At 60.1% G+C, this 46956-nt stretch carries 39 protein-coding genes (1 of these 39 running past the window's edge); 21 read left to right on the top strand and 18 right to left on the bottom strand.

Features of this window, described 5'->3' with window-relative positions; translation table 11 throughout:
* The 7 genes from nusA to HBO05_RS26550 form a co-directional block, all read left to right on the top strand.
* Nucleotides 1–912 carry the 3' portion of a transcription termination factor NusA gene (nusA, locus tag HBO05_RS26520; protein ID WP_038445977.1) on the top strand. 570 nt of this gene lie to the left of the window's left edge, so 912 of the gene's 1482 nt are visible here — the last part of the coding sequence; its start codon lies beyond the left edge, outside the window; it ends in the stop codon at nucleotides 910–912.
* Nucleotides 913–939: 27 nt separating this feature from the next.
* On the top strand, nucleotides 940–3459 hold the full coding sequence (gene infB, locus HBO05_RS26525; protein ID WP_169955079.1) for a translation initiation factor IF-2: 2520 nt from the start codon (nucleotides 940–942) through the stop codon (nucleotides 3457–3459).
* Between the two features lie 159 nt (nucleotides 3460–3618).
* Complete coding sequence (gene rbfA, locus HBO05_RS26530; protein WP_029298974.1) at nucleotides 3619–4014, top strand: 30S ribosome-binding factor RbfA; 396 nt, start codon at nucleotides 3619–3621, stop codon at nucleotides 4012–4014.
* Nucleotides 4015–4017: 3 nt separating this feature from the next.
* Nucleotides 4018–4935, top strand: a complete 918-nt coding sequence (gene truB, locus HBO05_RS26535) for a tRNA pseudouridine(55) synthase TruB (RefSeq protein ID WP_169955078.1) — start codon at nucleotides 4018–4020, stop codon at nucleotides 4933–4935.
* A gap of 159 nt (nucleotides 4936–5094) precedes the next feature.
* Nucleotides 5095–5364 (top strand): 30S ribosomal protein S15, encoded by a 270-nt coding sequence (gene rpsO, locus HBO05_RS26540; RefSeq protein WP_003177875.1) that lies wholly within the window; start codon nucleotides 5095–5097, stop codon nucleotides 5362–5364.
* 194 nt (nucleotides 5365–5558) lie between these two features.
* Complete coding sequence (gene pnp / locus HBO05_RS26545) at nucleotides 5559–7664, top strand: polyribonucleotide nucleotidyltransferase (RefSeq protein WP_169955077.1); 2106 nt, start codon at nucleotides 5559–5561, stop codon at nucleotides 7662–7664.
* A 296-nt stretch (nucleotides 7665–7960) separates the two neighbouring features.
* Entirely contained in the window at nucleotides 7961–8581 is a 621-nt protein-coding gene (locus HBO05_RS26550; protein WP_029298967.1) for a BON domain-containing protein, read from the top strand.
* A 289-nt stretch (nucleotides 8582–8870) separates the two neighbouring features.
* Here HBO05_RS26550 and HBO05_RS26555 read toward each other — a convergent pair whose 3' ends face one another.
* The 14 genes from HBO05_RS26555 to dksA all read right to left on the bottom strand — a co-directional run bounded on the left by HBO05_RS26555 (nucleotide 8871) and on the right by dksA (nucleotide 28643).
* Entirely contained in the window at nucleotides 8871–11804 is a 2934-nt protein-coding gene (locus HBO05_RS26555) for a DUF748 domain-containing protein (RefSeq protein ID WP_172314663.1), read from the bottom strand.
* Between the two features lie 107 nt (nucleotides 11805–11911).
* On the bottom strand, nucleotides 11912–12928 hold the full coding sequence (locus tag HBO05_RS26560) for a class I SAM-dependent methyltransferase (protein WP_170058508.1): 1017 nt from the start codon (nucleotides 12926–12928) through the stop codon (nucleotides 11912–11914).
* 126 nt (nucleotides 12929–13054) lie between these two features.
* Nucleotides 13055–13924 (bottom strand): oxygenase MpaB family protein, encoded by an 870-nt coding sequence (locus HBO05_RS26565; protein WP_169955074.1) that lies wholly within the window; start codon nucleotides 13922–13924, stop codon nucleotides 13055–13057.
* A 15-nt stretch (nucleotides 13925–13939) separates the two neighbouring features.
* Complete coding sequence (gene acs / locus HBO05_RS26570; protein ID WP_172314665.1) at nucleotides 13940–15877, bottom strand: acetate--CoA ligase; 1938 nt, start codon at nucleotides 15875–15877, stop codon at nucleotides 13940–13942.
* Between the two features lie 122 nt (nucleotides 15878–15999).
* Nucleotides 16000–17664, bottom strand: coding sequence for a glucose-6-phosphate isomerase (pgi, locus tag HBO05_RS26575; RefSeq protein ID WP_172314667.1), 1665 nt, complete (start codon nucleotides 17662–17664; stop codon nucleotides 16000–16002).
* 339 nt (nucleotides 17665–18003) lie between these two features.
* Nucleotides 18004–18858, bottom strand: coding sequence for a pantoate--beta-alanine ligase (gene panC, locus HBO05_RS26580; RefSeq protein ID WP_172314669.1), 855 nt, complete (start codon nucleotides 18856–18858; stop codon nucleotides 18004–18006).
* Nucleotides 18855–19655, bottom strand: coding sequence for a 3-methyl-2-oxobutanoate hydroxymethyltransferase (gene panB / locus HBO05_RS26585; RefSeq protein WP_169955070.1), 801 nt, complete (start codon nucleotides 19653–19655; stop codon nucleotides 18855–18857). The genes panC and panB overlap by 4 nt, the downstream gene beginning before the upstream one ends.
* Nucleotides 19656–20005: 350 nt before the next feature.
* Entirely contained in the window at nucleotides 20006–20494 is a 489-nt protein-coding gene (gene folK / locus HBO05_RS26590; protein WP_172314671.1) for a 2-amino-4-hydroxy-6-hydroxymethyldihydropteridine diphosphokinase, read from the bottom strand.
* Between the two features lie 5 nt (nucleotides 20495–20499).
* On the bottom strand, nucleotides 20500–21897 hold the full coding sequence (locus HBO05_RS26595; RefSeq protein ID WP_172314673.1) for a polynucleotide adenylyltransferase PcnB: 1398 nt from the start codon (nucleotides 21895–21897) through the stop codon (nucleotides 20500–20502).
* A gap of 712 nt (nucleotides 21898–22609) precedes the next feature.
* Complete coding sequence (locus HBO05_RS26600; protein WP_029298946.1) at nucleotides 22610–24037, bottom strand: sigma-54 dependent transcriptional regulator; 1428 nt, start codon at nucleotides 24035–24037, stop codon at nucleotides 22610–22612.
* Nucleotides 24038–24059: 22 nt separating this feature from the next.
* The gene (locus tag HBO05_RS26605; protein ID WP_169955066.1) at nucleotides 24060–27014 is read right to left on the bottom strand and encodes a sensor histidine kinase; all 2955 of its coding nucleotides are present in this window, start codon (nucleotides 27012–27014) and stop codon (nucleotides 24060–24062) included.
* Nucleotides 26998–27174 carry a hypothetical protein gene (locus HBO05_RS26610; protein WP_003176118.1) on the bottom strand — a complete coding sequence of 59 codons (177 nt, stop codon included), beginning with the start codon at nucleotides 27172–27174 and terminating at the stop codon, nucleotides 26998–27000. Before HBO05_RS26610 ends, HBO05_RS26605 begins: the two co-directional genes overlap by 17 nt.
* Before the next feature lie 62 nt (nucleotides 27175–27236).
* The gene (gene gluQRS / locus HBO05_RS26615) at nucleotides 27237–28124 is read right to left on the bottom strand and encodes a tRNA glutamyl-Q(34) synthetase GluQRS (protein WP_170043561.1); all 888 of its coding nucleotides are present in this window, start codon (nucleotides 28122–28124) and stop codon (nucleotides 27237–27239) included.
* Between the two features lie 84 nt (nucleotides 28125–28208).
* Nucleotides 28209–28643 carry an RNA polymerase-binding protein DksA gene (dksA, locus tag HBO05_RS26620; RefSeq protein WP_029298940.1) on the bottom strand — a complete coding sequence of 145 codons (435 nt, stop codon included), beginning with the start codon at nucleotides 28641–28643 and terminating at the stop codon, nucleotides 28209–28211.
* 319 nt (nucleotides 28644–28962) lie between these two features.
* Here dksA and HBO05_RS26625 point away from each other — a divergent pair, with 319 nt between their 5' ends.
* Both HBO05_RS26625 and sfsA read left to right on the top strand, forming a co-directional pair.
* Nucleotides 28963–30135: a pyridoxal phosphate-dependent aminotransferase gene (locus HBO05_RS26625; protein ID WP_172314675.1), complete on the top strand. Its 1173-nt coding sequence runs from the start codon at nucleotides 28963–28965 to the stop codon at nucleotides 30133–30135.
* The gene (gene sfsA, locus HBO05_RS26630; RefSeq protein ID WP_170058502.1) at nucleotides 30135–30848 is read left to right on the top strand and encodes a DNA/RNA nuclease SfsA; all 714 of its coding nucleotides are present in this window, start codon (nucleotides 30135–30137) and stop codon (nucleotides 30846–30848) included. The genes HBO05_RS26625 and sfsA overlap by 1 nt, the downstream gene beginning before the upstream one ends.
* Here the strand turns inward: sfsA and HBO05_RS26635 are convergent.
* A complete protein-coding gene (locus tag HBO05_RS26635) occupies nucleotides 30845–31162 on the bottom strand; it encodes a Rieske (2Fe-2S) protein (protein ID WP_169955062.1) in 318 nt (105 codons plus the stop codon). The genes sfsA and HBO05_RS26635 overlap by 4 nt on opposite strands.
* Nucleotides 31163–31334: 172 nt before the next feature.
* Here HBO05_RS26635 and HBO05_RS26640 point away from each other — a divergent pair, with 172 nt between their 5' ends.
* From HBO05_RS26640 to HBO05_RS26650, 3 genes are read left to right on the top strand one after another with little or no spacing between them, the layout of a single operon-like run.
* Nucleotides 31335–32213, top strand: coding sequence for an ABC transporter substrate-binding protein (locus tag HBO05_RS26640; protein ID WP_172314677.1), 879 nt, complete (start codon nucleotides 31335–31337; stop codon nucleotides 32211–32213).
* A gap of 50 nt (nucleotides 32214–32263) precedes the next feature.
* Nucleotides 32264–33247, top strand: a complete 984-nt coding sequence (locus HBO05_RS26645; RefSeq protein ID WP_172314683.1) for an iron ABC transporter permease — start codon at nucleotides 32264–32266, stop codon at nucleotides 33245–33247.
* Complete coding sequence (locus HBO05_RS26650) at nucleotides 33247–34014, top strand: heme ABC transporter ATP-binding protein (protein ID WP_172314679.1); 768 nt, start codon at nucleotides 33247–33249, stop codon at nucleotides 34012–34014. The genes HBO05_RS26645 and HBO05_RS26650 overlap by 1 nt, the downstream gene beginning before the upstream one ends.
* 325 nt (nucleotides 34015–34339) lie before the next feature.
* Here HBO05_RS26650 and HBO05_RS26655 read toward each other — a convergent pair whose 3' ends face one another.
* The 3 genes from HBO05_RS26655 to HBO05_RS26665 all read right to left on the bottom strand — a co-directional run bounded on the left by HBO05_RS26655 (nucleotide 34340) and on the right by HBO05_RS26665 (nucleotide 36806).
* The gene (locus tag HBO05_RS26655; RefSeq protein WP_169955059.1) at nucleotides 34340–34612 is read right to left on the bottom strand and encodes a TfoX/Sxy family protein; all 273 of its coding nucleotides are present in this window, start codon (nucleotides 34610–34612) and stop codon (nucleotides 34340–34342) included.
* A 201-nt stretch (nucleotides 34613–34813) separates the two neighbouring features.
* A complete protein-coding gene (locus HBO05_RS26660) occupies nucleotides 34814–35158 on the bottom strand; it encodes a pentapeptide repeat-containing protein (RefSeq protein WP_169955058.1) in 345 nt (114 codons plus the stop codon).
* Nucleotides 35159–35249: 91 nt separating this feature from the next.
* Entirely contained in the window at nucleotides 35250–36806 is a 1557-nt protein-coding gene (locus HBO05_RS26665) for a bifunctional aminoglycoside phosphotransferase/ATP-binding protein (RefSeq protein ID WP_169955057.1), read from the bottom strand.
* 117 nt (nucleotides 36807–36923) lie between these two features.
* Here HBO05_RS26665 and mrcB point away from each other — a divergent pair, with 117 nt between their 5' ends.
* From mrcB to msrQ, 9 genes are all read left to right on the top strand, one after another.
* On the top strand, nucleotides 36924–39248 hold the full coding sequence (gene mrcB / locus HBO05_RS26670) for a penicillin-binding protein 1B (RefSeq protein ID WP_170043555.1): 2325 nt from the start codon (nucleotides 36924–36926) through the stop codon (nucleotides 39246–39248).
* Between the two features lie 16 nt (nucleotides 39249–39264).
* Entirely contained in the window at nucleotides 39265–39996 is a 732-nt protein-coding gene (locus tag HBO05_RS26675; RefSeq protein ID WP_057440150.1) for a tetratricopeptide repeat protein, read from the top strand.
* Nucleotides 39996–40325, top strand: a complete 330-nt coding sequence (locus tag HBO05_RS26680) for a YqcC family protein (protein WP_170043554.1) — start codon at nucleotides 39996–39998, stop codon at nucleotides 40323–40325. The genes HBO05_RS26675 and HBO05_RS26680 overlap by 1 nt, the downstream gene beginning before the upstream one ends.
* 431 nt (nucleotides 40326–40756) lie before the next feature.
* Complete coding sequence (locus HBO05_RS26685) at nucleotides 40757–42481, top strand: acetolactate synthase 3 large subunit (protein WP_169955054.1); 1725 nt, start codon at nucleotides 40757–40759, stop codon at nucleotides 42479–42481.
* A 2-nt stretch (nucleotides 42482–42483) separates the two neighbouring features.
* Nucleotides 42484–42975, top strand: coding sequence for an acetolactate synthase small subunit (gene ilvN / locus HBO05_RS26690; protein ID WP_003176102.1), 492 nt, complete (start codon nucleotides 42484–42486; stop codon nucleotides 42973–42975).
* 46 nt (nucleotides 42976–43021) lie between these two features.
* A complete protein-coding gene (gene ilvC / locus HBO05_RS26695) occupies nucleotides 43022–44038 on the top strand; it encodes a ketol-acid reductoisomerase (protein WP_003176099.1) in 1017 nt (338 codons plus the stop codon).
* Nucleotides 44039–44180: 142 nt separating this feature from the next.
* The gene (pssA, locus tag HBO05_RS26700) at nucleotides 44181–45038 is read left to right on the top strand and encodes a CDP-diacylglycerol--serine O-phosphatidyltransferase (protein ID WP_029298897.1); all 858 of its coding nucleotides are present in this window, start codon (nucleotides 44181–44183) and stop codon (nucleotides 45036–45038) included.
* 63 nt (nucleotides 45039–45101) lie between these two features.
* Nucleotides 45102–46115, top strand: a complete 1014-nt coding sequence (gene msrP / locus HBO05_RS26705; protein ID WP_170043553.1) for a protein-methionine-sulfoxide reductase catalytic subunit MsrP — start codon at nucleotides 45102–45104, stop codon at nucleotides 46113–46115.
* Nucleotides 46115–46735 carry a protein-methionine-sulfoxide reductase heme-binding subunit MsrQ gene (gene msrQ, locus HBO05_RS26710; RefSeq protein WP_169955052.1) on the top strand — a complete coding sequence of 207 codons (621 nt, stop codon included), beginning with the start codon at nucleotides 46115–46117 and terminating at the stop codon, nucleotides 46733–46735. Before msrP ends, msrQ begins: the two co-directional genes overlap by 1 nt.
* Nucleotides 46736–46956 lie beyond the last annotated feature (221 nt).

The following is a 46956-nucleotide window of genomic DNA, read 5'->3' on the forward strand; positions in this document are numbered from 1 at the left end:
GAGAACCGTGGCCCTCAACTGATCCTGTCGCGTACTGCGCCGGAAATGTTGATCGAGCTGTTCCGTATCGAAGTGCCGGAAATTGCCGAAGGCCTGATCGAAGTGATGGCTGCGTCCCGCGACCCGGGTTCGCGCGCCAAGATCGCGGTCCGCTCCAAGGACAAACGCATCGACCCGCAGGGCGCTTGCATTGGTATGCGCGGTTCGCGCGTCCAGGCGGTGTCGGGCGAATTGGGCGGTGAGCGTGTGGATATCGTGCTGTGGGACGATAACCCGGCGCAGTTCGTGATCAACGCCATGTCCCCGGCCGAAGTCGCGGCAATTATTGTTGACGAAGATGCCCATGCAATGGACATCGCCGTTGGCGCAGACAATCTGGCCCAGGCCATCGGTCGCGGTGGTCAGAACGTGCGTCTGGCCAGCCAGTTGACTGGCTGGACCCTGAACGTCATGACCGAATCGGACATCCAGGCTAAGCAGCAAGCAGAAACCGGCGACATCCTGCGCAACTTCATCGACGAGCTGGAAGTCGACGAAGACCTGGCACAGGTGCTGGTAGATGAAGGCTTTACCAGCCTGGAAGAGATTGCCTACGTACCGGTGGAGGAAATGCTCAACATCGACGGCTTTGACGAAGACACCGTCAACGAGCTTCGCGCTCGGGCCAAGGATCGCTTGTTGACTAAAGCCATCGCTACTGAGGAAAAGCTGGCAGACGCCCATCCGGCCGAAGACCTGCTCTCGCTTGAGGGTATGGACAAGGATTTGGCGATGGAACTGGCGGTGCGCGGCGTAATTACCCGCGAAGACCTGGCCGAGCAGTCTATTGACGACCTGCTCGACATCGACGGCATTGACGATGATCGTGCCGGCAAGTTGATCATGGCCGCCCGAGCCCATTGGTTCGAGTAATTAGGCGCGGCCTGAGGAGAGAAGTGCATGACGCAAGTCACGGTGAAACAACTGGCCGATGAGGTCAAAACACCGGTAGAGCGCCTGTTGCAGCAGATGCGTGAGGCAGGTCTGCCGCACACCGCCGCCGAGGAACATGTGAGCGACAGTGAGAAGCAATCGTTGCTGACTCACTTGAAAAGCAGCCACAAGGCGAAAGTGGAAGAACCGCGCAAGATTACATTGCAGCGCAAAACAACCAGCACCCTGCGGGTGGCTGGTAGCAAAAGCATCAGCGTTGAAGTGCGTAAGAAGAAAGTCTTCGTACAGCGCAGCCCGGAAGAAATCGAAGCCGAGCGCAAACGCGAGATGGACGAACGTCGCGCAGTAGAAAATGCTGCACGTCAGAAGGCTGAAGAAGAAGCCAAGCGTCGCGCCGAAGAAGAAGCGCGTCGCCAGCCTGCTGCTGCGCAATCCGCTACTGATGCAGTCGCCGCTCCTGCCGCGCCTGTTGAAGCTGTGCGTGAGGCCGCTCCTGTTGCCGCCGCACCTGCTCCTGCAGCCGACGCTCGCAAGCGCGACGAACCTCGTCGTCCGGACAAGCCACGCGCAGACGATAACAATCGTCGCGGCAGTGGTGATGGTGAGCGCAAAAACGCTCCACATCGTGCTTCGGTCAAAGAGAAAGCGCCTGCTCCACGCGTTGCGCCACGTACTACCGACGAAGAAAGCGATGGCTTCCGTCGTGGTGGTCGCGGCAAGGCCAAGCTGAAGAAACGCAACGCCCACGGTTTCCAGAGCCCAACCGGCCCTGTCGTGCGTGAAGTGAAGATCGGCGAGACCATCACTGTGGGCGATCTGGCCCAGCAGATGTCGGTCAAGGCTGCTGAAATCATCAAGTTCATGTTCAAGCTGGGTACTCCGGCCACCATCAACCAGGTACTGGACCAGGAAACTGCCCAACTGGTTGCTGAGGAGCTGGGCCACAAAGTGACCCTGGTCAGCGACACCGCCCTGGAAGATTCCCTGGCCGAGTCCCTGAAGTTTGAAGGTGAGGCAGTTTCCCGTGCGCCAGTCGTGACCGTAATGGGCCACGTTGACCATGGTAAGACTTCCCTGCTCGACTACATCCGTCGTGCCAAGGTTGCAGCGGGCGAAGCCGGCGGCATCACCCAGCACATCGGTGCCTACCACGTTGAAACCGACCGTGGCATGGTGACGTTCCTCGATACCCCAGGTCACGCCGCGTTTACCGCAATGCGTGCCCGTGGTGCCAAGGCGACCGACATCGTGATCCTGGTGGTTGCAGCGGACGACGGCGTAATGCCACAAACCATCGAAGCCGTTCAGCATGCCAAGGCTGCTGGTGTGCCGCTGGTGGTTGCAGTGAACAAAATCGACAAGCCGGGCGCCGATCTCGATCGCATCCGTAGCGAACTGTCGGTTCACGGCGTGACATCCGAAGAGTGGGGTGGCGACACTCCATTCGTACCGGTCTCGGCGAAGATGGGTACCGGCGTTGACGAACTGCTCGAAGCAGTCCTGTTGCAAGCCGAAGTCCTGGAACTGACCGCTACGCCATCGGCTCCTGGCCGTGGTGTCGTGGTTGAATCGCGCCTCGACAAGGGTCGTGGCCCGGTTGCGACCGTGCTGGTTCAAGACGGTACCCTGCGCCAAGGCGACATGGTCCTGGTCGGTTCGAACTACGGCCGTGTACGTGCCATGCTCGACGAGAACGGCAAGCCAATCAAGGAAGCAGGTCCTGCTATCCCGGTCGAGATTCTCGGCCTGGACGGTACCCCGGACGCTGGCGACGAGATGAGCGTAGTTGCCGACGAGAAGAAAGCCCGTGAAGTGGCTCTGTTCCGTCAAGGCAAGTTCCGCGAAGTCAAGCTGGCCCGTGCTCACGCCGGCAAGCTGGAAAACATCTTCGAGAACATGGGCCAGGAAGAGAAGAAGACGCTTAACATCGTCCTCAAATCTGACGTCCGTGGTTCCCTCGAAGCGTTGAACGGCGCCTTGAACGGCCTGGGTAACGACGAAGTGCAAGTGCGTGTTGTCGGTGGCGGTGTCGGTGGTATCACCGAATCCGATGCCAACCTGGCACTGGCCTCCAACGCTGTACTGTTCGGCTTCAACGTGCGTGCCGATGCTGGCGCACGGAAGATCGTCGAGCAGGAAGGCCTGGACATGCGTTACTACAACGTCATCTACGACATCATCGAAGACGTCAAGAAAGCCCTTACCGGCATGCTTGGCAGTGACGTGCGGGAAAATATCCTGGGTGTTGCCGAAGTGCGTGACGTGTTCCGTTCGCCGAAGTTCGGCGCGATCGCCGGTTGCATGGTTATCGAAGGTACTGTGCACCGTAACCGTCCAATCCGTGTACTGCGTGAAGACATCGTTATCTTCGAAGGCGAGCTGGAATCCCTGCGCCGCTTCAAGGATGACGCTTCCGAAGTACGTGCCGGCATGGAATGCGGTATCGGCGTCAAGAGCTACAACGACGTCAAGCCTGGCGACAAGATCGAAGTCTACGAGAAGGTCCAGGTTGCTCGCAGCCTCTAACTCGCGCACTTCAGGAGCCACGCCGCGTGTGGGCATGCAAATGTCCCGCGCAGTGTCCGGACTCTAAACGCAACGCCCGGTCTGGCTTTTGTCAGGCCGGGCGTTTGCCGCTTTCAGACCCCACGGGTTTCACCGTGTGGCAGTAACAGGTAACAAGACATGGCAAAAGAATACAGCCGTACCCAACGTATCGGCGATCAGATGCAGCGCGAGCTGGCCCAACTGATCCGTCGCGAAGTCAAAGACCCGCGCGTTGGCCTGGTCACCATTACCGCTGTTGAAGTGAGCCGTGACGTTGGTCACGCGAAGATCTTCATCACCGTGATGGGCCAGGACAACAGCGAAGAGATCGCGCAAAGCATCAAGGTGCTCAACTCTGCCGCAGGCTTCCTGCGCATGCAGTTGGCCCGTGAGATGAAGCTGCGCAGCGTGCCCCAGTTGCACTTCCACTACGACGAAAGTGTCGTGCGTGGTGCGCACCTGTCGGCCCTGATCGAGCGTGCCGTGGCTGAAGACAATCAGCATCCGTCCACACCTGAAGACGCCAAGGAGTAAGCGGTGGCTCAGGTCAAGCGTATCCGTCGTAACGTCAGTGGCATCATCCTGCTCGACAAGCCCATTGGCTTTACCTCCAATGCCGCTTTGCAGAAGGTCCGCTGGCTGCTCAATGCCGAGAAGGCCGGGCACACCGGCAGCCTCGACCCCTTGGCTACTGGCGTATTGCCATTGTGCTTTGGCGAGGCCACCAAGTTCTCGCAATACCTGCTCGATTCAGACAAGGGTTACGAAACCCTGATGCAACTGGGCAAGACCACCACCACGGCTGACGCCGAAGGTGATGTTCTGCAGGTTCGTGACGTGACCGTTGGTCGTGCAGATATCGAGGCCGCTTTACCCGCTTTTCGTGGGCAAATCAGTCAGATACCGCCGATGTACTCGGCTCTCAAGCGTGATGGCCAGCCTCTTTACAAGCTGGCACGTGCGGGCGAAGTAGTGGAGCGCGAACCGCGTTCTGTTACTATTGCGCGCTTGGAATTGCTTGCCTGTGAAGGCGAGACTGCCCGCTTGGCCGTGGACTGCAGCAAAGGCACCTATATCCGTACCCTGGTGGAAGATATCGGTGAAAAGCTCGGTTGCGGCGCGTATGTTGCAGAACTGCGACGCACCCAGGCTGGCCCTTTTACCCTGGCCCAGACGGTCACGCTGGAAGAGTTGGAAGCCGTGCATGCCGAAGGCGGCAATGAAGCAGTTGATCGCTTCCTGATGCCATCGGACAGCGGTTTGCTGGATTGGCCATTGCTGCACTTTTCGGAGCACAGCGCGTTCTACTGGCTCAACGGCCAGCCAGTACGTGCACCGGATGCCCCGAAGTTCGGCATGGTGCGGGTACAAGATCACAACGGTCGCTTTATCGGTATCGGTGAAGTGAGCGAAGACGGGCGCATCGCGCCGCGTCGACTGATTCGGTCAGAATGACCGGAACCAGTTTGTGGTAAAAGCGCAGTAGTTTTTACGCAAACTGGAACGAGGGTGGCTGTTAACAGGCACGGTCACTACTCATTTTTAGATACAGGGATTTGTCCCTGGCCTGTTGAAACTGCCCTTTGGGTGGTTTCCTGAAAAAAGGATTGCCTCATGGCTCTCGACGTTCAAGAAAAAGCACAAATCGTAGCTGACTATCAGCAAGCTGTTGGTGACACTGGTTCGCCAGAAGTGCAAGTTGCACTGCTGACCCACAACATCAACAAGCTGCAAGGTCACTTCAAGGCCAACGGTAAAGATCACCACTCCCGTCGTGGTCTGATCCGCATGGTAAACCAGCGTCGTAAGCTGCTGGACTACCTGAAAGGCAAGGATCTGGGTCGTTATCAGACTCTGATCGGTCGCCTGGGTCTGCGTCGCTAATCGGCGATTGCGCTAGAGGTTGGTTGGCTGTCGTGTGTCAGTGGGTTTCCCGCTGGCCCATGGCAGGCTTCCAGCCTCAAGTTTTATCTGGATACACGTTTTACCCTGGACAGGCGTTGGGCCGACTCCCGACATTGCCCAAGAATTTCGCAAGAAGACAAGTTCCCCAAGAGCCACAAAGAAGGTAGGACACCGTGAACCCGGTTATCAAAAAATTCCAGTTCGGTCAGTCGACCGTTACCCTCGAGACAGGCCGTATTGCCCGTCAAGCCTCCGGCGCAGTGCTGGTCACCGTTGACGACGACGTTACCGTACTGGTGACCGTTGTAGGCGCAAAGACCGCTGACCCAAGCAAAGGCTTCTTCCCTCTTTCCGTTCACTACCAGGAAAAGACTTACGCTGCCGGTAAGATCCCTGGTGGTTTCTTCAAGCGTGAAGGCCGTCCTTCCGAGAAAGAAACCCTGACTTCCCGACTGATCGACCGTCCGATCCGTCCGCTGTTCCCAGAAGGCTTCATGAACGAAGTGCAGGTTGTCTGCACCGTCGTTTCCACCAGCAAGAAGACCGATCCGGACATCGCTGCGATGATCGGCACCTCGGCTGCCCTGGCCATCTCCGGTATTCCATTCGATGGCCCGATCGGCGCAGCCCGTGTTGCGTTCCACGAAAGCACCGGCTACCTGCTGAACCCGACTTACGAACAACAGAAAGCTTCGAGCCTGGACATGGTCGTTGCCGGTACTTCGGAAGCCGTGTTGATGGTTGAATCGGAAGCCAAAGAGCTGACCGAAGACCAGATGCTGGGCGCTGTACTGTTTGCTCACGACGAGTTCCAGGTTGTGATCAACGCTGTTAAAGAACTGGCTGCTGAAGCTGCCAAGCCAACCTGGACCTGGGCTCCTGCGCCTGAAGCCACCGCACTGCTGGGCACTATTCGCTCCGAGTTCGGTGCTGCGATCTCCGACGCCTACACCATCACCATCAAGGCCGACCGTTACGCTCGCCTGGGTGAATTGAAGGACCAGGTTGTTGCCAAGCTGTCCGGTGAAGAAGGCCAGCCTTCTTCCAGCGAAGTCAAAGCAGCCTTCGGCGAAATCGAATACCGCACCGTTCGCGAAAATATCGTTAACGGTAAGCCACGTATTGACGGTCGCGACACCCGCACCGTACGTCCGCTGAACATCGAAGTCGGCGTTCTGCCGAAGACCCACGGTTCGGCCCTGTTCACCCGTGGTGAAACCCAGGCCCTGGTAGTCGCGACTCTGGGTACTGCCCGTGACGCACAGCTGCTGGACACCCTGGAAGGCGAGAAAAAAGACCCGTTCATGCTGCACTACAACTTCCCTCCGTTCTCGGTAGGTGAGTGTGGTCGCATGGGTGGTGCTGGTCGCCGCGAAATCGGTCACGGCCGCCTGGCCCGTCGTTCGATTGCAGCCATGCTGCCTGCCGCCGACGTGTTCCCGTACACCATTCGTGTTGTGTCGGAAATCACCGAGTCCAACGGTTCCAGCTCCATGGCTTCGGTCTGCGGTGCTTCCCTGGCTCTGATGGACGCCGGCGTTCCGATGAAGGCACCGGTTGCCGGTATCGCCATGGGCCTGGTTAAAGAAGGCGAGAAGTTCGCCATCCTGACCGACATCCTGGGTGACGAAGACCACCTGGGCGACATGGACTTCAAAGTAGCCGGTACCGCCAAAGGTGTTACCGCGCTGCAGATGGACATCAAGATCAAGGGCATCACCGAAGAAATCATGGAAATCGCTCTGGGCCAAGCCCTGGAAGCGCGCCTGAACATCCTCGGCCAGATGAACCAGATCATTGGCCAGTCCCGCACCGAACTGTCGGAAAATGCTCCGACCATGATCGCGATGAAAATCGACACCGACAAAATCCGTGATGTCATCGGTAAAGGCGGCGCGACCATCCGTGCGATCTGTGAAGAAACCAAGGCCTCGATCGATATCGAAGACGACGGTTCGATCAAGATCTTCGGCGAAACCAAGGAAGCGGCTGAAGCTGCACGTCAGCGCGTCCTGGGTATCACCGCAGAAGCCGAGATCGGCAAGATCTACGTCGGTAAGGTTGAGCGCATCGTCGACTTCGGCGCATTCGTCAACATCCTGCCTGGCAAGGACGGTCTGGTTCACATCTCCATGCTGAGTGATGCTCGCGTTGAGAAAGTGACCGACATCCTCAAAGAAGGCCAGGAAGTGGAAGTGCTGGTACTGGACGTGGACAACCGCGGCCGTATCAAACTGTCCATCAAGGACGTAGCAGCAGCCAAGGCTTCGGGCGTTTAATCACTCCCAGGCTTCATGCTGAAAAAGAGGACTCTTCGGAGTCCTTTTTTTTGGACTGCGGGAAAGTGAAGGTAAATCAGCCGTTTAGCCTAGGACAAAAGCCGCAACTTGCATGCAGGCACGACGGGCTTCATGCAAGTTGCACGATTTCGAAAAAACAGCATTTATATAAACTATTGATTTATAAAGGTTTATTTAAATTTTTGGACTTGGCACACTGTCTGCACTATTCCTGTTAACGCTGCAGTATGAAGGTTCACACACTGCAGACTTTCAATAAAACAGGAGTTACTCGTATGAAGAAGTTCGCTCTCGCTACTGCTACCGCTCTGACCCTGGCCATGGGTGCTAACGTGGCCTTTGCCCAAACTTCCCAAGCTCCAATGACTCTGGCGGCTGGTGAAGCCACCAAAGCGAAAGAAAGCGTTTCGGATACTTGGATCACCACCAAAGTTAAATCTGATCTGCTGACTGAAAAAGGTATTCCTGGTTCGGACATCAAGGTTGAAACCAACAAAGGTGTGGTTTCCCTGTCGTCGACTGTAGCCATTTCGGATTCGCAGAAAGCAACCGCTGTAGCGATCACCAAGAAAATCAAAGGTGTAACCGCGGTTTCTGCTGACGGCCTGCTGGCTGGCGGCGCCACCAAGGCAGACAACATCGACAAAACCAAAAGCGCAGCAGCAGGCGCCAAGGAGTCCACTTCGGATACCTGGATCACTACCAAAGTGAAAGCTGACCTGGTAACCGAGAAAGGCATTCCTGGTACCGACATTAAAGTCGAAACCAACAAGGGCGTGGTTTCCCTGTCCTCTTCGGTCGCTGTGACTGAAGCGCAGAAAACTACTGCGGTGAATATCACCAAGAAAATCAAAGGCGTTAAAGCTGTATCGGCCGACGGCCTGAAAGCAGAGTAACGCGTAGCCATTCGACTGGACCCAGGCGGCCACGAGCGAGGCAGATATCCGCTCAATGCACCTTACAGGTTCATGCGACCGACCACAGGGATGTGGTCACTACGGGCCCCGGCACTTGTGTCGGGGCCCGTTTTATTGTGGCGGGGAATACATATTTGCCGATTTTGGAGATCAAACGTGGGAGCTGGCTTGCCTGCGATGGCTGCGTATCAGTAGTAAGCAGGCTGGCTGACCCACCGCCATCGCAGGCAAGCCAGCCCCCACACTTTGCAGTTATGGTGCCCGGTAGTTACTCGGCATCCAGGTGCATTGGCGTAACAACCCGGCCATCTTTCTCTGCCTGCCCAAGGTTGGCATCAATGAAGTACACCCGGTCATCTTCCAGCTGGCCCTTGTCGACCAGATAGTCTTTGATCGTGCTGGCGCGGTCCTGGCCCAGTTGGCGTAGCAGCACGTCACTGGCGCTCCAGAACTTGATCACGCCGTCACGCAGCTTCGCCGAGCGCTCATCGCTACCCAGGTTTTTCCACTCGGCCGGTGGCTGTTGCTTCAAGCGAGTGCGGTAGATGCCTTCGAGCAGCGGGGCTTTTTCCTTTTCCGGTACTTCGAGCAACGACGCCTGGGCCGGGACTTTATCGCCACGGCGCTGGAGTATCTTGTAGTAGTTGTACTGATACTCGCGCTCAAGCCGCTCGGCAGCCAAGAACGGGCCGTCGCTGCTGGCTGCCGCGGTGCCTTCGATCTCCAGGCGCAGGGCAGGGCGCTCCTTGAGGGCCTTGGCGAGGCTGTCCAGGGCCGACTCGGCGTCCTTGTTCAGGGCGCTGGAGCCTGCGGCGAACGACACATTGCCAAGATCCTGCGCGCCACCACCCGTCACCAGTCCGCCAATGAACTTGAACGGCGCCGTCGCCGCGCGTACCACCAGGTTGCGCAGGGTTTGCCAGACAATCGGCATCACGCTGAATTGCGGGTTGTTCAAGTCGCCGGTCACCGGCAATTCGATGGAAATCTTGCCGTCGGTGTCCTTGAGCAGGGCAATCGCCAGGCGAATCGGCAGGTCCACCGCGTCCGCACTGTCGACTTTCTCGCCCAGTTGCAGTTGCTCCACCACTACCTTGTTCTCAGCCTTCAACTGGCCCTTGGTGATCACGTAGTGCAGGTCCAGGTTGAGCCGGCCCTTGCGGATACGGAACCCGGCAAACTTGCCCGAGTAAGGTGTCAGGGTGGTCAGTTCGACGCGTTTGAAGCTGGTGGCGATATCCAGTGCGGCCATCGGGTCAAACGGGTTCACGCTGCCCTTGATGGTTACCGGCGCATAGCGATCGACCTTGCCCTTGATATCGACGCTGGCCGGCTTGGCCTGGCGGCTGTCGATGGTGCCGATCTGGCCATTGAGTTGTTGGATCGCCGTGGCGAAGTTCGGTGTCAGGCTGAAGTCGGCAAAGTTGGCCGAGCCATCATTGATCGCGATCTGGCCGATACGGATGCCCAGGGGCTTCTCGTTGCTCGCGCTGGATTTGGCCGTCGATTTGGCACCGCTGTCGGCCGGCTGTGGGATCAGCAGGTCATCGACGTTGGTGGTGCGGTCATCGTTGATCATAAAGCGCGCATAGGGTTGCAGCAGGTTGATCTTGTCGATCGACAGGCTATTGCCGTGCTGGTAGTTCAAGCCCTCGACCACCAGGCGCTGCCACTTGAGGAAGTCACGGGTCTTGAGAGTATCGAGGGTGTGCAGTTGGTCCACTTGCGCGCGGCCGGTGATCTGCAGCGCAAGGGGCTCGGTACTCTTGAGGTTCACGTCCAGGTTGCTGCCGAGCATGCCGCTACGCAGTTCCAGGCGGATAAAGGGGCTGATATAGGACTGGGCAACCCGCAGGTCGATATCCTTGGTGTCGACCTTCAGCTTGGCGCTGACCGGGTTCAGGTTGACCTGGCCGCTCGCCTGGATCTTGCCCTGCTTGCCCAGGCCACTGTCGATCTTCAGCGTGAAGGGGCTTTGATTGAGGCTGTCGAAATCTTGTACATCGACATTCAGCGGGCCCAGCTCCAGTGCTACCGCAGGTTTTACCTGGCGATCAGCCAGATGCACCTGGTAGTTGCGCAGTTGCACATCCTTGAGCAGCACTTGCCAAGGCTTGCTCGGTGCTGTCGGTTCGGGTTTTGGCGAGTCGGCCGTGGCGGGAGCGCTTGCTGGCTCAGGCTGGGTGGCCGGCTTGCTCGGCTGGCTGGCGAACAGTTTCTGCCAGTCCAGTTGGCCGTCGGCTTCGCGGGCGGCCCAGGTTTCGAGCTTGTTACTGCGGATCTTGCCCACGATCACTTGCTGCTTGGCCAGGTCGATCGAGGTTTCGCTGACATCCAGGCGCTCCAGGCGCGCCAGTGGCCGGCCATCCGGGGCCTTGATCGCAAAGGGTGCGATGCTCGCGGAGACGTTGGTCAGGTTCAGTTCGGTTTCTTTGGCCAGGTTCAGCTTGTAGTCGGTGCTGAAGTTGAGGATGCCGTCTTCCAGGACCAGAGGCACGGCGTCCCGTACATAGGGCCACCAGACTTTCATCTTGCCATCCGTGACCTTGAGCTTACCCTCGGAGGCGATCGGCACCAGGCTGAAATTACCGGTCCAGTCGAGCTGCCCACCCTCGGGGCCGGCGGCGACCAGGGTCATGTCGGCGTTGTCTTCGGGCAGGGTGCTGAGGTTTTTCAGTTCGAAGTCGAGTTTGTCGTAGAGAAACTCGATAGGTTCGCTGGGGCGCACATCTTCGAAGTGCACGTAGCCGCCCGCCAGCTTGATGCGCTCGATGCGCAGCGGGAACGGTTTGCTCTCGGGGTCATCGGGCGTCGGTTCGCTCGGCGGCAACTTGAACAATTGCGCCAGGTTGAGCGCACCGGCTTTGTCGAAGAGGATTTCGGTCTTCGGCTTGTCCAATTGCACATCGGCCAAGTGCAGGGCGCGAGTCCAGAGGCTGTCGATCTGCAGGTTGGCGTAGAGGCGATCAAAGCCCACCTGTTCCTTGCCCGGCTCACCGATTTTTAGGCCCCAGAGGGTTAGCTCCAGGCTGAACGGGTTGAGTTCGATACGCTCGATACGGGCCGGCACGGTGGCGTAGTTGGCCAACTGTTGGTTGGCCACGCGAAGCGCAATACCGGGCAAAATCAAAAAGCCCAGCAAGCTGTAGAGTGCAAGGGCGGTCAGCAAGGCGCCTGCGGCGCGAATCAATCCTTTGGGCATGGGTGACGCCATCTATGTCGATCAAGAGTGCCTTGGAGTATGGCACGGGTTTACGGTTCCGAAGAACCGAGCCTTTATTACGCCAGTCCAGGCCTTTCAGGGCAATCCTACAGCTGCAGGATCAGGGTCTTCAGAGGAGGCTGCTGGTCTTGTGAGGGAAAGTCAGCGCCGGGAGTCATCACTTTCCAGTCGCGTACCGGCCTGCCGGCCTTTTCAGCGCAACGCAAGACCTGCTCGCGCCAATCATCCATGCTGACTTTTGCCAGGTTGTTGCAGCAGATCAGCACGCCATTGTCTGCGGTGGCCAGCAGTGCGGGCTTGAGCAGGCTTTGGTAGTCGCGCAGCAGGTCCACGGTGCCAAAGGCGCTCTTGGCCCACGCGGGTGGGTCGAGCAGCACCAGGTCATATTGGCGTTGCTCCAGGCGCGGGTAGCTTGGCAGTTTTTGCCCGCGACGCTGGGTGATCGGCAGCCCGGCCAACTGGCGGATTGCCGGGAAGTAATCGGACTGTACAAACGTCATGGCTGGCAGTTGCGGGTTCAACTCGCCGTTTTCGCGACCGACCGCCAGGTTGCCCTCGGCAAAGTCCAGGTTGCACACCTCGCGGGCCCCACCGGCCGCTGCGCTGAGGCCGACGCCGCAGGTGTAGGCAAACAGGTTCAGCACGCTTTTGCCGGCACTGTGCGCCTTGACCCAGCCGCGGGTGTTGCGCAGGTCCAGGAACAGCAGCGGATCCTGCCCGGAGTGGCGACCGCGCACGCGATAGTTCAGGCCCCATTCATGGCCGACCAGGTCTTCCAGGGCTGCGGGTTCGGCGCGGTACACCGTGTCTTCGCGGTCGATACGCGAGTTGCCTCGGGAGCGGTCGTTATAGACCAGCAGCAGTTCCAGCCCCAGGTACTGGTTGATCATCAGGTGCAACTGCAGCAGCGCATCGCTATCTAGCGATTGGTGAAAGCTCTGCACCATCAATTGCGGGCCGTAGCGGTCGATGGTCAAGCCACCGGCGCCTTCCTGGCTGCCATGGAACAACCGATAGCAATCGGTGCCTTGGGCATGCAGCTCGGCGAGCAGGTCTTGGCGGTGATCGAGGGCGGCGCGCAGCGCCTGATTCAGGGACGACATGGAGCGCGCCTTGCTGGGGAATTGAAGCGCGCAAGTTTAACAGCTCCTGTGGGCGCCGGCTTGCCAGCGATGGCGGTGGAGCAGGAATCGCTATCGCTGGCAAGCCAGCTCCCACAGGGTGTGTCGTTACAGCAGGCCCATCCGCCTGTGGGCGCGTTGCACCGAGCCATTGCGCATCGCCCAGCGTAGCAGCGGCGCGCTACGCCTGACCCCGGCGCGGATCAACTGGCGTTGCAGCGGGCTTTGCTGCTGCCCCAGCATGTCACCCGCCCAGTCCGGCAGCAGGTCGATGCCGGCTTGCATCATCAGCGCCCCGAACGGCTTGGCCAACGCGCTGGGTGCCGGGGCATCGAGCAACAGGCGCAGTACTTCGCGGCTGCGTTCGTCACACAACAGTTGTGGGCGAATACGTTGCAGATAATCAGATATTTCCTGCCTTGAACGCGGCACATGCCGAGCCCCCAGTTGTTCGGCGACCAGGGCTATCTCGCTGTAGTAGCGGTCCTGGTCCCGAAGTGATAACCCCGGGTTTTTGTAGCGCAGGTGCGCCGCCAGAAAGCTGCTGACTTCGGCGACGTGGACCCAGGTCAGCAATTGCGGATCACTGGCGGCATAGGGACGCCCATCCGGCGCGTGCCCGACCACCTGCAGGTGGATGGTGCGCACTTTTTCGATCAGCCACTCGGCATCGCGGCGCGAGCCAAAGGTGGTGCCGGAAATAAACTGCGACGTACGGCGCAAGCGCCCGAGCATGTCCTGGCGAAAGTTGGAATGGTCCCACACGCCGGCCAGCGCCAAGGGATGCAGCGCTTGCAACATCAAGGCGCTGATGCCGCCGATCAGCATGCTGCTGAAGTCACCATGGACCTTCCAGCTCACCGAGTCCGGCCCGAACAGCCCCGGATCGCCCTTGGGGCTTTCCAGGTCCAGGTTGCCCAGGGACAGGCCCGTGAGGCTCATCAACTGGGATTCGATACGGTTGCGCAGAAATTCCATGTGGTTTGAGGGTTCCTATCGGTTCAGGCGCTTGTCGATCAAGCCGTCGACCACGCTCGGATCGGCCAGGGTCGAGGTATCGCCCAGGCTGTCGAGCTCGTTGCAGGCGATCTTGCGCAGGATACGCCGCATGATCTTGCCTGAGCGGGTTTTGGGCAAGGCTGGCGCCCATTGGATCAGCTCGGGCTTGGCGAAACTCCCGATTTCCTTGCTGACCAGGTCCAGCAGGTGTTTTTTCAGTTCGTCGCTGGGCTCGACGCCATTCATCGGCGTGACAAACGCATAGATGCCCTGGCCCTTGAGGTCATGGGGATAGCCGACGACGGCGGCTTCGGCCACTTTGTCGTGCAGCACCAGCGCGCTTTCCACCTCGGCGGTGCCGATGCGATGGCCGGAGACGTTGATCACGTCATCGATGCGCCCGGTGATCCAGTAGTCGCCATCCTCATCGCGCCGCGCGCCGTCGCCGGTAAAGTAGTAGCCGGGGTAAGGCTTGAAATAGGTGTCGATCATCCGCTGCGGGTCGCCATACACACTGCGGATCTGCCCCGGCCAGCTGGCTTTGATCGCCAGGACGCCACTGCCGGCGCCGCTGATTTCCTTGCCCTGTTCGTCGAGCAAGACCGGCTGCACCCCAAACATCGGCTGAGTCGCGCAGCCAGGCTTGATGCGCTGGGCGCTGACCAGCGGGCTGAGCATGATGGCGCCGGTCTCGGTCTGCCACCATGTATCGACAATCGGGCAGCGCTGCTCGCCGACGGCATTGAAATACCATTCCCAGGCTTCCGGGTTGATCGGCTCGCCGACACTGCCGAGCAATCTCAGGCTGGCCCTGGACGTGTTCTCCAGCGGGCCATGGCCCTCACGCATCAAGGCCCGCAGGGCGGTGGGCGCGGTGTAGAAAATATTCACCTGATGTTTGTCGATCACTTGCCAGAAGCGCGAGCTGTCCGGGTAACTCGGCACGCCCTCGAACATCAGGGAGGTGGCACCGTTGGCCAGTGGCCCGTACACGATATAGCTATGGCCCGTGACCCAGCCGACGTCGGCGGTGCACCAGAACACTTCGCCCTCGCGGTAGTCGAGCACGTACTTGAAGGTCATTGCCGCTTGCAGCAGATAGCCACCGGTGGTGTGCAGCACGCCCTTGGGCTTGCCGGTACTGCCGGAGGTATAAAGAATAAACAGCGGGTCTTCGGCGCCCATCGGCTCGGGCGGGCATTCGCCGCTGGCCGCGTCCACCGCCTGTTGATACTTGAGGTCGCGCCCCTCGGTCCAGGCCACTGCGGCGCCGGTACGCGCTACCACCAGCACCGTCGTGACATTCGGACAACTGGCCAGGGCTTTATCGACATTCTGTTTCAGTGCCACCGGCTTGCCGCCGCGTACACCTTCGTCGGCAGTGATCACCGTGCGGCAGTCGGCATCCAGAATGCGATCGCGCAGGGCATCCGGTGAGAACCCGCCAAACACCACCGAGTGCACCGCGCCAATTCGCGTGCAGGCCAGCATTGCGTAGGCGGCCTGCGGAATCATCGGCATGTAGATACACACCCGGTCGCCTTTCTTCACGCCACGGCTTTTCAGCACATTGGCCAGGCGGATGACGTTTTGATGAAGTTGGCGGTAGGTGATTTTGGACGATTTTGCAGGATCGTCGCCTTCCCAGATAAAGGCCGGCTGATCGGCACGTTGCGCCAGGTGCCGATCAATGCAGTTGTAGCTGACGTTCAACTGGCCGCCGGCAAACCACTGTGCGGCGCCGGTGTGGATATCGCAGTGTTGGACGGTTTGCCAGGGCGTGATCCAGTCGAGCAGCGCCTTGGCCTGTTCGGCCCAGAAAATATCGGGGTGTTCGATGGATTGCCGATAGAGGCGCTGGTAGTCCTCTTGACTGAGTTGCGCAGCCCGGCGCACGGCATCGGCATGGGGAAACTGGCTGATATCGAACATTAGGGATCCCTCTTCTTGTTATAGATACAAGAGTTCAAGGCTGGTCCCTGTGGGGGCTGGCAAGCCAGCTCCCACAGGGGGCGCTTGTGCAGGTTCAATCCCTGATTGTAGTGCCGATCACATCAACCGCGGTGACGACCACGGAAGTAGTTGATCAAGCCCTGGGTCGAGGCATCGTCGGCCAAGGTTTCCTCGGCGCCCGTCAGGCGGTTGTAGACGCCCTTGCCCAGTTCCTTGCCCAGCTCCACGCCCCATTGGTCAAAGGCGTTGATGCCCCAGATAACGCTCTGCACGAACACCTTGTGTTCATACATTGCCACCAGTGCGCCCAGGCGACGCGGGCTGATCCGCTCGACCACCAGGGTGTTGCTCGGGCGATTGCCCGGGATCACTTTGTGTGGGGCCAGTTTCTGCACTTCGTCTTCGGCCATGCCTTTGTCACGCAGCTCGGCTTCGGCTTCGCTGCGGGTCTTGCCGAGCATCAAAGCCTGGCTCTGGGACAGGCAGTTGGCATACAGCCACTGGTGATGGTCGGAGACCGGGTTGAAGCTGACGATCGGCACAATGAAGTCGGCCGGGATCAACTGGGTGCCCTGATGCAGCAACTGGTGGTACGCGTGCTGGCCGTTGCAGCCCACGCCGCCCCAGATAACCGGGCCGGTATCGGTGGAAACCGGCGTGCCGTCCTGGCGTACGCTCTTGCCGTTGGATTCCATGTCCAACTGTTGCAAGTGCTTGGTGATGTTACGCAGGTAGTGGTCGTACGGCAGGATCGCGTGGCTCTGTGCGCCCCAGAAGTTGCCGTACCACACACCCAGCAGGCCCAGCAGCACCGGCATGTTTGCCTCGAACGGCGCGGTCTGGAAGTGCTGGTCCATGGTGTAGGCACCCGACAGCAGTTCCTTGAAGTTGGACATGCCAATGGCCAGGGCGATCGGCAAGCCGATGGCCGACCACAGCGAGTAACGGCCGCCGACCCAGTCCCACATCGGGAAGATGTTCTCTTCACGGATACCGAAGGCCACGGCTGCCGCGTTGTTGCTCGACACGGCGATGAAGTGGCGATACAGCTCGGCTTCGGAGCCGCCCTGGGCCAGGTACCAGGCGCGGGCGGCCTGGGCGTTTTTCAGGGTTTCCAGGGTGTTGAAGGACTTCGACGAGACAATAAACAGTGTGGTCTCGGCGCGCAGCTTCTGGGTCAGTTCGTGGAACTCACTGCCGTCGATATTCGCCAGGTAGTGGCAGCGCACGCCTTTATGGGCGTAGGACAACAGCGCTTCAGAGACCAGCTCCGGGCCGAGGAACGAACCACCGATGCCGATGTTGACCACGTCAGTGATCGGCTTCTCGGTGTAGCCGCGCCACAGGCCGTCGTGGATGCGGCCTACCAGGTCGGTGATCTGGTTCAGCACCTTGTGCACGTCGGGCATGATATTGGTGCCGTTGACCGACAGCTTGTCGCCCACCGGACGGCGCAATGCGGTATGCAGCGCCGGGCGCCCTTCCGAAGAGTTGACCGACTCGCCGTCGAACAGCGCCTTGATTGCGCCCTTGAGGTCGACTTCGTTGGCCAGGCCCACCAGCAGGTCGCGGGTTTCAGACGTAATCAGGTTTTTCGAGTAGTCGAGGAACAGTCCGCAGCTGCTCAAGGTGAACTGGCCAAAGCGCTGGGGATCGGCATTGAACGCTTCGCGCATGCTGAAATCCTGCATGGCTTGGCGGTGTTGATTGAGCGCTTGCCAGGCGGGCAGAGCGGTAACGTCATGAGGAGTGCGGTAATACGCCATCGCTGCGGGTTTCCTTTTTATTACTGGGACTACTTTTGGGACACTTGAATGTCCGGAACGTCCGACTTTTATCAAGCAGGCACTGAGAAACGGCGGGTTCCGGTCGAATGCGTCAACGCCAACACTAGCGTCGGGCGTTTACATTAAACCTAGCGTGTCGATATGTCTTGGCTTTGTCTGCGCACAGGCCGGTACTTTTTTATACCGGGGCCTGGGAGGCGCTACAAACCGAATGTGGGAGCGGGCTTGCTCGCGATGGTGGTGGGTCAGCGACAAATACATCGACTGACAGTCCGCCATCGCGAGCAAGCCCGCTCCCACATGAGGATATTGCCAGGCTTAAACGCTGAGGTTGAGGTGCAGGTTGTCGATCAACCGGGTCGCGCCCAGGTACGCGGCGACCAGGATCACCACATCACGATCCTCGGCGGTTGCCGGGCGCAGATGCTGGCCCTGGCGAACTTCCAGGTAGTCCATGCGCAGGCTGGCGGCCTCGATGTGTTGGACCTGCTCGGCCCGCAGCTTGGCGAAGTCGCGGTCGCCATTCTCAATGGCAGTGGCGATATGACTAAGGCTGCGGAACAGCACCGGGGCGATGGCGCGCTGCTCTTGCGTCAGGTAACCGTTGCGCGAGGACAGCGCCAGGCCGTCCTCGGCGCGCACGGTGGGTTCGCCAATGATCTGGATCGGCATGTTCAGGTCGCGCACCATGGCGCGGATCACCGCCAGTTGCTGGTAGTCCTTTTGCCCGAACACCGCCAGGTCAGGCTGGACCATGTTGAACAACTTGCTCACCACCGTCGCCACACCCTCGAAGTGCCCCGGACGGCTGGCGCCGCACAGGCTTTCAGACAGTTGTGGCACGCTGACCCGGGTCTGCACGGTCATGCCGCCTGGGTACATTTCGTCGACCGTGGGTGCGAACAGCAGGTTGCAGCCCGCCACCAGCAGCTTTTCCTGGTCGGCGGCGAGGGTGCGCGGGTACTTGTCCAGGTCTTCGCCGGCGCCAAACTGCAGCGGGTTGACGAAAATGCTCGCCACCACGAAGTCGGCTTGCTCGGCGGCGCGGGTCACCAACTTGGCGTGGCCCGCATGCAGGTTGCCCATGGTTGGCACGAAGCCGATGCGCTTACCGGCGCTGCGCGCGTGAGTGACCGCGGCCCGCAGTTCGCGCAGGGTTTTTACGGTGTTCATGCAGAGAATCCGTGTTCGGTGCCTGGGAAGGTGACGGCTTTGACTTCGGCGACATAGGCACCCAGCGCGGCGTGGATGCTGTCCTGGCCCGCCATGAAGTTCTTCACGAACTTAGGTGCGCGGCCGGTGAGGTTCAGGCCGAGCATATCGTGCAACACCAGGACCTGGCCGTCGGTAGCGCTGCCGGCGCCAATACCGATGACCGGGATTTTCACCGCCTGGGTGATTTCTGCGGCCAGTTCGCTTGGCACGCATTCGAGCAGGATCATTGCCGCGCCGGCCTGCTCAAGGGCGATGGCATCGGCGCGCATCTGCCGCGCCTGGGCTTCATTGCGACCCTGGACCTTGTAGCCACCGAGGATATTCACCGACTGCGGTGTCAGGCCCATGTGCGCACACACCGGCACGCCGCGTTCGGCCAGCAGGCGGATCGACTCGGCGAGCCATACGGCACCTTCCACCTTGATCATATGTGCCCCGGCCTGCATCAGCTTGCCGGCATTCTGGAAGGTCTGCTCAAGCGTTGCGTACGCCATGAACGGCAGGTCGGCGATGATGAACGCGCCCTCGTTGCCGCGCTTGACGCTGGCGGTGTGGTAGGCGAGTTCATCGGTGGTGACGGGGAGGGTGCTGTCATTCCCTTGAAGAACCATGCCCAGGGAGTCGCCCACCAGTAACACCTCGACGCCGGCCTGGCAGCAGGCCTGGGCGAAGGTGGCGTCATAGCAGGTCAGCATGGCGATTTTTTCACCCTTGAGTTTGAGGCTCTGCAAGGTGGTCAGGGTAATGTCTGGCATGAAAAGAGTCCTCGTTCAGGCGCTTGGAAACAGCGAGTAACGCGCGTGAGTCTTCGTTTATACAGGCGCACTTTCTTCAGAGCAGTGCTTATAAGGCCTGGATTGCGCCCTTCAGCGCCGGGTTGGCGGCAGCGGGACGCCTATAGTCGTGAGGAGGACTCTGGAAGTCAATTGGATGTGTTACCGCATTGTTACGAGGTAGGTGTTACCGCTGTTACTGATGCGATTCAGCAGGCTGTAATGCTTTTTGGCTGGCGCTGAGGATCAATGTAGGAGCTGGCTTGCCTGCGATGGCATCACCGCGGAGTGTCAGGCAGACTGCGGTGATGCCATCGCAGGCAAGCCAGCTCCTACAGGGATTGAGGCAGGCGTTCCAGGCCGACGAACGGGCATCCGGCGAGCAGATCACTGAGTAGACGGCCGTCAGGCAGTTGCAAAGTGGCAGGTGCCAGTTCGGCAAGTGGATACAGCACAAACGCGCGCAGATGCATTTGATAGTGCGGCACCTTGAGGCGCGGCTCATCAATCAGGCGATCGCCAAACAGCAGGATATCCAGGTCCAGCGTGCGAGGGCCCCAGCGTTCAAGGCGTTCGCGGCCCTGGTCGTTCTCGATGGCTTGCAGCGCATCCAGCAGCTCCAGTGGCGTGAGGGTGCTGTCCAGCGCCGCCACCGCGTTGGTGTAGCGCGGCTGGCCAGGAAGCAGGGAATCGCTTTGATAGAAGGCAGAAACACCGACGAGTGTGGTGTTCGGCAACTGCGCCAACGCCTCGATGGCGTTGCGCAATTGCTGCTGCGGGGCAGCGAGGTTGCTGCCCATGCCAATGTAGATACGTTCCACCGTGCTTATTCGCCCGAGGTATCGGCGGCACTGCGCTTGCGCTTGCTGCCACTGCTGCGGCGGCGCTTTTTCGGCCCGTCGCCCGTGGTTTCGCCTTTGCTGCTCAGTTCACGAATCATCTCGCGACGTTCGCTGTCATTGGCGTCCTGATAGTCGGTCCACCATTCGCCCAGGCCATCGGTCTGTTCGCCGGCGCTTTCGCGCAGCAGCAGGAAGTCGTAGCCGGCACGGAAGCGCGGGTTGTCCAGCAGCAGGTCGGCGCGTTTGCCACTGCGACGTGGCAGGCGTTCCTGCATGTCCCAGATCTCGCGGATCGGCATGGTGAAGCGCTTGGGGATCGCGATGCGCTGGCACTGTTCGGCGATCAATTCGTGCGCAGCTTCCTGCATTGCCGGAATCGGCGGCATGCCACGGTTCTGCAGGCGCAGTACCCGGGCGGGCAGCGCCGGCCAGAGCAGGGCGGCAAACAGGAACGCCGGGGTCACCGGTTTGTTCTGTTTGATCCGCAGGTCGGTGTTGATCAACGCTTCACTGATCAGCGTGTGGGTGTACGTCGGGTTGTGCTCCAGTGCATCGGCGCTGGCCGGGAACAATGGGTCGAACAACTGCAGGTCCACCAGCATTTCGAACGTGTCGGCGGCATGCCCGGAAAGGAACAGCTTGAGCACTTCCTCGAACAGGCGCGCCGAGGGAATTTCCCGCAGCATCGGTGCCAGTTCGCGAATCGGCGCGGCAGTGTGTTTCTCAATGCCGAAGTTCAGCTTGGCGGCAAAACGCACGGCCCGCAGCATGCGCACCGGGTCTTCCTGATAGCGCTGCGTGGGGTCGCCGATCAGGCGGATCAGGTGATTGCGAATATCGTGCACGCCGTTGGCGTAATCGAGGATGCGCTCGCTGACTGGATCGTAATAGAGGGCATTGATGGTGAAGTCGCGGCGTTGCGCGTCTTCTTCCAGGGTGCCGTACACATTGTCCCGTAGGATGCGTCCGCTTTCGTTGCGGGAAGACTGGTTGCTGTCTTCCTCTTCATCGTTTTGCGGGTGGCCCGCGCGGAATGTCGCGACCTCGATGATTTCGCGACCAAAGTGGATATGCACCAATTTGAAGCGCCGGCCGATGATCCGCGCGTTGCGAAACTCGGCACGCACTTGTTCAGGCGTGGCGCTGGTGGCGACGTCGAAATCCTTGGGGGTGATGTTGAGCAACATGTCGCGCACGCAACCGCCGACCAGGTAGGCCTGGTAGCCGGCGTTCTGCAGGCGTTCGACGATGTTCACCGCATAACGGCTGAACTGGGCGCGCTGCAGCGAATGTTGATTGCTGTTGAGCACTTCAGGCGTGCTGCGAATGTGTTGCGTACGACGCAAGGGGGAACGGAATGACTGGAACAACTTCTTCAGCATGGGATGCACTGTTTGAAGGAATGTTCGGCCATAACGAAGAATGACCGCATGATGGGCCGGGATTCTAGCATTTAGTCAGGGGATGGTGTAGGAACTAGCTGCAAGCGTTGAGCCAGATGCTTAAAAAAGCCGGCGTGGCGCTCAAATCGCAGAAACTACAAGGGGAGCCGAAGCTCCCCCAGAAAGTAGTTGCGTGCTCTATTTTTATTATTGATTTCGGGCTTCTTGTTTTTGTTGATCGCCCTCGCCATGACATTTCACCTTCATGACACTCCCAATCGGGAGTCAAGAGCAAACGGATTGCTTTGGTCGCTGTGTTGCTATGATCAATGATTCAACCAGTTCAGGCTCTGCCTTAGGGCAGTTTTTGTTGTTCTCGGCCTGGTTGCGGGGCAAGCCCCAAATGCAACGCCTCTCCAAAAGAATCAGTTAGCTGCGCCTCCGCCGTGTTGTTTTTATTGTGCGTGAGTCGATTCGTCTTATTTTTATTGTGTGTGTACGGTGCTTTTTATTGTTCTTGTACTAAGCATATAGCAGGGTGCGTGCCAACTTTTGCGAGCCCCAGCAAAATCAGGGGTTTGACCGGTTCATGGGTGTTTGTCGGGCGAAAAAAAGCCGGGGCTTCGTTACCGTAAGCCCCGGCTTTTTGTTACGTGAATATCTGAGGTAACAGTTTTTTCACGTTTGGGGTGTTACCCAATGTGAGTTGATCTCAGCTTTCGCTGGCAACCCCGGTCTTGCGCCGTGGAATGCCCAGGCGCTGGCGCCGCTCCCACAGGCACTTGCGGCTGACGCCCAGTTTGCGCGCCAGCTCGGTCTCGGTCATATGGTCCTGGTGCTCCAGTACGAAGTGCTGGAAGTAGTCCTCCAGGGACAAGTCTTCTGTGGGCTCGTGGCTGGTGTTACTGCCGCCCTGTTGTGGTGCCAGGCCAATGAAGTCGTCATCGTCCAGGTCGCTTAGTTCGATATCGATGCCCAGCAGCTCAGCGGAGATCTGCGGGCTCTCCGAGAGAATCACTGCGCGTTCCACGGCGTTTTCCAGCTCGCGCACGTTACCTGGCCACGAATAGTGGCGGATGGCCTGTTCGGCGTCGGCCGCAAACGTCAGGTCGGTACGGTTGACCCGCGCGCTCTGGCGCAGCAGGAACGCATTGGCGATCTCGTTGACGTCGGCGCCGCGTTCACGCAGGGCCGGCAACTTGAGGGCAATCACGTGCAGGCGGTAATAGAGGTCTTCACGGAACTGGCCGATTTTCGCCAGGCTTTTCAGGTCACGGTGAGTCGCGGCGATCAGGCGCACGTCGACTTTTTGCGACTGTACCGAGCCAACCCGGCGAATCTCGCCTTCCTGCAGCACACGCAGCAGGCGGGCCTGGGCTTCCAGGGGCAGTTCACCGATTTCGTCGAGGAACAGCGTGCCGCCGTCCGCCGCTTCTACCAAGCCTGCGCGTCCGGCGCTGGCGCCGGTAAAGGCCCCTTTTTCGTGGCCGAACAGTTCGGATTCGATCAAGGATTCGGGGATCGCTGCACAGTTCACCGAGATCATCGGGGCCTTGGCGCGCTTGGACAGGTTGTGCAGGGCGCGGGCCACCAGTTCCTTGCCGGTACCGGACTCGCCCTGGATCAGGACATTGGAGTCAGTGGGCGCCACCTTGCGGATCTTGACGTACAGGTCCTGCATGGGTGGGCAGGAGCCGATGATGCCAATTTCGCCATTGCTGTTGTCGACGCCGGGTTTGTCGCTGGCGGCCTTGCCGGCCGGCCGTTCCGCTGGTGCGCTGCTGGCCGACTGGCGGTCACGCAGGATACGCGCCACCGCCTGGAGCATCTCGTCGTGGTCGAAAGGCTTGGCGATGTAGTCCACCGCGCCCATCTTCATCGAGTCGACGGCCGAGCGCAGGCTGGCATAGCTGGTCATGATCAGCACCGGCGTGCCCTGGCCCAGCTTGATCAACTCGGTGCCCGGTGCGCCGGGCAGGCGCAGGTCACTGACGATCAGGTCGAATGTGGGAATGCTGAAACGCTCTTGGGCTTCCTGCACCGAGCCGGCTTCGCTGACTTGGTACTGATTACGTTCAAGCAGGCGACGCAAGGCAGAGCGGATAATGGTTTCGTCTTCGACGATCAAAATGTGCGGCATTGATTCAATTCTCTCGACGGTCTCAGTTCACAGCGGACGTCGCTTCGACATGACGCGGCAAGGTCACCCGAATACGGGTGCCGCGTTGGCTTTCGGTGTCAGCCGGGCTGTCGATGGTGATTTGTCCATAATGCTCTTCAACGATGGAATAGACCAGTGCAAGGCCCAGACCGGTACCTTCACCCGGATCCTTGGTGGTGAAGAAGGGTTCGAACAATCGGTCCATGATGTTCTGTGGAATACCGCTGCCTTCGTCTTCGACGATCAGGTCGACCGTGTGCTCGAAAGCCTCGCTCTTGACCCTTACCGCACTGCCGGCGGGGGTCGCGTCGCGGGCGTTGGACAGCAGGTTGATCAGCACCTGGGCCAGGCGTTGTGAGTCGCCCACCACCCAGTGTTCCGGATCGCACAAGTTATAGAACTGTACTTCGAAATTGCGCCGGTTCAAGGCCAGCAGCCCAATGGCATCCTGGGCGACTTCGGCCAGGCACACCGCTTCGTCATGATTCTGGTGGCCGCCGGCGTGGGCAAAGCTCATCAGCGATTGCACGATGCGTGAGACACGCTTGGTCTGCTCGAGGATCTGCCCGCTGATCTCGGTGATTTCGTCGTCTTCCTCACGCTCCTCGCGCAGGTTCTGCGCCAGGCACGCGATACCGGTAATCGGATTGCCGATCTCGTGGGCCACGCCGGCCGCCAGGCGGCCGATACTGGCCAGGCGCTCGGAGTGCACCAGCTTGTCTTCGAGCATCTGGGTTTCGGTCAGGTCTTCGACCAGCAACACCAGGCCGCTGTTACCGGGGGCCAGGGGCTCGTCGATCGCTGCCTTGTGCAGGTTCAGCCAGCGGGTCTGGCCGTCGAGGGCCAGGTGCTGTTTGTGCAAGTGCTCGTCTGGCAGGTTGATAAAACCCTGCAACAATTCTTTCCACGGATCGGCGATGGTGGTCAGGCGCGAGCCCACCACGCGCTGGGCGGCGATGCCGGTCAGCTCCTCCATGGCCTTGTTCCACATCAGGATCTCTTGGTCCTTGGCCAGGGAGCACACGCCCATGGGCAGTTCCTGCAAGGTCTGGCGGTGGTAGCGGCGTAGGGCGTCGAGTTCGGCGGCAAGGCCGGTGAGGCGCGAGTGGTAGTCCTCCAGCCGGCTCTCGATAAAGTGGATGTCTTCGGTGACATAGTTCTCGCCGCCGGCCTTGTACGGCAGGAAGGTCTCGACCATGTCCTGGGACACGCTGGGGCCCATCAACCCGGACAGGTTGGCCTCGATACGGTCGCGCAGGCGGCGCAGGGCGTAGGGACGGCGCTCGTCGAACGGCAGGTACAGATCGCGCAGCGCCTGCTCCACTTCCTTTTGCGCGGCCTTGGCACCCAGGGGCTTGGCCAGTTGCGTGGCAAACTCCTGGGGCGAGGCGGCATGCAGTTCGCGGCGTTGCGGACGGCGCACGTTATCCACCGCGCATGCCTCGGCGGCGCTGGTTTCTTCGGGGCTGGCGTTGGTGAACAGGGAAATCAGGGTGAACATCAGCACGTTGGCCGCCAGCGAGGCGATCGCTGCCATGTGCCAACTGGTGTCGTCGAGCACGTAGATCATGTTCAGCAGCGGGATATAAAAACCCTGCAGATTACCGACCAGCGGCAGCAGCATGGTCACCAGCCATACCAGGATCCCCGCCAGCAACCCGGCAATAAACCCACGCCGATTGGCAGTCGGCCAGTACAGCACCGACAAAACCCCCGGCAAGAACTGCAAGGTGGCGACGAAGGCCACAATGCCCAGGTTGGCCAGGTCTTGCTCGGCCGCCATCAACAGGTAGAAACCATAGCCGGCCATGATGATCGCCACGATCAGCGCCCGGCGTGTCCATTTCAGCCAGCGGTAGATATTGCCTTCGGCGGGCGGCTGGTACAGCGGCAGCACCAGGTGGTTGAGGGCCATGCCCGACAGCGCCAGGGTGGTGACAATGATCAAGCCACTGGCCGCCGACAAACCGCCGACATAGGCCAGCAAGGCCAGGGATTTACTGTTGGCGGCGATGCCGATACCCAGGGTGAAGTATTCCGGGTTGGTGGTGGCCCCCAGTTTCAGGCCGGCCCAGAGGATCAGCGGCACTGCCAGGCTCATCAACAACAGGAACAACGGCAGGCCCCAACTGGCGCTGACCAGCGAGCGCGGGTTGAGGTTCTCGGTAAAGGTCATGTGGTACATGTGCGGCATGACGATGGCGGAGGCAAAGAACACCAGCAACAGCGTGCGCCATGGGCCTTCTTGCAGCGGAGTATGCAGGGCGGCGAGGGCTGTCTGGTTTTGCAGCAGCCATAGCTCCAGTTGTTGCGGACCGTCGAACACGCCGTACAGCGCATACAGGCCGACGCCACCGATGGCGATCAGCTTGATCACCGACTCGAAGGCAATCGCAAACACCAGGCCTTCGTGCTTTTCCCGGGTGGCGATATGCCGCGAGCCGAAAAAAATCGTGAACAAAGTGATCAGCGCACAAAAGCTCAGGGCCACCCGATGCTGTACCGGCTCATGGGTGAGAATGCCGATGGAATCGGCCACGGCCTGGATTTGCAGGGCCAGTAGTGGCAGCACGCCGATCAGCATGAAAATCGTGGTCAGCGCGCCGGCCCAGGTGCTGCGAAAGCGGAAGGCAAACAGGTCGGCCAGCGAAGACAGTTGGTAGGTGCGGGTGATTTTCAGGATCGGGTACAGCAGCACCGGCGCCAGCAGGAAGGCCCCGGACACCCCGAGGTAGCTGGAAAGAAACCCATAACCGTATTGGTAGGCCAGGCCCACCGTGCCATAGAACGCCCAGGCGCTGGCATAGACGCCCAGGGATAAGGTGTAGGTCAACGGGTGGCGAATGATCGCCCGCGGGATCATCCCGCGCTCACTGATCCAGGCCACCCCGAACAGCGCGGCCAGGTAGGCGGCGCTGATCAGCAGCATCTGGGTCAGGCTAAAGCTCATCGGCATCTTTTTGGCTCTGCAGGATGAAGGTCACGACGATCAGGATCAGCCACAGCAGATAGGGGCGATACCAGGCGCCCGTGGCGTCGATCCACCAGTCCATGATGGCGGGAGAAAACAGGTAGATCCCGACGACCAGCAGCAGGACCAATCGATAGATGTACATGTTGGCCTCTGATTGAAAAACTGCGGCGATGTTAACGGATGGCTGGCAGGCTGCAAGCGCCTTCAGCGCAATTGCGCTTCGGCCAGGGTCAGTGTGCGCGGGATCCGGCTGGCATCCCAGTACTGGATGCCCCAATCGAGCAGTTCCCGTGGGCTGGCGTAGAGCAGTTCATCCCCCGGCATCTGGCCGAGGGCGCGCAGGGCCCTTAAGAGCAAAGGTGTGGCCTGGTCGGGCATTAGCGGTGGGGAGCGGTAGGATTTGCCCAGCTTGTTGCCGTCCGGCTGGATGATCAGCGGCACATGCAGGTAGCGCGGCTGGCGCAGGCCCAGCAGCTCTTGCAGGTACAGCTGGCGTGGCGTGGAGTCCAGCAGGTCGGCGCCGCGCACGATATCGGTGACACCTTGCCAGGCATCGTCGAGCACCACGGCCAGTTGGTAGGCATACAGGCCGTCGCGACGGCGGATGATGAAGTCGCCGACATCGCGGCCCAGGTGTTGTCGGAACTCGCCCTGTACACGGTCAGTAAAATGGTATTCCAACTCGGGAACCCGTAGGCGAATGGCGGCATCCTGCTGGTCGTGGCCGGCGTTGCGGCAGAGGCCAGGGTAAATGCCGTTATACGGTTCCAGTTGCTTGCGTGAACAGGTGCAGGCGTAGGCCAGGCCATGATTGAACATATCGTTCAGGACTTTGGCGTAGGCATCATGCCGCTCGCTTTGTCGGACCAGTTCGCCGTCCCATTCAAAACCATAGCTTTCCAGGGCATGCAGGATCGCCGCCTGGGCGCCCGGCTCTTCACGGGGTGGGTCGAGGTCTTCCATGCGCATCAGCCAGCGGCCTTGATTGGCGCGGGCGTCGAGATAGGAAGCGAGGGCTGCAACCAGGGAGCCGAAGTGCAAATGGCCGCTGGGCGTGGGGGCGAAACGCCCGATATAGGGAGAGGCTGTCATGGCCAGGATATTACTGGAAAACCGCCAAACTCCAGAAACAAAAATGGGGCATTTGCACGCCCCATTCGTCCAGCCGGGCAGGGATTACTTGCCGACCTGTTTTTCCTTGATTTCGGCCAAGGTCTTGCAGTCTACGCACATGTCTGCAGTAGGACGGGCTTCCAGGCGACGAATACCAATCTCGACGCCGCAGGATTCGCACCAGCCATATTCTTCGTCTTCGATCAGTTGCAACGTCTTGTCGATTTTCTTGATCAGCTTGCGCTCGCGATCACGGGCGCGCAGTTCAAGGCTGAACTCTTCTTCCTGGCTGGCACGGTCGGCCGGGTCAGGGAAGTTGGCTGCTTCGTCCTTCATATGGTCAACGGTACGGTCGACCTCCTGCATCAAGTCCTGTTTCCATTTTTGCAGGATCTTGGTGAAGTGCTTGCGCATGGGCTCGCCCATGTACTCCTCACCCTTCGTCTCGATGTAGGGTTCGAAGCCGCTGATGCTCTGTTGCTTTGCTTGGGTGGACATGAATAGACCGCCTCTCACTCTTCTAATCCATTGCGCAGGATTGCAACATCACCGACACCTGCCGGCCCTGCGGCTGCAAGCGGGCGAACTTACCAGATAGATTCGGGGTGCGCCACTCCCGGTTGTCGAGGCCCGTCGCGCCGGGGTTGCAAACTGCTGCGACCCGCCGTGGCCGGGCATACACCGTCTGGAATGATGATTTTAGTCTTTTTGCAGGCGCTTGCCCGGCTCATCACGCCAGCCGGGCAGGCAATAGAACATGTTTTACCTCGCGGGTTCGGTAGAATCCCGATTTTGTCCTCATTGTTAAGGAAGGCTAATGGCTCAGCCCTACAGTGCTCGCAGTCGTGCTATCGAACCTTTTCATGTCATGGCGTTGCTGGCGCGGGCCAATGAGCTGCAGGCCGCTGGCCATGATGTGATTCACCTGGAGATCGGCGAGCCGGACTTCACCACCGCCGAGCCGATCATCCAGGCCGGCCAGGCCGCACTGGCCAACGGCAAGACCCGCTACACCGCCGCCCGTGGCCTGCCGGAATTGCGCGAGGCCATCAGTGGTTTCTACCAGCAGCGTTATGACTTGAGCATCGACCCCGAACGCATCCTGATCACACCGGGCGGCTCCGGGGCCTTGCTCCTGGCCAGCAGCCTGCTGGTGGATCCCGGCAAACATTGGTTGCTCGCGGACCCAGGCTACCCCTGTAACCGGCATTTCCTACGACTGGTGGAGGGCGCGGCGCAACTGGTGCCGGTCGGCCCCGAGGTGCGTTACCAGCTGACCGCCGACCTGGTGGAGCGCTATTGGGACCAGGACAGCGTGGGGGCGTTGGTCGCCTCGCCGGCCAACCCGACCGGGACCATTCTGACTCGTGATGAACTGGCCGGCCTGTCCAGGGCGATCAAGGCCCGCAATGGCCATCTGGTGGTGGATGAGATCTATCACGGCCTGACCTATGGCACTGACGCGGCCAGCGTGCTGGAAGTGGATGACGAGGCGTTTGTCCTAAACAGTTTTTCAAAGTATTTCGGCATGACCGGTTGGCGCCTCGGCTGGCTGGTGGCGCCCCCCGCTGCGGTGGGTGAGCTGGAGAAGCTGGCGCAAAACCTGTACATCAGCGCACCGAGCATGGCCCAGCATGCGGCATTGGCCTGTTTTACCCCGCAGACCCTGGAGATCCTTGAAGAACGACGGGCCGAGTTCGGGCGCCGGCGTGACTTTTTGCTGCCGGCCCTGCGTGAGCTGGGGTTCGGTATCGCAGTCGAGCCTGAGGGGGCGTTTTACCTGTATGCCGATATCAGCGCCTTTGGTGGCGACGCCTTCGCGTTTTGCCGGCACTTTCTTGAAACCGAGCACGTGGCATTCACGCCAGGGTTGGATTTCGGTCGCTTCAAGGCGGGTCATCATGTGCGTTTTGCCTACACACAAAACCTCGATCGCCTACAGGAAGCAGTGGAACGCATTGCCCGTGGCTTGCGGAGCTGGCAAAGCTGATGCGCTTTCATCCTCCCCTCGAAGAAGGTCGGCTGATTCGCCGCTACAAGCGTTTTCTGGCCGATATCGAAACCGTTACCGGCGAGTTGCTGACCATTCACTGCCCCAACACCGGCTCAATGTTCAACTGCATGATCGAGGGCGGGCCGGTCTGGTTCAGCCGCTCCAACGACCCCAAGCGCAAGCTGCCGGGCACCTGGGAGATCGCGCAGACCCCACAGGGCCGTCTGGCGTGCGTCAATACCGCGCGAGCCAACCCGTTGGTTGAAGAGGCGTTGAATGCCGGGGTGATCACTGAGCTCAACGGCTTTACCGCGTTAAAGCGTGAAGTGCCCTACGGCCAGGAGAAAAGCCGGATCGACTTTCGCCTGGACTACCCCGACGGCGCGGCCTATGTCGAAGTCAAAAGTGTCACCCTGGGGTTTGACGGCACGCCTATCGCGGCGTTTCCCGATGCAGTGACCCAGCGTGGTGCCAAACATTTACGGGAGTTGGCGCACTTGGCCCGTAACGGTGTACGAGCCGTGCAGTTGTACTGTGTGAATGTGTCCGGCATCGATGGCGTAAGGCCGGCCGAGGAGATCGATCCCGGGTATGCCGCTGCACTGCGTGAAGCCAAGTCCGCTGGGGTGCAGGTCCTGGCCTATGGCGTGAATGTCAGTGCACAGGAAATCTGCATTGATCGCCCTTTGCCCGTGCTGCTCAACGACTAGAGTTGCACCCACAGCCCCTGTGCGTCTTCGCGGCCGGGCAGCGGCGTCAGGCTTTGGCCTGCGCAGGGGCCGGCCACGCATTCGCCGCTTTCGATCAGAAATAACGCGCCGTGGGTGGCGCATTGGATCATGCTCGCGCTGGGGTCGAGAAACCGGTCAGGTTGCCATTCCAGTGGTACGCCGCGATGGGGGCAGCGGTTGATATAGAAATACACTCGGCCTTCGCGGCGCACGGCCAATAACTTGCGGCCATCGATATCGAAGCCGCGGCTGCTGTCTGGGGCCAGTTCGTGGGAGGAGCACAGAAACTTCATAGGTGTTCTCAGGTGGCGCGGGTCAAGGGCTGTGGCGCAATCCGGGGTTTACGGGTGAGCCCGGTGCTTGACGTTCAAATGCAAACAATTATCAAATGCTGGCTTCGCCCGTCAGCTGACTGCGTGCTCAGTACGATGCCAGACGGCCTCACCCTTGGAAGGAAACCCTTTTATGCGCCTGAGTGCCAGCGCTATTGCGCTTGTTGTCGGACTGCTGGTCAACCACGTGGCGCAAGCTGCTGAGCTGCCTCAACGCTGGGTCAGCGCCGGGGGCGCGTTGTCGGAGTGGGTGACGGCCCTGGGCGGAGAGTCGAAGCTGGTGGGCGTCGATACTACCAGCCAGCATCCGCAGTCGCTAAAGGCGCTGCCCAGTATCGGTTACCAGCGCCAGCTGTCCGCCGAAGGGATCTTGAGCCTGCGCCCGCAGATCCTGGTGGGCACCGAGGAAATGGGGCCACCACCGGTGCTGGCGCAGATTCGCAATGCCGGGGTGCAAGTGGAACTGTTCTCCGCGCAGCCGGACCTGCCGACCCTGCAAGGCAACCTGCAGCACCTGGGCAAGCTGCTGGGAGCTGAAGACAAGGCCGCGACACTGTTCAATGCTTATCAACAGCAACTAAACCTGCAAAAAACGGCCGTGACCCAGGCGCAAACCCGGCAAAAGGCCCCTGGCGTGCTGCTGGTGCTCGGGCATGCCGGTGGCAAGCCGCTGATCGCCGGCAAGGACACGGCCGCCGACTGGGTGCTGCAACAGGCCGGCGGGCACAACCTGGCGACGCACAGCGGCTATAAGCCGTTTTCGGTTGAGTCGCTGGCGGGGTTGAGCCCTGAAGTGCTGGTGTTCTCTGACCGCGCCCTGAGTGGCGAGGCGGCCCGTGCGGCCTTGTTCAAGGAAAACCCGATTCTGGCGAACACCTCGGCGGCCAAGACCGGCCGGGTGTTTGAGTTGGACCCCACCTTGTTGGTCGGCGGCCTGGGCCCACGCTTGCCGGCCAGCCTGCAAATCCTGTCCGCCGGGTTCTATCCCGTTAAAGCCCAAGCCGCCCCATGACCACTCTGGTTAAACCGCGCACCCTGTTTATCGGCTTGAGCCTGTTGTGTGTGTTGGCGACCTGGCTGTCCCTGGCCCTGGGGCCGGTCAGCCTGCCGTTGCTCGACACTCTGCGCGCTGCCTTGCGCCTGCTTGGCGTGCCTATCGAGGCCCAAGGCTTGGAGCAGGCTGAGCTGATTCTGGGGCAGATCCGTTTGCCGCGCACTTTGCTGGGGCTGGCGGTTGGCGGGGTGCTGGCGCTGTCGGGGGTGGCCATGCAGGGGCTGTTTCGCAACCCGTTGGCCGACCCCGGGTTGGTCGGTGTGTCCAGTGGCGCTGCGCTGGGGGCGGCGGTGGCCATCGTCGGCGGCGCGGCCTTTGGTGGCCTGCCGGACGCCGTGGCGCCGTATCTGTTGTCGCTGTGTGCATTTCTGGGTGGCTTGGGCGTGACCGCGCTGGTCTATCGCCTGGGGCGGCGCGACGGGCAGACCAATGTCGCAACCATGTTGTTGGCCGGTATCGCCCTGACCGCGCTGGCGGTCTCGGCGGTGGGCCTGTTCACCTACCTGGCCGATGACGCTACCTTGCGCACCCTGACGTTCTGGAACCTTGGCAGCCTGAACGGCGCCAGCTACTCGCGACTGTGGCCATTGCTGCTGGTCAGTGCCGGTGTGGCGCTGTGGCTGCCGCGCCGGGCCAAGGCGCTCAATGCCTTGCTACTGGGAGAATCGGAAGCCAGTCACCTGGGGATCAATGTCGAGGGGCTCAAGCGCGAGCTGGTGTTTTGCACGGCGCTCGGGGTTGGCGCGGCGGTCGCCGCTGCGGGGCTGATCGGTTTTGTCGGGCTGGTGGTGCCACATCTGGTGCGGCTGCTGGCGGGGCCGGATCATCGTGTGCTCCTGCCGGCCTCGGTGCTGGCGGGCGCGAGCCTGTTGTTATTCGCCGACCTGGTGGCCCGCCTGGCCCTGGCGCCGGCGGAGTTGCCCATTGGTATTGTTACTGCCTTTATCGGTGCTCCGTTTTTTCTATACCTGCTGTTGCGAGGACGCGCCTGATGCTGCGAGTGGACAACCTGCAGATCCGTCGCGGTCGCAAAACCGTGTTGGCCGACGTGACCCTGGACTTGAAACCCGGTGAAGTTCTGGGTGTGCTCGGCCCCAATGGCGCCGGCAAAAGCACGTTGCTGGGCGCGTTGTGTGCGCAATTGCATCCGGATGAAGGGCAGGTTTGGCTGGACGACCGCGAGCTCAAGGATTGGCAGGGCGCGCAACGGGCGCAGCGCCTGGCGGTGCTGCCCCAGGTGTCGACCCTGGATTTCGCGTTTCGCGTCGAGGAAGTGGTGGGCATGGGGCGCTTGCCCCATCAGACCGGGCGGGTACGCGACGATGAAATCATCGAAGCCGCCTTGCAGGCCGCCGACGTGGGCCACCTGAGCGGACGCAGCTACCTGGCGTTGTCCGGCGGCGAACGCCAGCGCGTGCACCTGGCGCGGGTGCTGGCGCAACTCTGGCCGGGCGAGGCGGGGCAGACCCTATTGCTGGACGAGCCGACCTCGATGCTCGACCCATTGCACCAGCACACCACCTTGCAGGCCATCCGCAGCTTTGCCGACCGTGGCGCGGCCGTGCTGGTGATTCTTCACGACCTCAATCTGGCGGCGCGCTACTGCGATCGCATCCTGCTGCTGGAGAACGGTCGCCCCCACGCCCTGGACACACCGGTGCAGGTGTTGCGACCGGAGTTGCTCAAGGCGGTGTTCGGCCTGGATGTGCTGGTGCAGCCCCATCCTGAGCTGGGTCATCCCTTGATCATCGCCCGCTGAACCCTATCTCTGTAGGAGCCGGCTTGCCGGCGATAGCGGTGTATCAAGACCCAGCACCTTCGCCGGCAAGCCAGGTCCTACAGGGTGATATAAAACCCAGGCAAAAAAAGACCCGGCAAGAGCCGGGTCAAATAACCGTGATTAGCCTGATGAGGAGATAATCTGAGAGTCCGAACCAATGGTCTTTCAGTTATCGGCTGATCTCGCGACCAGTTGTGATAATCATAACGATTCTCATTTGAGAGTCAACACTTGTTTTTGCACCCATGGGGATTTTTCTCAAACGTTTGTTTGGAACCCCGCAAACATTGGGTTTTCACCTGTTTCAGTTCTTGTTCCGTATCGACAGCGCTTCCAGTTGGCGATTCAAGGCTTCCTTGCGCTCGGTTGGAATATCGTTCCAATGCACATCCATCAATGCGCCTTCGATGGCATACAGCAGGACTTTGGATGCCCGGAAACCACGGGTGCGTACCGCCCGGTAGGCGTCCACCGCGCCCAGGCGACGCAGGTCCGAAGCGCTATGGATGCCCACCGCATGCAGCCATTGCGCCGAGGTCTTGCCAAGGTTTTTCAGGTGTTGCAGCTCATCATTCATCAAGCCTCCTTGCGACGGCCGAATGGTTCGGTGGGTATCGTGACCAGGCAAGCCTGAAAGGAGTGTAGCGCTCAGTAGGAAAAGCGTAGTTCTTTGCTCAGAAACGACGTAAACGCTTCTAAGGCTGGCGCTGGAATCTTGACGGTGACAGGCGCAGGCCCCCAGCTCGCGTTGCGCTCAGCTGGGGATAAAGGTGTTCGGTCAGCGGGTGCGATAGCGCAGGCGCGTGCCGAAATTGACCGACATTAGGATCTCGTCAGCGCTCAGTTCGGCTGGGAAGTAAGTGCCCGAGATCTGCGCATGGGCCAGGCTGGCGCCTTCCAGCGGGCAGCCCCGCAGGTCCAGGCCACGCAAGTCGGCCGAGCGGAAGTAGGCGTCGGTAAAGTCCACGCCCTCGGCGTCCAGGTGGCGCAGGTCCAGACCACGGAAGTCGCCGCCGCGCATATCAATCGGACCATCCTTGGGGCGTTCCTGATTGAAACCCCGGATGTCATCTTTATGCAGCAGCGCGTAGAGCGGTGTATCAAGCAGCTTCGGCTGGCCCATGGCGGCAACTCCTGTTGGACTTATAATGCCATTATAGTGCCACTATTTGCGGCCGTGAGCTGTTAACCGCATCACGGCCGTGAAATATTTCCTACAGCCCTGGCAGGCGCTGGCGGACGTGGGCAACCAGCGCGTCCAGCGTCCCGCTTTCATTGGTCTCGACCCGCTTGCTCAGTAGCAGTTCTTCGGCGCTCAGGGGATCGCGGCTGGCTTGTTGCTGCTCAATGACTGCCAGGGTAGCGTCAGACGGATCGTTTTTATCTGCCTGACGTTTCGCCAGCCAACTGGCGATAACGGCCTGCGGTGCATTGCAATCGAGGATCAGGAAGGGCGCGCCGGTGGCTTCTGCGACTTTGGCGGCAGCTTCTCGTTGCTCGCGCTTGAGGTAGGTCGCGTCCAGGACTACCGGGAAGCCTGCGCGCAGTACGGTTTCGGCGAGGGTATGCAGGCGGGCGTAGGTTGCCGCGCTGGCGTCCGAGGCATAGATCCCGGCTTGGAGGGTGTTCTCGACCTGTTGCTCGCCAAACAGGCGCTTGCGTTCTACATCGGAGCGCAGGCGAATGGCGCCGAGCGCGTCCACCAGGCGCATCGCCACATGGCTTTTGCCGGTCGCCGATACGCCATGGGTAATCGCCAGGAAGCGCGAGGGGATGGTGCTGTAGCTTTCGGCCAGGTTGGCGTAGTTGCGGTACTGGCGCAGGGTGGTTGCGCGCTCGACCGGTGTTGCCTCGGGCGGCATGCTGAACAGCGCGATCTTGGCCCGCACCAGCGCGCGGTAGGCTTTATAGAAGTTCAGCAGCTCCAGGCTCTGGTAATCGCCAGTCAGCTCCAGGTATTGGCTGATAAAGCGCCTGGCCAGGGTCTTGAGGCCACGGTCTTCCAGGTCCATCGCCAGGAAGCCGGTGTCGGCGCACACGTCGGTGAAGCGGAACGGTTCGTTGAACTCGATGCAGTCGAAGATCACCACGTGATCGTCGATCATGGTTGCGTTGCCCAGGTGAATATCGCCGTGGCACTCGCGGGTAAAGCCATTGAGCTTGCGTTGCTCCAGCAGGGGCTTGAGGCGTTCGAAGCTGCTCTCGGCCCAGGCTTGCAGTGCGTCCAGTTGGGCCAGGTCGGCTTTGTCGCTAAGGAACGGACGGATCTGCTCGAAGTTCTGCCGCACCGGCGCCATCACCTCGTCGGGGGTGCCGGCGGGATGGGCCTCGGGAACCTTGGGGGCGTTGAGGTGGAAGTGCGCAATCTGGCTGGCCATCTCATCGATGTGGCCGTTGGTCAGCTCGCCATTGGCCTGCAAGGTGCTCAGCAGTTGGCTTTGCGGGAACTGGCGCATTTTCAGCACATATTCGATGGCCGGGCCTTCGCCGCCCAGTTGCGGTGCTTCAGCGCTGCCGGTGATCGGCAACACTTCAAGATACAAATCTTGTGTCAGGCGTTGGTTGAGGCGCAGTTCCTCGTTGCAGAAGTGGGCGCGGGCGTCCAGTTGGGTGAAGTCGAGGAAGCCGAAGTTCACCGGTTTCTTGATCTTGTAGGCATAGGGACCGGTGAGCAGGACCCAGGAAATATGGGTTTCGATGACTTGAAACGCTTCGACCGGATGAGGAAACAGGGCCGGGTTTTGCAGGGCGGCAATCAGGGGCTGGCTCACAGGCGATCCTTCGGAGTCTGGGAAAATAATGGAGCGCATTATGGCCGCTCAGGTCGGTCATGCAAACCGCCGTCCGGTTCATGTTGATCATCAATAAAATGCGTATAATCCGCCGCCATGACTCGTACCCGATCTCCCCGTTCCCGTAAAAAACCTCCTCCCCGCAGCCTGCGCCCCTGGCTAGGCTGGGCGCTCAAGCTCGGCCTGGTGGGCCTGGTGGTGATCGCAGGCATCGCGGTATACCTCGATGCAGTGGTCCAGGAGAAGTTCTCTGGCAAGCGCTGGACCATCCCGGCGAAGGTCTACGCTCGCCCGCTGGAGCTGTTTACCGGCCAGAAACTGAGCAAGGAAGATTTCCTTACCGAACTCGATGCGCTGGGCTATCGGCGCGAAGCCGTGGCCAACGGCCCGGGTGCGGCGGCGGTCAGCGGCAATACCGTGGACCTGAACACCCGGGGCTTCCAGTTCTATGAAGGCCTGGAAAAGGCGCAACCGGTGCGCGTGCGCTTCTCCGGGGATTACGTGGCCGAGCTTTCTGCACTCAATGGCGGCAAGTTGCCAGTGGTGCGTCTTGAGCCGTTGCTGATCGGCGGGATTTACCCCAAGAACCTTGAAGATCGCATCCTGATCAAGATCGATCAGGTGCCGCCGTATCTGCTGGAAACCCTGGTTGCGGTCGAAGACCGGGATTTCTACAGCCACTGGGGCGTCTCGCCCAAGTCCATCGCTCGCGCCATCTGGGTCAACACCTCGGGTGGCCGCATGACTCAGGGCGGCAGTACGCTGACGCAACAATTGGTCAAGAATTTCTACCTGACCAGTGAGCGCAGCCTGACCCGCAAACTCACCGAAGCCATGATGGCGATGTTGCTGGAGCTGCACTACAGCAAGCCGGAGATCCTTGAGGCCTACCTCAACGAGGTGTTCGTCGGCCAGGATGGCCAGCGCGCGGTGCACGGCTTTGGCCTGGCCAGCCAGTTCTTCTTCGGCCAGCCGTTGTCCGAGCTCAAGTTGCACCAGGTGGCGTTGCTGGTAGGTATGGTCAAGGGGCCGTCCTATTACAACCCGCGCCGCAACCCGGAGCGGGCCCTGGAGCGCCGCAACCTGGTCCTCGACGTGCTGGAGCAGCAGGGCGTAGCCACCGCAGAACAGGTCGCGGCCGCGAAGAAGATGCCTTTGGGCGTCACCACCCGTGGCAAGTTGGCCGACAGTTCCTTCCCCGGCTTTATCGACCTGGTCAAGCGCCAGTTGCGCGAAGACTATCGCGACGAGGACTTGACCGAAGAAGGTCTGCGGATCTTCACCAGTTTCGACCCGATCCTGCAGATGAAGGCCGAAGCCTCGGTCAGCGATACCTTCAAGCGCCTGGCCGGGCGCAAGGGCTCGGACGAAGTCGAAGCGGCCATGGTGGTGACCAACCCGGAAACCGGTGAAGTCCAGGCCATGATCGGCAGCCGCCAGGCCAGCTTCGCCGGCTTCAACCGTGCCCTGGATGCCGTGCGGCCGATTGGCTCGCTGATCAAGCCGGCGGTGTACCTCACTGCACTGGAAAAGCCGAGCAAGTACACCCTGACCAGCTGGCTCTCCGACGAAGCGTTTTCGGTCAAGGGCGCCGATGGCCAGGTATGGAAGCCGCAGAACTATGATCGTCGCTCCCACGGCACGGTGTTCCTGTACCAAGGCCTGGCGCACTCCTACAACCTGTCCACGGCGCGGCTTGGCCTGGAGCTGGGTGTGCCGAATGTGCTCAAGACCCTTGCACGACTGGGTGTAAGCCGCGAGTTCCCGGCGTTCCCGTCGATGTTGCTGGGCGCAGGTGGCTTGAGCCCGATGGAAGTGGCGACCATGTACCAGACCCTGGCCAACGGTGGTTTCAATACGCCGATGCGCGGGATCCGCAGTGTCCTCACGGCGGAAGGCGAGCCGCTCAAGCGCTACCCGTTCCAGATCGAGCAGCGTTTTGATCCGGCCTCCATCTACCTGATCCAGAACGCCATGCAACGGGTCATGCGCGAAGGGACCGGGCGTTCGGTGTACAGCTCGCTGCCGGGCAACCTGACGCTGGCCGGCAAGACCGGTACCAGTAACGACTCCCGTGACAGTTGGTTCGCCGGTTTCAGCCAGGACCTGCTCGCGGTGGTGTGGCTGGGGCGCGATGACAACGGCAAGACACCGTTCACCGGCGCGACCGGCGCCTTGCAGGTCTGGACCAGCTTTATGCGCAAGGCCGACCCGCTGCCACTGAACATGCCGCAACCCGACAATATCGTGCAGGCCTGGATCGACCCCCATACCGGGCAGGGCTCCGATGCCAACTGTCCGGGCGCGGTGCAGATGCCGTATATTCGCGGCAGTGAACCGCCAGCCGGCGCTCCATGTGGCACAGGTGTGCCCACGGATGCGGATTCGGTGATGGATTGGGTCAAGGGCTGGATGAATTAAGCAAAGAGGATTTCAAGTGAACAAGTGGTTGATTCCGGCTATTACAACGTTAGCTTTGCTCAGCGGTTGCTCCAGCGTGCAGCGCGGCTCCATCCCCGTGGTGGATTCCGGCACGGCCGTATCCAACAATGACCGGATCTCGGCCAATGGCGGCTTTCGCCAGACTGTGACTACCCGTCCAAACCCTGCCACGACCCAGGCGGTACCGCAGGATTCCGGCGTAGTGGTGATGGTCCCGGGTGGGGGTGCCACCACATCTGCACCCATCAGCTCCGCACCATGGACGCCGGGGCCGATCACCCCTGGCCCGTCGAACTCGGCGCCGATTGATACCGCGCCGATCAACCAGGGCACCTACAACATGCCGTCGACCCCGAGCGGGATTCCCTCGGCCAATGCCGGCGGCCTGTCTGCCGACGAGCAGTTGGACGGCCCGGTCCTGGCCTTGCTCACCACTGCGCAGCAACAGCAGGCCGGTGGCGACTTGAACGGCGCATCGTCCAGCCTTGAGCGCGCCCAGCGGGTCGCGCCGCGTGAACCGCAGGTGCTCTACCGCCTGGCGCAAGTGCGCATGGCCCAGGGTGATGCGCCGCAAGCTGAGCAGTTCGCCCGTCGTGGCTTGACCATGGCCAACGGTCGTCCTGACCTGCAAGCCAGCCTGTGGGCCTTGATTGGTGATGCACGTGCTGCACAAGGTGATGCTGCCGGTGCTGCCCAGGCCCGGCAGAAGGCCAAGGTCAGTCTCTGATGGATCCTCGTTTTCCGGCGATTGCCGAACAGTTGTTGCTGATTGAGCGCGAATTGCGCGTGGCGGGCTGGTGGGATGAGGTGTCTCCCGGTGCAGAGGCGCTGAGCAGCGTCGAGCCGTTTTCCGTGGATACCCTGGATTTTCATCAGTGGCTGCAGTGGATCTTCCTGGTGCGGATGAAACAGATCCTCGAACAGGACCTGCCGCTACCTAATGCGTCGGGCATCCTGGAGATGGCCGAGATGGTCTACGCCGACCGTCCCCAACAAAGCCTCGGCCTACGCTCTGCGCTGAAAAAGTTCGACCAACTGATCGTCGGCGCTCGTTAATTGCCTGACTGCCGGGTTTTCCGGCAGTCTTGCGCACATTTCTACCGCTTGACGACATTCAGGCGAGTTTTATCCCTCCTCAAAGCCCTTTCTTCTACGTTCTCATGCGCTTAGTTGGAAAAAAGCGCAATTATTGCTTGACTTGAAGGGGCTGAAACAGAAGAATCCAAAGTCCGCTGTATCGGGACTGCCAGAAGCAGGCCCGCTCAGCAGATCATGAGGCGCACATCCGCGCCGACCTGTTACACCCGCAACGCGTTACCTCGCGCTGGGTGGGAAAAGCCCGCAACACTTGGGACGATCCCAATACTTGCTCAGTCAGTGCTGACGTAGTCGGCGACCACCGTCGCTCATGCTCTGTTGAGAAGTAAACCTATTAAGACCCGTCGGTTTTCAACGGACGGTATTCTGGCGTTTTAGAGGTGAACAACGTGGAGCTTTTATCTGGCGGTGAGATGCTCGTCCGCTTTTTGCGTGACGAAGGCGTCGACTATATCTACGGGTACCCAGGTGGTGCTCTGCTGCATGTCTACGACGCACTGTTCAAGGAACCGGCTGTCAACCACATCCTGGTTCGCCACGAACAGGCCGCGACCCATATGGCTGACGGTTATGCCCGTGCCACCGGTAAAGCCGGCGTGGTGCTGGTAACGTCAGGCCCTGGCGCAACCAATGCCATTACTGGCATCGCGACTGCGTATATGGACTCTATTCCGATGGTGATCATTTCCGGCCAGGTGGCGAGCACCATGGTGGGCACTGATGCATTCCAGGAAACCGACATGATCGGTATCTCCCGGCCGATCGTGAAACACAGCTTCATGATCAAGCATGCCTCGGAAATCCCGGAAGTCATGAAGAAGGCGTTCTACCTCGCGCAATCCGGTCGCCCGGGTCCAGTGGTGGTCGATATCCCGAAAGACATGACCAACCCGGCGGAAAAGTTCGAATACATCTTCCCGAAGAAAGCCAAGCTGCGTTCCTACAGCCCGGCCGTGCGTGGGCACTCGGGGCAAATCCGCAAGGCAGCAGAAATGCTCCTGGCGGCCAAGCGCCCAGTGCTTTACTCGGGTGGCGGCGTGATCCTGGGCGGCGGTTCCGCACCGTTGACCGAATTGGCCAAGATGCTCAACCTGCCGGTGACCAACACCTTGATGGGCCTCGGTGCCTTCCCGGGTTCGGACCGTCAGTTCGTCGGCATGCTCGGCATGCACGGCAGCTACACGGCCAACCTGACCATGCACCACGCCGACGTGATCCTGGCCGTGGGCGCGCGGTTCGATGACCGGGTGATCAACGGCGCGAGCAAGTTCTGCCCGAATGCCAAGATCATCCACATCGACATCGACCCGGCGTCCATCTCCAAGACCATCAAGGCCGATGTGCCGATTGTAGGTCCCGTGGAGAGCGTGTTGACCGAAATGGTCGCTGCGCTCAAGGACATTGGCGAGACGCCGAACAAGGAGTCCGTTGCCAGTTGGTGGAAGCAGATCGACGAATGGCGCGGTGACCGCGGCCTGTTCCCTTACGACAAGGGCGACGGCAGCATCATCAAGCCACAAACCGTGATCGAAACCCTGTGCGAAGTGACCAAGGGCGACGCCTTTGTGACCTCCGACGTGGGCCAGCACCAGATGTTCGCCGCGCAGTACTACAAGTTCGACAAGCCTAACCGCTGGATCAACTCCGGTGGCCTGGGCACGATGGGCTTTGGTTTCCCTGCGGCCATGGGTGTGAAGCTGAGCTTCCCGGATGTCGACGTGGCTTGTGTCACCGGTGAAGGCAGCATCCAGATGAACATCCAGGAGCTGTCGACCTGCCTGCAATATGGCCTGCCGGTGAAGATCGTCTGCCTGAACAACGGTGTGTTGGGCATGGTTCGCCAATGGCAGGACATGAGCTACAACAGTCGTCACTCCCATTCCTACATGGAATCGTTGCCTGACTTCGTCAAGTTGGTTGAAGCCTATGGCCATGTCGGCATGCGCATCACCGATCTGAAGGATCTCAAGCCGAAGATGGAAGAGGCGTTCGCCATGAAGGATCGCCTGGTGTTCATCGACATTCAGGTCGACACCAGCGAGCACGTCTACCCGATGCAGATCAAAGACGGCTCAATGCGCGATATGTGGCTGAACAAGACGGAGCGAACCTAATCATGCGGCACATTATCTCCCTGCTTCTGGAGAACGAACCGGGCGCTCTGTCTCGTGTGGTCGGCCTGTTTTCGCAGCGCAACTACAACATCGAAAGCCTGACCGTGGCCCCGACCGAAGACCCGACCCTGTCGCGCCTGACGTTGACCACCGTAGGCCATGATGAGGTGATCGAGCAGATCACCAAGAACCTCAACAAGCTGATCGAAGTGGTCAAGCTGGTCGATTTGTCGGAAAGCGCCCACATCGAGCGTGAGCTGATGCTGGTCAAGGTCAAGGCCACGGGTGCCCAACGTGCCGAGATCAAGCGTACTACCGATATTTATCGTGGGCAGATCGTCGATGTGAGCGCCAGCGTTTATACCGTTCAACTGACCGGTACCAGCGACAAACTGGACAGCTTCATCCAGTCGATCGGGACGGCCTCGATTCTGGAAACCGTACGCAGTGGTGTCACCGGGATTGCCCGTGGCGACAAAGTACTCAGCATCTAACCCAATTAGCGAATGGCCTTAAGGCCTGGATATATAGAGGAACCTCATGAAAGTTTATTACGATAAAGATTGTGACCTGTCGATCATCCAGGGCAAGAAAGTCGCCATCATCGGCTACGGCTCCCAGGGTCACGCACAAGCTTGCAACCTGAAAGATTCCGGCGTTGACGTGACTGTTGGCCTGCGCAAAGGCTCGGCCACTGTTGCCAAGGCAGAAGCCCATGGCCTGAAAGTGACTGACGTTGCTTCCGCTGTTGCGGCTGCCGACCTGGTCATGATCCTGACCCCGGACGAGTTCCAATCCGCGCTGTACAAGAACGAAATCGAGCCGAACATCAAGAAAGGCGCCACCCTGGCGTTCTCCCACGGCTTCGCGATCCACTACAACCAGGTTGTGCCGCGCGCTGACCTCGACGTGATCATGATCGCGCCGAAAGCACCGGGCCATACCGTGCGCTCCGAGTTCGTCAAGGGCGGCGGTATTCCTGACCTGATCGCGATCTACCAGGACGCTTCGGGCAACGCCAAGAACGTTGCACTGTCCTACGCTGCTGGCGTCGGTGGTGGTCGTACCGGCATCATCGAAACCACCTTCAAGGACGAGACCGAAACCGACCTGTTCGGCGAACAAGCCGTTCTGTGCGGCGGTACCGTTGAACTGGTCAAAGCCGGTTTCGAAACCCTGGTTGAAGCTGGCTACGCGCCGGAAATGGCCTACTTCGAGTGCCTGCACGAACTGAAGCTGATCGTTGACCTCATGTACGAAGGCGGTATCGCCAACATGAACTACTCGATCTCCAACAACGCCGAGTACGGCGAGTACGTGACCGGTCCGGAAGTCATCAACGCCGAATCCCGTCAGGCCATGCGCAACGCCCTGAAACGTATTCAGGACGGCGAATACGCCAAAATGTTCATCAGCGAAGGGGCTACCGGCTACCCTTCGATGACCGCCAAGCGTCGTAACAACGCCGCTCACGGTATCGAAGTCATCGGCGAGCAACTGCGCTCCATGATGCCGTGGATCGGTGCCAACAAGATCGTCGACAAAGCCAAGAACTAAGTCGCACGTGTCTACGGAAAACGCGGCCTAGGCCGCGTTTTTTCGTTTGAGGGCTGGTTCTGGTATAAAGCTGCATCGTTTGCGGGCGAAACTCGCCGCAAGTGTCTATCGATTTTTTTCACACCGTTGCAAGGTAAAGTCCATGAGCGAACGTCCCGAAGAGCCAAACCAGGCCTCTGACGCCGAAAGCCTGCTACCGATCGATGAGCATGTCGAAGAAGGGCATGACGCGGAAGGCCGCAAGGTCCGGCATCGTGGCATCTATCTTCTGCCCAACCTGTTCACCACGGCGAACCTGTTTGCCGGTTTCTACTCCATCATCAATTCCATGAGTGCCCAGAGCGCGCTAGCAGCAGGTGATGCGGCGAGTGCCAGCAAGTACTTCGGTTTTGCTGCCATCGCGATCTTCGTGGCCATGGTCCTCGATGGCCTTGATGGGCGCGTGGCGCGCATGACCAATACCCAGAGCGCCTTCGGTGCCGAGTACGACTCGCTGTCGGACATGGTGGCCTTTGGTGTCGCACCTGCGTTGCTGGCGTTTGCCTGGGCCCTGGGTGACATGGGCAAGGTTGGCTGGATGGTGGCCTTCATCTATGTCGCGGGCGCTGCGTTGCGCCTGGCACGCTTCAATACCCAGGTGGGTACTGCCGACAAGCGTTACTTCATCGGTCTTGCCAGTCCTGCGGCGGCGGGTGTGGTGGCCGGTATTGTCTGGGCGTTCAGTGACTATGGCATCCAGGGTTCGAAGATGTCGTTCCTGGTGGCCTTGATGGTTGCGGCGGCCGGTATGCTGATGGTCAGCAACATCAAGTACAACAGCTTCAAGGAATTCGACCTGAAGGGGCGTGTGCCTTTCGTGGCGATTCTGGTGGTGGTACTGGTGTTCGCGGTGGTCTTCAGTGATCCGCCGCGGATCCTGCTGCTGGCGTTCCTGGTATATGCGGCTTCGGGTCCGGTTCAGTACCTGTTGCATCTGCGCCGGGACAAAACATTGCCTTAATGTAATTTCCCCCATACTCCGCAGTCTATTGGTGCATCAGTTCTCCAATGCTGCGGAGTTGCCATGTTAATCAAGTTGCCCAAAGCGTCCGATTGTCACGAATCGGACGTCACCCCAGAATCCCTCTATTTCTCCCGCCGCAGTCTGCTCGGTGGCGCGCTTGCCGGTATTGCTGCCAGCAGCCTGCCGCGTTGGGTGAGTGCGGCTGACACTGCGCGTTATGCCGATGTCGAGCCAGGCAAGGCTCCCGGCTGGTTCGCCGAGAAACTTCCTGGCACGCAATGGCAGGCGGTGACGGTCAAAGACGAAGCCATCACGCCGTTCAAGGATGCGACCCATTACAACAACTTCTATGAGTTCGGCACGGACAAGGGCGATCCTGCGGCGAATGCCGGCTCGCTCAAGACCGAGCCATGGAGTGTCGTGATTGATGGTGAAGTCGCAAAACCAGGGCGTTATGCGCTGGAAGACTTCATGAAGCCCTATCAGTTGGAAGAGCGGATCTACCGTCTACGCTGTGTCGAGGCGTGGTCGATGGTCATTCCATGGATCGGCTTTCCTATATCGGCCTTGCTTAAACAGGTCGAGCCCACTTCCAAGGCCAAATACATCCGCTTTGAAACCCTGCAGGATCCCAAGAGCATGCCGGGCCAGCGCTCAAGTTTTGGCCTGATCGATTGGCCTTATATAGAAGGACTGCGCCTGGATGAAGCGATGAATCCTTTGGCGATCCTGGCTGTGGGCATGTATGGGCGGGAATTGCCCAACCAGAATGGCGCGCCGCTGCGTTTGGTGGTGCCGTGGAAGTATGGCTTCAAGAGCGTGAAATCTATCGTGCGGATCAGCCTGGTGAGCGAGCAACCGAAAACTACCTGGCAGAGCATTGCGGCGGATGAGTATGGGTTTTATGCGAATGTGAACCCCACCGTCGATCACCCGCGCTGGACCCAGGCCCGGGAGCGGCGCCTGCCCAGTGGCTTGTTCAGCCCGAATGTACGCGAGACGCAGATGTTCAATGGCTACTCGGATGAGGTCGCTTCTCTTTATACCGGCCTTGATCTGCGGAAGAACTACTGATGCGCTACCCCATCTGGCGCCTTGGCGTCTTTATAGCTGCGGCGGTGTGGCCGTTGTACTGGTTGTATGAGGCGTGGAGTCTCACCTTGGGGCCTGATCCCGGAAAAGTGCTGGTTGATCGGTTGGGACTGGGAACGCTGATCCTGTTGCTGGTTACGTTGGGAATGACGCCACTGCAAAAATTGAGCGGTTGGGCAGGGTGGATCGCTGTGCGCCGGCAGTTGGGGTTGTGGTGCTTTGCGTATGTGGTTTTGCACCTCGCCGCTTATTGCGTATTTATCCTGGGGCTGGACTGGTCGCAACTGGGCGTTGAGCTGCGCAAGCGGCCCTACATTATTGTGGGGGCGTTGGGTTTTATGTGCTTGTTGGTGTTGGCGGTGACATCCAATCGCTATAGCCAGCGTCGGCTGGGCGCCCGTTGGAAGAAGCTGCATCGCCTGGTGTATGTGATTTTGGGGCTTGGTTTGCTGCATATGCTGTGGATCGTGCGTGCCGATCTGAAGGAGTGGGCTATCTATGCCTCTATAGGGGTGCTGCTTTTGCTCTTGCGGATTCCGCCTGTGATGCGCCGTATCCCTCGCCTTATTGCCAAAAAAGCACCTTCTGCAACAAAAGCGTAATTAACGCTTGACCGCAGATCCTGGAAGTCTATAATTCGCCCCACTTCCGGCGCAGTCGAAACGGAAAACTCCTTGGAAAACAAAGAGTTATGTAGTTTTCGGCAGCAGGTTGCTTCAGTTCATCGAAGCCAAAAGGAAGTTGAAAAAGAGGTGTTGACAGCAGCGTGTAACGCTGTAGAATTCGCCTCCCGCTGACGAGAGATCGAAAGCGCAAGTGGTTG

Origin of the sequence: Pseudomonas sp. WS 5079, from assembly GCF_012985465.1 — a bacterium.
Classification (GTDB): domain Bacteria; phylum Pseudomonadota; class Gammaproteobacteria; order Pseudomonadales; family Pseudomonadaceae; genus Aquipseudomonas.

Coding starts and splice junctions, on each gene's coding strand:
- infB (WP_169955079.1), top strand. CDS start 940: ATGACGCAAGTCACGGTGAAACAACTGGCCGATGAGGTCAAAACACCG.
- rbfA (WP_029298974.1), top strand. CDS start 3,619: ATGGCAAAAGAATACAGCCGTACCCAACGTATCGGCGATCAGATGCAG.
- rpsO (WP_003177875.1), top strand. CDS start 5,095: ATGGCTCTCGACGTTCAAGAAAAAGCACAAATCGTAGCTGACTATCAG.
- HBO05_RS26550 (WP_029298967.1), top strand. CDS start 7,961: ATGAAGAAGTTCGCTCTCGCTACTGCTACCGCTCTGACCCTGGCCATG.
- HBO05_RS26555 (WP_172314663.1), bottom strand. CDS start 11,804: ATGCCCAAAGGATTGATTCGCGCCGCAGGCGCCTTGCTGACCGCCCTT.
- HBO05_RS26560 (WP_170058508.1), bottom strand. CDS start 12,928: ATGTCGTCCCTGAATCAGGCGCTGCGCGCCGCCCTCGATCACCGCCAA.
- HBO05_RS26565 (WP_169955074.1), bottom strand. CDS start 13,924: ATGGAATTTCTGCGCAACCGTATCGAATCCCAGTTGATGAGCCTCACG.
- acs (WP_172314665.1), bottom strand. CDS start 15,877: ATGTTCGATATCAGCCAGTTTCCCCATGCCGATGCCGTGCGCCGGGCT.
- pgi (WP_172314667.1), bottom strand. CDS start 17,664: ATGGCGTATTACCGCACTCCTCATGACGTTACCGCTCTGCCCGCCTGG.
- panC (WP_172314669.1), bottom strand. CDS start 18,858: ATGAACACCGTAAAAACCCTGCGCGAACTGCGGGCCGCGGTCACTCAC.
- panB (WP_169955070.1), bottom strand. CDS start 19,655: ATGCCAGACATTACCCTGACCACCTTGCAGAGCCTCAAACTCAAGGGT.
- HBO05_RS26595 (WP_172314673.1), bottom strand. CDS start 21,897: ATGCTGAAGAAGTTGTTCCAGTCATTCCGTTCCCCCTTGCGTCGTACG.
- HBO05_RS26600 (WP_029298946.1), bottom strand. CDS start 24,037: ATGCCGCACATTTTGATCGTCGAAGACGAAACCATTATCCGCTCTGCC.
- HBO05_RS26605 (WP_169955066.1), bottom strand. CDS start 27,014: ATGCCGATGAGCTTTAGCCTGACCCAGATGCTGCTGATCAGCGCCGCC.
- HBO05_RS26610 (WP_003176118.1), bottom strand. CDS start 27,174: ATGTACATCTATCGATTGGTCCTGCTGCTGGTCGTCGGGATCTACCTG.
- gluQRS (WP_170043561.1), bottom strand. CDS start 28,124: ATGACAGCCTCTCCCTATATCGGGCGTTTCGCCCCCACGCCCAGCGGC.
- dksA (WP_029298940.1), bottom strand. CDS start 28,643: ATGTCCACCCAAGCAAAGCAACAGAGCATCAGCGGCTTCGAACCCTAC.
- HBO05_RS26625 (WP_172314675.1), top strand. CDS start 28,963: ATGGCTCAGCCCTACAGTGCTCGCAGTCGTGCTATCGAACCTTTTCAT.
- sfsA (WP_170058502.1), top strand. CDS start 30,135: ATGCGCTTTCATCCTCCCCTCGAAGAAGGTCGGCTGATTCGCCGCTAC.
- HBO05_RS26635 (WP_169955062.1), bottom strand. CDS start 31,162: ATGAAGTTTCTGTGCTCCTCCCACGAACTGGCCCCAGACAGCAGCCGC.
- HBO05_RS26640 (WP_172314677.1), top strand. CDS start 31,335: ATGCGCCTGAGTGCCAGCGCTATTGCGCTTGTTGTCGGACTGCTGGTC.
- HBO05_RS26650 (WP_172314679.1), top strand. CDS start 33,247: ATGCTGCGAGTGGACAACCTGCAGATCCGTCGCGGTCGCAAAACCGTG.
- HBO05_RS26655 (WP_169955059.1), bottom strand. CDS start 34,612: ATGAATGATGAGCTGCAACACCTGAAAAACCTTGGCAAGACCTCGGCG.
- HBO05_RS26660 (WP_169955058.1), bottom strand. CDS start 35,158: ATGGGCCAGCCGAAGCTGCTTGATACACCGCTCTACGCGCTGCTGCAT.
- mrcB (WP_170043555.1), top strand. CDS start 36,924: ATGACTCGTACCCGATCTCCCCGTTCCCGTAAAAAACCTCCTCCCCGC.
- HBO05_RS26680 (WP_170043554.1), top strand. CDS start 39,996: ATGGATCCTCGTTTTCCGGCGATTGCCGAACAGTTGTTGCTGATTGAG.
- ilvN (WP_003176102.1), top strand. CDS start 42,484: ATGCGGCACATTATCTCCCTGCTTCTGGAGAACGAACCGGGCGCTCTG.
- ilvC (WP_003176099.1), top strand. CDS start 43,022: ATGAAAGTTTATTACGATAAAGATTGTGACCTGTCGATCATCCAGGGC.
- pssA (WP_029298897.1), top strand. CDS start 44,181: ATGAGCGAACGTCCCGAAGAGCCAAACCAGGCCTCTGACGCCGAAAGC.
- msrP (WP_170043553.1), top strand. CDS start 45,102: ATGTTAATCAAGTTGCCCAAAGCGTCCGATTGTCACGAATCGGACGTC.
- msrQ (WP_169955052.1), top strand. CDS start 46,115: ATGCGCTACCCCATCTGGCGCCTTGGCGTCTTTATAGCTGCGGCGGTG.